49 protein-coding genes (2 of these 49 only partly in view) are annotated in these 57,671 nt (G+C 51.4%); 41 read left to right on the top strand and 8 right to left on the bottom strand.

Going from position 1 to position 57,671, the window contains the following annotated elements:
- The 12 genes from secY to EFB08_RS14750 all read left to right on the top strand — a co-directional run.
- On the top strand, positions 1-437 hold the final stretch of the coding sequence (secY, locus tag EFB08_RS14805; RefSeq protein ID WP_123127713.1) for a preprotein translocase subunit SecY. 889 nt of this gene lie to the left of the window's left edge; the window shows 437 of its 1,326 coding nt (coding positions 890-1,326); its start codon lies off the left edge, out of view; it ends in the stop codon at positions 435-437.
- Positions 438-440: 3 nt separating this feature from the next.
- The gene (map, locus tag EFB08_RS14800; RefSeq protein ID WP_123127712.1) at positions 441-1,211 is read left to right on the top strand and encodes a type I methionyl aminopeptidase; all 771 of its coding nucleotides are present in this window, start codon (positions 441-443) and stop codon (positions 1,209-1,211) included.
- Between the two features lie 3 nt (positions 1,212-1,214).
- Positions 1,215-1,433: a translation initiation factor IF-1 gene (gene infA, locus EFB08_RS14795; protein ID WP_048919321.1), complete on the top strand. Its 219-nt coding sequence runs from the start codon at positions 1,215-1,217 to the stop codon at positions 1,431-1,433.
- A gap of 4 nt (positions 1,434-1,437) precedes the next feature.
- The gene (ykgO, locus tag EFB08_RS14790) at positions 1,438-1,554 is read left to right on the top strand and encodes a type B 50S ribosomal protein L36 (RefSeq protein WP_071885446.1); all 117 of its coding nucleotides are present in this window, start codon (positions 1,438-1,440) and stop codon (positions 1,552-1,554) included.
- Positions 1,555-1,563: 9 nt separating this feature from the next.
- Positions 1,564-1,941, top strand: a complete 378-nt coding sequence (rpsM, locus tag EFB08_RS14785) for a 30S ribosomal protein S13 (protein ID WP_123127711.1) — start codon at positions 1,564-1,566, stop codon at positions 1,939-1,941.
- A 10-nt stretch (positions 1,942-1,951) separates the two neighbouring features.
- Positions 1,952-2,344: a 30S ribosomal protein S11 gene (rpsK, locus tag EFB08_RS14780; RefSeq protein WP_123127710.1), complete on the top strand. Its 393-nt coding sequence runs from the start codon at positions 1,952-1,954 to the stop codon at positions 2,342-2,344.
- A 21-nt stretch (positions 2,345-2,365) separates the two neighbouring features.
- Positions 2,366-2,971 (top strand): 30S ribosomal protein S4, encoded by a 606-nt coding sequence (rpsD, locus tag EFB08_RS14775; protein WP_123127709.1) that lies wholly within the window; start codon positions 2,366-2,368, stop codon positions 2,969-2,971.
- A 37-nt stretch (positions 2,972-3,008) separates the two neighbouring features.
- On the top strand, positions 3,009-3,998 hold the full coding sequence (locus tag EFB08_RS14770; RefSeq protein WP_123127708.1) for a DNA-directed RNA polymerase subunit alpha: 990 nt from the start codon (positions 3,009-3,011) through the stop codon (positions 3,996-3,998).
- A gap of 68 nt (positions 3,999-4,066) precedes the next feature.
- The gene (gene rplQ, locus EFB08_RS14765) at positions 4,067-4,591 is read left to right on the top strand and encodes a 50S ribosomal protein L17 (protein WP_123127707.1); all 525 of its coding nucleotides are present in this window, start codon (positions 4,067-4,069) and stop codon (positions 4,589-4,591) included.
- Between the two features lie 78 nt (positions 4,592-4,669).
- Entirely contained in the window at positions 4,670-5,782 is a 1,113-nt protein-coding gene (carA, locus tag EFB08_RS14760) for a glutamine-hydrolyzing carbamoyl-phosphate synthase small subunit (RefSeq protein ID WP_123127706.1), read from the top strand.
- Between the two features lie 16 nt (positions 5,783-5,798).
- Positions 5,799-7,076: a phosphopyruvate hydratase gene (eno, locus tag EFB08_RS14755; RefSeq protein WP_123127705.1), complete on the top strand. Its 1,278-nt coding sequence runs from the start codon at positions 5,799-5,801 to the stop codon at positions 7,074-7,076.
- Positions 7,077-7,243: 167 nt separating this feature from the next.
- Positions 7,244-7,549, top strand: a complete 306-nt coding sequence (locus EFB08_RS14750) for an FtsB family cell division protein (protein ID WP_123127704.1) — start codon at positions 7,244-7,246, stop codon at positions 7,547-7,549.
- 284 nt (positions 7,550-7,833) lie between these two features.
- Here the strand turns inward: EFB08_RS14750 and dnaK are convergent, their stop codons facing one another.
- From dnaK to EFB08_RS14725, 4 genes are all read right to left on the bottom strand, one after another.
- Positions 7,834-9,693 (bottom strand): molecular chaperone DnaK, encoded by a 1,860-nt coding sequence (gene dnaK / locus EFB08_RS14745; RefSeq protein ID WP_123127703.1) that lies wholly within the window; start codon positions 9,691-9,693, stop codon positions 7,834-7,836.
- A gap of 194 nt (positions 9,694-9,887) precedes the next feature.
- A complete protein-coding gene (locus EFB08_RS14735; RefSeq protein ID WP_123127701.1) occupies positions 9,888-11,222 on the bottom strand; it encodes a TldD/PmbA family protein in 1,335 nt (444 codons plus the stop codon).
- 133 nt (positions 11,223-11,355) lie between these two features.
- Positions 11,356-12,987: a TldD/PmbA family protein gene (locus EFB08_RS14730; RefSeq protein WP_123127700.1), complete on the bottom strand. Its 1,632-nt coding sequence runs from the start codon at positions 12,985-12,987 to the stop codon at positions 11,356-11,358.
- Positions 12,988-13,394: 407 nt separating this feature from the next.
- Entirely contained in the window at positions 13,395-15,827 is a 2,433-nt protein-coding gene (locus EFB08_RS14725) for a zinc-dependent metalloprotease (RefSeq protein ID WP_165864913.1), read from the bottom strand.
- A 250-nt stretch (positions 15,828-16,077) separates the two neighbouring features.
- On the opposite strand from EFB08_RS14725, the gene EFB08_RS14720 reads away from it, so the two are divergent.
- Positions 16,078-16,809, top strand: coding sequence for a CPBP family intramembrane glutamic endopeptidase (locus tag EFB08_RS14720; protein WP_165864912.1), 732 nt, complete (start codon positions 16,078-16,080; stop codon positions 16,807-16,809).
- Positions 16,810-16,936: 127 nt separating this feature from the next.
- Here the strand turns inward: EFB08_RS14720 and EFB08_RS14715 are convergent, their stop codons facing one another.
- Complete coding sequence (locus EFB08_RS14715; protein ID WP_123127698.1) at positions 16,937-17,995, bottom strand: Ldh family oxidoreductase; 1,059 nt, start codon at positions 17,993-17,995, stop codon at positions 16,937-16,939.
- Positions 17,996-18,195: 200 nt separating this feature from the next.
- Between EFB08_RS14715 and EFB08_RS14710 the strand changes: the two genes are divergently transcribed.
- Entirely contained in the window at positions 18,196-19,758 is a 1,563-nt protein-coding gene (locus tag EFB08_RS14710; protein WP_165864911.1) for a DUF4139 domain-containing protein, read from the top strand.
- A 286-nt stretch (positions 19,759-20,044) separates the two neighbouring features.
- Positions 20,045-22,402 (top strand): tetratricopeptide repeat protein, encoded by a 2,358-nt coding sequence (locus tag EFB08_RS14705; protein WP_123127696.1) that lies wholly within the window; start codon positions 20,045-20,047, stop codon positions 22,400-22,402.
- A gap of 535 nt (positions 22,403-22,937) precedes the next feature.
- Here EFB08_RS14705 and EFB08_RS14700 read toward each other — a convergent pair.
- Together EFB08_RS14700 and EFB08_RS14695 are read right to left on the bottom strand one after the other, a co-directional pair.
- Positions 22,938-23,876: a Ppx/GppA phosphatase family protein gene (locus tag EFB08_RS14700; RefSeq protein WP_123127695.1), complete on the bottom strand. Its 939-nt coding sequence runs from the start codon at positions 23,874-23,876 to the stop codon at positions 22,938-22,940.
- Positions 23,877-24,204: 328 nt separating this feature from the next.
- A complete protein-coding gene (locus tag EFB08_RS14695) occupies positions 24,205-25,092 on the bottom strand; it encodes a class I SAM-dependent methyltransferase (protein ID WP_123127694.1) in 888 nt (295 codons plus the stop codon).
- A gap of 270 nt (positions 25,093-25,362) precedes the next feature.
- Here EFB08_RS14695 and dapF point away from each other — a divergent pair, with 270 nt between their 5' ends.
- The 16 genes from dapF (at position 25,363) to EFB08_RS14610 (ending at position 46,327) form a co-directional block, all read left to right on the top strand.
- On the top strand, positions 25,363-26,133 hold the full coding sequence (gene dapF / locus EFB08_RS14690; RefSeq protein ID WP_123127973.1) for a diaminopimelate epimerase: 771 nt from the start codon (positions 25,363-25,365) through the stop codon (positions 26,131-26,133).
- 46 nt (positions 26,134-26,179) lie between these two features.
- On the top strand, positions 26,180-26,995 hold the full coding sequence (locus tag EFB08_RS14685) for a glycosyltransferase family 2 protein (RefSeq protein ID WP_123127693.1): 816 nt from the start codon (positions 26,180-26,182) through the stop codon (positions 26,993-26,995).
- A gap of 233 nt (positions 26,996-27,228) precedes the next feature.
- Positions 27,229-27,753: a GNAT family N-acetyltransferase gene (locus EFB08_RS14680; RefSeq protein ID WP_123127692.1), complete on the top strand. Its 525-nt coding sequence runs from the start codon at positions 27,229-27,231 to the stop codon at positions 27,751-27,753.
- 228 nt (positions 27,754-27,981) lie between these two features.
- Positions 27,982-29,280, top strand: coding sequence for a glycosyltransferase family 1 protein (locus EFB08_RS14675; protein WP_123127691.1), 1,299 nt, complete (start codon positions 27,982-27,984; stop codon positions 29,278-29,280).
- Between the two features lie 167 nt (positions 29,281-29,447).
- Entirely contained in the window at positions 29,448-30,647 is a 1,200-nt protein-coding gene (gene glf, locus EFB08_RS14670; protein ID WP_123127690.1) for a UDP-galactopyranose mutase, read from the top strand.
- Positions 30,634-32,874: a dTDP-4-dehydrorhamnose reductase gene (gene rfbD, locus EFB08_RS14665; protein ID WP_123127689.1), complete on the top strand. Its 2,241-nt coding sequence runs from the start codon at positions 30,634-30,636 to the stop codon at positions 32,872-32,874. Before glf ends, rfbD begins: the two co-directional genes overlap by 14 nt.
- Positions 32,875-33,321: 447 nt before the next feature.
- Entirely contained in the window at positions 33,322-36,702 is a 3,381-nt protein-coding gene (gene secA / locus EFB08_RS14660) for a preprotein translocase subunit SecA (protein ID WP_123127688.1), read from the top strand.
- Positions 36,692-37,363, top strand: coding sequence for a deoxyribose-phosphate aldolase (deoC, locus tag EFB08_RS14655; RefSeq protein WP_227006346.1), 672 nt, complete (start codon positions 36,692-36,694; stop codon positions 37,361-37,363). The genes secA and deoC overlap by 11 nt, the downstream gene beginning before the upstream one ends.
- An 11-nt stretch (positions 37,364-37,374) precedes the next feature.
- The gene (locus EFB08_RS14650) at positions 37,375-37,917 is read left to right on the top strand and encodes a sporulation protein (protein ID WP_125077746.1); all 543 of its coding nucleotides are present in this window, start codon (positions 37,375-37,377) and stop codon (positions 37,915-37,917) included.
- 122 nt (positions 37,918-38,039) lie between these two features.
- Entirely contained in the window at positions 38,040-39,245 is a 1,206-nt protein-coding gene (locus tag EFB08_RS14645) for a M20 metallopeptidase family protein (protein WP_123127971.1), read from the top strand.
- Positions 39,246-40,207: 962 nt separating this feature from the next.
- Positions 40,208-40,642, top strand: a complete 435-nt coding sequence (locus tag EFB08_RS14635) for an Hsp20/alpha crystallin family protein (protein ID WP_123127685.1) — start codon at positions 40,208-40,210, stop codon at positions 40,640-40,642.
- Positions 40,643-40,823: 181 nt separating this feature from the next.
- On the top strand, positions 40,824-42,317 hold the full coding sequence (locus tag EFB08_RS14630; RefSeq protein WP_123127684.1) for a Do family serine endopeptidase: 1,494 nt from the start codon (positions 40,824-40,826) through the stop codon (positions 42,315-42,317).
- A gap of 141 nt (positions 42,318-42,458) precedes the next feature.
- The gene (amaB, locus tag EFB08_RS14625; RefSeq protein ID WP_123127970.1) at positions 42,459-44,015 is read left to right on the top strand and encodes an L-piperidine-6-carboxylate dehydrogenase; all 1,557 of its coding nucleotides are present in this window, start codon (positions 42,459-42,461) and stop codon (positions 44,013-44,015) included.
- Between the two features lie 138 nt (positions 44,016-44,153).
- Complete coding sequence (locus EFB08_RS14620) at positions 44,154-44,639, top strand: hypothetical protein (protein WP_123127683.1); 486 nt, start codon at positions 44,154-44,156, stop codon at positions 44,637-44,639.
- A complete protein-coding gene (locus EFB08_RS14615) occupies positions 44,636-45,553 on the top strand; it encodes an SMP-30/gluconolactonase/LRE family protein (RefSeq protein ID WP_123127682.1) in 918 nt (305 codons plus the stop codon). Before EFB08_RS14620 ends, EFB08_RS14615 begins: the two co-directional genes overlap by 4 nt.
- A 276-nt stretch (positions 45,554-45,829) precedes the next feature.
- Positions 45,830-46,327 (top strand): DUF4442 domain-containing protein, encoded by a 498-nt coding sequence (locus tag EFB08_RS14610; RefSeq protein WP_227006345.1) that lies wholly within the window; start codon positions 45,830-45,832, stop codon positions 46,325-46,327.
- Here the strand turns inward: EFB08_RS14610 and EFB08_RS14605 are convergent.
- On the bottom strand, positions 46,324-47,280 hold the full coding sequence (locus EFB08_RS14605; protein WP_123127681.1) for an alpha/beta fold hydrolase: 957 nt from the start codon (positions 47,278-47,280) through the stop codon (positions 46,324-46,326). The two genes, EFB08_RS14610 and EFB08_RS14605, sit on opposite strands and share 4 nt — an antisense overlap.
- Before the next feature lie 225 nt (positions 47,281-47,505).
- On the opposite strand from EFB08_RS14605, the gene EFB08_RS14600 reads away from it, so the two are divergent.
- From EFB08_RS14600 to EFB08_RS14555, 10 genes are all read left to right on the top strand, one after another.
- Entirely contained in the window at positions 47,506-48,066 is a 561-nt protein-coding gene (locus tag EFB08_RS14600) for an RNA polymerase sigma factor (protein WP_123127680.1), read from the top strand.
- 46 nt (positions 48,067-48,112) lie between these two features.
- A complete protein-coding gene (locus EFB08_RS14595; protein WP_123127679.1) occupies positions 48,113-48,700 on the top strand; it encodes an anti-sigma factor in 588 nt (195 codons plus the stop codon).
- Entirely contained in the window at positions 48,681-50,015 is a 1,335-nt protein-coding gene (locus tag EFB08_RS14590; RefSeq protein ID WP_123127678.1) for a hypothetical protein, read from the top strand. Before EFB08_RS14595 ends, EFB08_RS14590 begins: the two co-directional genes overlap by 20 nt.
- A gap of 106 nt (positions 50,016-50,121) precedes the next feature.
- Positions 50,122-50,547 (top strand): RidA family protein, encoded by a 426-nt coding sequence (locus tag EFB08_RS14585; RefSeq protein WP_123127677.1) that lies wholly within the window; start codon positions 50,122-50,124, stop codon positions 50,545-50,547.
- Between the two features lie 351 nt (positions 50,548-50,898).
- Positions 50,899-52,701 (top strand): MutS-related protein, encoded by a 1,803-nt coding sequence (locus tag EFB08_RS14580; RefSeq protein ID WP_123127676.1) that lies wholly within the window; start codon positions 50,899-50,901, stop codon positions 52,699-52,701.
- A 206-nt stretch (positions 52,702-52,907) separates the two neighbouring features.
- Complete coding sequence (locus EFB08_RS14575) at positions 52,908-53,153, top strand: hypothetical protein (RefSeq protein ID WP_123127675.1); 246 nt, start codon at positions 52,908-52,910, stop codon at positions 53,151-53,153.
- Between the two features lie 173 nt (positions 53,154-53,326).
- Complete coding sequence (locus tag EFB08_RS14570) at positions 53,327-53,767, top strand: hypothetical protein (protein WP_125077745.1); 441 nt, start codon at positions 53,327-53,329, stop codon at positions 53,765-53,767.
- A gap of 646 nt (positions 53,768-54,413) precedes the next feature.
- A complete protein-coding gene (nagB, locus tag EFB08_RS14565; RefSeq protein ID WP_123127673.1) occupies positions 54,414-56,327 on the top strand; it encodes a glucosamine-6-phosphate deaminase in 1,914 nt (637 codons plus the stop codon).
- Between the two features lie 83 nt (positions 56,328-56,410).
- Positions 56,411-57,331 (top strand): nucleotidyltransferase family protein, encoded by a 921-nt coding sequence (locus EFB08_RS14560; RefSeq protein ID WP_123127672.1) that lies wholly within the window; start codon positions 56,411-56,413, stop codon positions 57,329-57,331.
- A gap of 1 nt (position 57,332) precedes the next feature.
- A protein-coding gene (locus EFB08_RS14555) for a phosphotransferase enzyme family protein (protein ID WP_123127671.1) crosses the window boundary here: on the top strand, positions 57,333-57,671 show its 5' portion. It continues 810 nt past the right edge of the window; the window shows 339 of its 1,149 coding nt (coding positions 1-339); the start codon lies at positions 57,333-57,335; its stop codon lies beyond the right edge, outside the window.

The following is a 57,671-nucleotide window of genomic DNA, read 5'->3' as shown; positions in this document are numbered from 1 at the left end:
TATTCTCGGATTATACTTCCTGGCAGTATAACTTATCTTTCGCTGTTTTAATCATTATCTTTACTTTCTTCTATACCGCTATCAGTGTGAATCCTAACCAGATCTCTGATGACTTGAAGAGAAGTGGAGGTTTTGTTCCTGGCGTAAAACCTGGTCTAGCTACTTCTGAATACATTGATGAAGTTCTTACCAGAATTACCTTACCTGGCGCTCTCTTTCTTGCTATCATTGCTATTCTTCCATCCATTGCAATGCTTTTTGGTATCACCAGGGAGTTTGCTGCATTCTTTGGAGGAACATCACTGATCATCTTAGTGGGCGTTGTTTTAGACACATTGAACCAAATTGAGAGCTATTTGTTAATGCGTCATTATGATGGCATGATGAAATCTGGTAAACTCAGAGGACGTTCAAAAAACATAGCGGTTGCTTCCTAAGGAATGATTGTATATAAGACCGAAGAAGAAATCGAGCTTATTAAACAAAGTGCTAACATCCTCAGTCAAGTGCATGGCATTGTTGCCAAGCATGTAACTGAGGGTGTTACTACCTTAAAATTAGATTCTGTCGCTGAAGAATTTATCAGAGACAATGGAGGTTCTCCTTCTTTTAAAGGGTATAATGGATTTAAGCACAGCTTATGCATTAGCTTAAATTCAGCAGTAGTACATGGTATACCTAGTCAGTATGCTCTGCAATCAGGAGATATTGTATCTATTGATTGTGGAGTTTTTTTTCAGGGTTTCCACAGTGACAGCGCCTATACCCATGCCGTAGGAGAAGTTGCCCCAGAAGTTACTGCTTTACTGCAGCGGACCAAAGAGTCTTTATACAAAGGAATTGAGTTTGCTGTAGTTGGTTCCCGAATTGGGGATGTTGGCCATGCTATCCAAACCCATGTAGAGCAATATGGCTACGGGGTGGTTCGGGAGTTGGTTGGACATGGATTAGGCCGTGATTTACATGAAAGTCCAGAGGTTCCTAATTATGGGAAAAGAGGGCAGGGAATGAAATTACAAGAAGGCCTTGTTCTAGCTATTGAGCCTATGGTCAATCTTGGCTCAAGACATGTGGTTCAGGAAAACGATGGTTGGACTATCCGGACTCGTGATAAAAAACCATCTGCCCATTTTGAACACACAGTGGTGGTGAGAAAAGGCAAAGCAGAGATTTTAACTACTTTTGATTACATAGATAAAGCACTGAACTAATACATGGCTAAACAGTCTTCCATCGAACAAGACGGTACCATCATTGAGGCACTATCCAATGCAATGTTTCGGGTAGAATTAGAAAATGGCCATCAAGTTATTGCTCACATTTCTGGAAAGATGCGGATGCACTACATCAAGATTCTTCCCGGTGATAGAGTAAAATTGGAAATGTCTCCTTACGACCTTAGTAAAGGCAGAATAGTTTACAGATACAAATAAACAGATGAAAGTTAAAGCGTCAGTTAAGAAGCGCAGTGAAGACTGCAAAGTGATCAGACGTAAAGGGAAGCTTTACGTGATCAACAAGAAGAATCCACGTTATAAACAAAGACAAGGTTAATTTAAAAACATGGCTAGAATAGCAGGAGTTGATATTCCAGATAACAAAAGAGGCGAAATCGCTTTGACGTACATTTTCGGCATCGGTCGTAAACTGTCACAGTCTATTTTGGTGAAGGCTGGGGTGGATCTTGACAAGAAAGTGAAGGATTGGACGGAGGAAGAAGCGGGAGAAATCCGTAACGTTATTTCTACTGAGCACAAAGTTGAAGGTGTTCTTCGTTCTGAGGTACAGTTGCACATCAAACGTTTGATGGACATCGGTTCTTATCGCGGTCTGCGTCACAGAAAAGGTTTGCCAGTTAGAGGTCAGAGAACCAAAAACAACTCAAGAACCAGAAAAGGTAAGCGTAAGACAGTTGCAAACAAGAAGAAGGCATCTAAATAATTAAACGACAATGGCTCAGAAAAGAAAAGATAAAGCCAAGAAGCGCGTGGTTGTGGTGGAGCCTGTTGGTCAGGTACACATCAAAGCTTCTTTCAACAATATTATTATCTCTGTTACCAACAACAATGGCCAGGTGATCTCCTGGGCCTCCGCTGGTAAAATGGGATTCAAAGGGTCTAAGAAAAATACTCCTTATGCTGCCCAAATGGCTGCTGCCGATTGCGGTAAAGTAGCTTATGAAGCTGGAATGAGAAAGGCTGAAGTTTTTGTAAAAGGCCCTGGTGCAGGACGTGAGTCTGCTATCCGGACAATGCAAAACGTTGGTATTGAAGTGACCTCTATTAAAGATGTTACTCCACTTCCTCACAACGGATGTCGCCCTCCAAAGCGCAGAAGAGTTTAAGGATATTATTTAGTATTAGAAATGGCAAGATACACAGGCCCTAAGAGTAAAATCTCTAGAAGATACAACGAACCAATTTTTGGACCAAGCAAAGCTTTAGCTAAAAAAGCGTACGGTCCAGGCCAGCACGGCCGTGGTCGTAGAAAGAAACAATCTGAGTACGCTATCCAGTTAATGGAGAAGCAGAAAGCCAAATACATCTATGGTGTATTGGAGAAACAGTTTGAGAACTTGTTTGACAAAGCTGCCCGTAAAACAGGTATTACCGGTGAAAACTTACTTGCTCTTTTAGAGGCAAGATTAGACAACACTGTTTACCGTTTGGGTATTGCTCCAACAAGACGTGGTGCCAGACAATTGGTAAACCATAACCACATCCAGGTAAATGGACATGTGGTGAACATCGCTTCTTACACCCTGCGTCCAGGTGATGTGGTAAGTGTACGCGAGAAATCAAAATCATTAGAAGCTATTACGCACAGCCTTGCTGGCCGTAATGCTCGCGCTTTCACCTGGTTGGAGTGGGATGGTGGTCAAATGGCCGGTAAGTTCATCTCTAATCCACAGCGTGATCAGATCCCTGAGAAAATTCAGGAGCAGCTGATTGTCGAGCTTTACTCTAAGTAATACCTTCTAAGTAAGTATCAACCTTAAACCAGCAATCATGTCAATATTAGCCTTTCAAATGCCAGAGAAAGTCGTGATGGAGAAATCCGATGACTTTAATGGGCAATTTGAATTTAAGCCGCTAGAAAAGGGCTATGGTGTTACCATTGGGAATGCGCTGAGAAGAATTCTTCTCTCCTCATTGGAGGGATATGCCATCTCTAGCATCCGTGTTCCTAGTGTGCTCCATGAGTTCTCTACCATTGAAGGTGTGGTTGAAGATGTCTCTGAGATTATCCTGAACCTGAAAATGGTTCGGTTCAAGAAAATTGGTGACTTGGTTGATGATAAAATCACCGTTAGCATCAGCAAGCAAGATACCTTCACTGCCGGTGACATCAATAAATTCTCTGGTTCTTTCCAGGTGTTGAATCCTGATTTAGTGATTTGCCACCTTGATCCTGAGTCTTCTTTCGAAATTGAATTAACTATTCAAAAAGGAAGAGGCTACGTTCCAGCAGAAGAAAACAGACCTGCCGATCAGGTTTTCGGTCAGATCGCAATTGATGCCATCTTCACGCCTGTAAAAAATGTGAAGTACAGCGTGGAGAACACTCGCGTTGAGCAGAAGACTGACTACGAGCGTCTCTTGCTTGAGATCACTACCGATGGTTCTATCCACCCGGAAGATGCTTTGAAAGGTGCTGCCAATATTTTGATTCAGCACTTCATGCTTTTCTCTGACAATACCATGACTTTTGAGACTGTGAAACCTGAAGAGGAAGAAGCAGTAGACGAAGAAATGCTGCACATGAGAAAAGTTCTGAAGACTCCTTTGCATGACATGGACCTTTCTGTTCGGGCGTACAACTGCTTGAAAGCAGCTGACATCAGAACTTTAGGAGACTTAGTGCAATTGGATCTCTCTGACATGATGAAGTTCCGGAACTTCGGTAAGAAGTCTTTGACTGAACTAGAGAACCTTGTATCCGATAAAGGTCTTACCTTTGGAATGGATATCGCCAAGTACAAATTAGAAGAAGATTAGTAATCCTACGGCATAATTCCCGATCCCACGAAGGTTGATCGACGGTATGCACGTGCACAATTAATAAAATGAGACACGGTAAAAAAAACAATCACTTAGGTAGGACTGCTGCCCATCGCTCAGCTATGCTTTCAAACATGGCGGCTTCTCTTATTCTTCACAAGCGTATGGTAACTACCGTTGCCAAAGCGAAAGCTCTTCGTAAGTATGCTGAGCCTTTGTTGACCAAAGGGAAAAACGACACGACTCACTCTCGTCGTACCGTTTTCTCTTATCTGCAGAGCAAAGAGGCTGTAAAAGAGTTGTTCGACAACGTAGCTGGCAAAATTGCGAATCGTCCAGGTGGATACACACGTATCTTGAAAACTGGGAATCGTTTAGGTGACAACGCCGATATGTGTATCATTGAACTTGTTGATTACAACGAGGACATGCTGACCACTACCGGTACTGCCGCTGCTGCTAAACCAAAAACAAGACGTCGTTCTTCAGGCAAGAAAAGCACCGATGCTCAGGGTTCTACTGATGCTTCTGCTTCTACTACTGAAGAGGCTACAGGAGCTGCTCCAGCTGAAACTCCAGCCGCAGAATAACAAGTATGCAATAATTAATGAAAAGGGATACGAGATTACTCGTATCCCTTTTTTATTTTTGCCACATATCTATAATAAATGAAGCTTCATACAACAACTGACGCAGTATTAGTGCTGGAAGACGGCACTGTTTTCCGGGGTAAGAGCCTTGGGAGAATTGGAACTACCGGCGGAGAGGTCTGTTTTAACACAGGCATGACGGGGTATCAGGAGATCTTTACTGATCCTTCCTACTATGGACAGATTGTCATCACCACCGTTTCTCACGTAGGCAACTACGGGGTTCAGCCAGAAGAAGTAGAGTCTGGCAACGTTCAGATTAAAGGGTTGGTGTGTAAGGAGTTTTCGCATCATTTTTCCAGAAAGACCGCTGAAGGATCTTTGCAGGAGTACTTTGAGAAAGCCGGTATTGTGGGAATCTGTGAAATTGATACCCGTGAGTTGGTGCGTTACGTGCGTGATAAAGGAGTGATGAACGCTATCATTTCTTCAGAAATTACGGATATTGATTTGCTGAAAAGCCAGCTTCTGGAAGTGCCTTCTATGGCAGGTTTGGAGCTCTCTTCCAAAGTAACCACTCCAACTCAGTATGATTTGCCAGTAGAAGGTTTCCGCTTCAAAGTAGCTGTACTGGACCTGGGGGTGAAACGCAACATCCTGAATAATCTTACTATAAGAGGATGTGAGTGCCGGGTGTTCCCTTATGGTACTACCTTTGAGGAAATGGAAGAATGGGGACCAGACGGATACTTCATCTCCAATGGCCCTGGTGACCCAGCGGTGACCAACGAAGCCGTGAAAAGCGTGGAGCAGATCCTGGCCATTGAAAAACCGATGTTTGGCATCTGTATGGGGCACCAGATTCTGGCTCAGGCCAATGGCATTCCTACCTACAAGATGCACAATGGCCACCGTGGCTTAAACCATCCTGTTAAAAACCTTATTACCGGTAAAAGCGAGATTACCTCGCAGAACCACGGGTTTGCGGTAGATGCAGAAGCGGTGAAGAATCACCCTAATGTGGAGGTCACCCACATCAACCTGAACGATAATACCGTTGAAGGCATCAGGATAAAGAACAAACCGGCTTTCTCTGTGCAGTATCACCCAGAGTCTTCTCCGGGACCGCATGACTCAGAGTATCTATTCGACCTGTTCGTGGAGATGCTGGAAAAAGAAAAGAATTCTTAAATCAAACTAGAACTATATGAGCTTAATTGAAGACATCAAAGCCCGCCAGATCTTTGACTCCCGCGGTAACCCTACCGTTGAGGTAGATGTGATCACCTCTAATGGTATTGTTGGCCGTGCGGCCGTTCCGTCCGGAGCCTCTACCGGTAAACACGAAGCCGTTGAGTTGCGTGACGATGACAAGAGCATGTTCATGGGCAAAGGTGTACTGCAAGCGGTACAGAACGTGAACACCATCATCGCTGATGAATTGGTTGGGTTCAATGTATTCGAGCAGAGCTTGCTTGATAAGATCATGATTGAGATTGATGGCACACCTAACAAAGCTAAGTTAGGCGCAAACGCTATCTTGGGAGTTTCTTTGGCTGCTGCTAAAGCTGCTGCCAAAGAAGCTGGTCAATCTCTGTACCGCTACGTAGGTGGGGTAAACGCCAACACGTTGCCCGTACCTATGATGAACATCTTGAACGGCGGTAGCCACGCTGACAACTCCATTGACTTCCAGGAGTTCATGGTGATGCCAGTGGGTGCTTCTTCTTTCTCTGAGGCGCTGCGTTGGGGTACTGAGGTGTTCCATCACCTGAAAAACGTACTGAAGAAAAAAGGCATGTCTACCAACGTAGGCGACGAAGGTGGATTCGCTCCTAACATCGGGTCAAACCAGGAAGCCATTGAAGTAGTATTACAGGCTATTGAAGCCGCTGGGTACCGCCCAGGCGAGGACTTCATGATTGCCATGGATGCTGCTGCTTCTGAGTTCTACGATGCCTCTACCGGCCACTACCACTTCAAGAAATCTACCGGCGACAAACTGACCTCTTCTGAGATGGTGAGCTACTGGACAGATTGGTCAAAGAGATATCCGATCATCTCCATTGAAGATGGTATGGACGAAGACGACTGGACTGGCTGGAAAGCATTGACCGACTCTATCGGTGGAACGACCCAGTTAGTAGGGGATGACTTGTTCGTAACCAACGTAACCCGTCTGCAGCAAGGCATTGACCAGAAGACAGCGAACGCTATCCTGATCAAGGTAAACCAGATTGGAACGTTGACTGAGACCATTGATGCAATCAACTTAGGCCGCAGAAACGGCTATAAGAGCATCATGAGCCACCGTTCAGGCGAGACCGAAGACAACACCATCGCTGACTTAGCGGTAGCCTTGAACACCGGCCAAATCAAAACCGGTTCGGCTTCCCGCTCAGACCGGATGGCTAAGTACAACCAGTTACTTCGTATTGAGGAAGAACTAGGCGAGGTAGCTTACTTCCCAGGCCGGAACATGTAATCTACACCGCGATTCTTTCGGCAGCTTTTAGTTTTGAACCTCTTTTGTAGAAAACAGGACAAAAACAGAATTTGCAGAATTGATTCGCGTTTGGTGCAGATACCTTCTGGATTCTTTGTAAATTCATGGCGGCAAGTGGAAACTTGCCGCCATTTTTTGTTTAGACTATGTTAGCACGCGTACCAAAGTTTTTCCGGAACTTCTATTTTCTGACCGGCATTGCCTTTCTGGCCTGGATGTTCTTCTTTGACTCCAATGATTTTGTAACCCAGTTCCAGACCAGCCGCAAGTTGGCCATCCTGGAAGAGGAGCGCGATTATTACCTGGAGAAGATTGCCGAAGTGCAGAAAGACCGCAAGGAGTTGATGAGTAACCCCGCACTTCTGGAGAAGTTCGCCCGTGAGAAATACCTCATGAAGAAACCTACCGAAGACCTTTACCTCATCGTTGAAAAGGACGAAGAAGAGAAATAGGGTTTAGATACTCAAAAAAGCAGAACGCGCAGCTCTCTCAAAGGCTGCGCGTTCTGCTTTCTAGTTCGCCCACAAGATCTTTCCAAGATGACAAAAAGATGTTTTGAGGCCGTTTTCCGGAAAGTATGCCTAAAAACGTGAGAAGCCTTTCTTCCATATACCTGTGACAAATCAATCAACCATTCACGCTTCACTTGCAGATAAAGAAAGAGAGCGCCTTTCTAAGTAAGACGCTCTCTTATCAAATGGTTTGAAGCTGTTTTCTTTAAAACAGCCCTAAAAAGTTATTCTATCTTTTTGCCGGTCATGGCTTTCTTGATGGAGATCTGCATGACCCGCTCGGCAAAAGGGCTGGTTTGTTCTTCCAGAACATCTACTGCTTTCAGGATGGTGTCCTTATCACCAGTAGACAACACGTCTTTCAGGTTCTGCACATTCTGCTGAGTGAGGCCAATTTCATCTTGCGTCAGGTGCTCGCCGTTTTTCTGCACGAAGCGCTCAACCTGGTAAATCATCTGCTCGGCGGTGGTGCGGGCTTCAATTACCATGCGGGTGGATACGTCTTCTCGGGCGTGGGTAATGGAATCCATCAGCATTTGCTCTACCTGTTCATCGGTGAGGCCATACTGGGGTTTCACTTCTACTTCCTGCCGAACGCCGGAGCGCAGTTCAATGGCTTCCACCTTCAGGATGCCGTCAGCGTTCAGGATGAAGTTTACATCTACCTTCGGGAAACCAGCCGGCATAGCGGGAATTCCTTTCAAGTCAAACTCGGCTAGTTTCCTGTTCTCTTTCACCACATCGCGCTCGCCTTGATATACCGATATCTTCATGTTCACCTGTCCGTCTACCGAAGTAGTGTACTGCCGACCGGCCTTAGTTGGGATTTTAGAGTTGCGTGGGATGATGGAGTCCATCAGACCACCCATGGTTTCAATACCCAGCGTGAGCGGCGTCACGTCCAGCAACAGGATGTCTTTACGGTTACCGGCCAGGACATCGGCCTGAATAGCGGCACCCAGAGCTACTACTTCATCGGGGTTCAGGGAGTTGTTGGCGGGCTTCCCGAAGAAATCAGAAACGGTCTGGTATACCAACGGAACGCGGGTAGAACCGCCCACCATGATCACGGTGTCAATCTGCTCTGGCTGCAGGCCAGCGTCTTTCAGAGCCATTTGGCAGGATGCCATGGTGCGGTCTACGATGGGCGTGATAAGCTGCTCAAACGTAGGACGGTCTAAGGTGAGTTCTATGCCACTTAACTGAGTAGAGAAGGAATCCTGGCTGCTGAGCATTTTTTTGGCTTCCTCGGCCTGTAAACGCACGGCTTGGGCCATGTTTGTGTCTTTGGCTATTGCCTCGGCAAATTGAGGTTTCTGTTTAAACCAATACTGGACAATGGCGCGGTCCAGGTCGTCGCCGCCCAAGTAAGTGTCACCGTTCGTGGAAAGCACCTCAAAGATGCCTTGGTGGATGCGCAGGATGGAGATATCAAAGGTTCCGCCGCCCAGATCATACACGGCAATGGTGCGTTCCTCGGTTTGGTCCAACCCGATGCCATAGGCCAAAGAAGCCGCTGTAGGCTCGTTCACGATCCGCAGCACTTCTAGTCCGGCTAGTTTACCGGCATCGCGGGTTGCCTGACGCTGTGAGTCGTTAAAGTAGGCGGGAACGGTGATGACAGCGCGGTTTACCGGAGTTTTCAAGGCATGCTCAGCACGGGCGCGGAGTTCTTTCAGTATTTCGGCACTCAGTTCAATAGGGGAGTAGAACTTATCCTGCACCCTAATCTTCACCAGCCCCTCAGAGTTATCGTCAATGATCTTGTAGCCGAAGAAGTCTTTGTGCTCGCCCAGGTCCTGGTACGATTTACCCAAAAGCCGCTTTACCGAGTAAATGGTGTTGGCAGGATCGGTGATCAGGAAGTCTTTCGCGGCATCGCCTACTACAACCTCGCCGGTCTGAGGGAAATGCACCACAGAAGGGACAATGGTACCAAAGCCTTGGTCATTGATGGCGATGGGAACATGGTCCTCGGGGTGCATGTAGGCTACCAAGCTGTTGGTAGTTCCCAGGTCAATGCCCACAATCACCTCTTCCTTCTGGATGGAAGCGGTGGTAAGATTTATTGCTATTTTAGCCATGAGTCAATGTTAATGCAGCGCTTTGGGCGCACTTCCGCAAAAGTACGAAGAAATAGCCTCTTACAAGGGTACGGTTTCCTGCGGGATAGGTGGCGAAAGAAGAAGGTGATTCACTTTTTAAGCCTGTTTTCTTGAAAATAGGCCTAAAACCAAAAAAGCCCTCTCCATGGGAGAGGGCTTTTTTGGTATGGTCTTTACACCGCATCAGACAAACTGCTGAAGGTAAAGTCCCTAATTTTGAGCGGCGGAAGCAGGTAGTTGTTGCTGGACTCGCCGCTCACCACCCGTTCGGTTTTGCCAAGGGCCTCCAAGTTATTGAGCATGATGATGGGGCTCTCGTTGAATCGGAAGTTCTTGACGGCGTGCTTGATTTTGCCGTTCTCAATGTAGAAGGTCCCGTCGCGGGTGAGGCCGGTGAGCAAAAGCGTCTGTGGGTCCACTGACCGGATGTACCATAAGCGAGTCACCAGAATGCCTTTGGTGGTGCCCTTGATCAGGTCTTCCAGGCTTTGGGTGCCGCCCTGCATAATGGCCGAGTTTGGAAACGGAACCGGCGTGGTTTTTTTCTGCTGAGCCCAGTACCGTGACACCGGCATCTGTTTCACCACGCCTTTGTCTATCCAGGTGACTTTGTTCAGGGCCTGTCCGTCCTGCGCCCAGGGCGAGGTAGGCAGCTCGGGGTGCGCCGGGTCTGAGTAGATGGTCACGCGCTCGTCCACCAGTTTCTGGCCCAGTTTATTACCGCCTCCGGGCTTGCTCAGGAAACTGCGGCCTTCGTCGGCGGAGCGGGCATCCATGTTGAAGAAAAGGTTTTCCAGCATTACGGCTACGGCCGCCGGTTCCAGAATCACGGTGTACTTGCCGGGTTCCAGCGCTTTGGCGTTCATGGAGCCGGTGGCCTTGCTCACCGCAATAGCCGACGCCGTGGCCGTGTTCAGTTTGTTTACGTCATTGTAGCCCCTGGAAACGTAGCCAGAGCCGGTGCCGTCTGGGGTGCGCACGGTAAGCGAAAAGTCCACGCCAGTATCGGTGTTGTAGGCAAACAGACCCTTGCTGTTCATCATGGACTGGAAACCTACGCTGTCTTGCAGATACCCGGCCGCGGTCAGGTTTTTGCTTTTGGCCGCCGATATGCTCTGCGATACCATGGTAGCCCGTTGGTCTGGGGTAATAGCTGCCGTGGCGGCCACGTAGGGGGTGGTGGTGATGTATTTCTGCGGCTCCAGCACGCCCATATACTCGGGGTTCTCCGGGGCCAGTTTGGCCAATTCTTCTGAGCGGCGAACCACCTTCTCCAACGAGGCATCGTCAAACTCATTGATGGTGGCGGTGCCCACTTTCTTCCCGAAGGAGGATTGCACGACTAGGGAGGTGGTGTGGGACTCGCCGGCGGTTGAGACAGAGTTTCGGGCATACCGCACATTCCCGGTTTTGTTGCCATTTAGGTTCGCCTCGCATTCGTCTGCCTTGCTCAGGGCCATTACTTTCCTTAATACAGCTTGCGCCTGTTCTTTGCTATATATTGCCATTGGTAGATACGTCTGAAGTTGATTGAAACTACTTTTTAGTTCTGAGTCCTGAGTTCTGAGTCCTAAGTGGGGAAATTTGACTCAAGACTATGGACTTAGAACTCAGGACTGATCAATACTGGTAGAAAAATCGCTAGATTTTTCTACCAGTATTGATCACGTTCACGCCGTTGAAGCGGGTAGTGGCGGAACCGTGCGAAACGGCGCTCACTTGCGTAGGCTGGCCTTTCCCGTCGAAGAAGGAGCCGCCCAAGCGGTAATCGCTTTCGTCGCAGATAGCCGTGCAGGAGTTCCAGAATTCCTGGGTGTTGCTCTGGTAGGCCACATCTTTGAGCGGACCCACGATTTTACCGTCCTTGATCTCGTAGAAAAGCTGCCCCCCAAACTGGAAGTTGTAGCGCTGCTGATCAATGGAAAAAGAACCGTCACCTATGATGTAGATGCCTTTCTCCACATCCTTAATCATGTCATCTACGCTCTGTTTCTGCTTGCCCGCCGCCAGTGACACGTTAGGCATGCGCTGGAACTGCACCGAACTCCAGTTGTCGGCGTAGCAGCAGCCATGTGATTCTTTTTCCCCGAGGATGTGCGCCTGGTCGCGGGTGGCCTGGTAGTTCACCAGAATACCGTCTTTCACCAGGTCCCAGCGTTTGGTTTTCACGCCTTCATCGTCGTAGCCCACGGCACCCAGGGAGCCCGGCTGCACCTTGTCGGCAAACAGATTCACCAGCGGACTGCCGTATTTGAAGTTTTTGGATTTCCATTTGTCCAGCGTGGCGAAACTGGTACCCGCAAAGTTGGCCTCGTAACCCAGCACCCGGTCCAGTTCCAGCGGGTGGCCCACGCTTTCATGGATGGTAAGCCACAGGTGCGAAGGATCCAGCACCAGATCATATTTACCCGCCAGCACCGACTTGGCCGTTAGTTTTTCCTTGGCCTGTTTGGCGGCAGCCGTGGCGTCTTCCACCATGTCATAGTACTTGCCGTAGCGGGTGGTTACGCCCTTGTACTTGCCTTCCGGACGGGCGCTCAAGTACTCAAAGCCCATGCCCGCCGGCGAACTCAAGGACTGACGTGTCTCAAACTTGCCCGTTTTCTGGTCAATGGCCGTGACGTTGAGCACCGGCCAGATGCGGTGCACGTCCTGGTCAATGTAAGATCCGTCTGATGAGGCGAAGTATTTCTGCTCGTTTACCAGAAACAAGGCCGAATTCACGTAATTGGCTCCGTTCTGCATGGCCGCAGCGTTGGCTCCCAGCAGAATATCCACCTTCTCTTTTAAGGGTACCTCAAAGGCATTGCGCTCAATAGGGGCTTTCCAACTTACCTCACCAAAGCCCTGCTGCGGAGCCAGCACTACGGGTTCGCTCTGCAGTTTGGAATTCGCCTTGGCGATGGCAACCGCCAGCTCGGCGGCTTTGGCGGCCCCGGCAGGCGTAACTTCATCGGCAGCCGAGAAGCCCCAAGTGCCGTTCACCAGCACCCGCACCCCAATCCCGAAGGACTCTGTGTTGACGGTGTTCTGCACCTTGTCTTCCCGCGTGATGAGGTACTGGTTGAGGTAGCGGCCAATCCGGACATCGGTATAGGTAGCGCCTTTAGATTTGGCGGCATTGAGGGCGGCATCGGCAATCTGTTTCTGGAGCGTGACCTCCATGGGCGTAAGCATCGCTTCGGGGGCAATATCATTGCCCCATAGCGGAACCGGCATCATCAGGGCCCCAAGCCCCAAACCGGATAGTTGAAGGAAATCGCGTCGTTTCAAAGTGCAAAAGGTTAAGGGTTAGTCTATTAAATGTAATGATTTTGGCGGCATCTGCAAGCAGATAGTATCGGTTATTTTCTATATACCAGTTGTTCGGTTTGCCGCTTAAGAAGAAGGGTTTGAAGCGATGTTCAGAATGGAATTTCACCTTGGAAAAATCACGCATTCCGTCCCCCTTTGAAGGGAGTAGGGGGATGATTTCTCGTGCAGATCAAGGGGGTATCATTTTGTAGGGGGCAATCTCTTGTGGTTGCATTTGTTCTTAACCGAAGCTTATGGTTCTTCAAACGGGCTTGTCATCCCCCTTCCCCTTCAAAGGGGGACGGAATGCGTGATGATAAATAAAAAATCCCACCTCGGTTGGAGGTGGGATTTGGGCCTGTTTTCAGGAAAACGGGGGTAAAACGCTATTCGCAGCCAATCATGTCCAATGAACCGATAGGGGCGCCGGGCGGAAGGTCTTTGTGCATTTGAGGTTTGGCTTCGGTGGGTTTTTTCAGGCGGTCTAAAGCAAGCAGCGCATTGGCTTTCACGGCACCGTCAGAAGATTTGGCGAGCTTTTGGGCTTGTTTCTCTAACTGGGTCAGGTGCAGCAGGGCTGTGGCTCGGGCAGGGTAAGCGGCATTTTCATCCTGTGAGAGAGCCATCAAATGGGTGAGGACCAGTTGTTGGGTGAGCAACTGCACCTGGCCGTTAAGCCCCGAGGCTGGTTTGCTGCCCCAGGTTTGTTCCAAGACCTGGTCCAGTACTTCGGCCAGACCCAGTTTGCTCCCGCGGGCTTTCAACTCCACCAAACGGGCAGCCCGCTCAGGGTGGAACAGGAACGATAGCGTGAAATCAGCCGATGCTTCGGCGGCGGAAAGCGGGTCAAAGGTGAGGCCGGTGCGTTTGTCAAACAACTCCCGCGTGGGCGACCAACCTGCCGGCCGGGGCGGAATAGCTGCGATGATCTTTTCTGGCAGGGCCAGTATGTTGGGTTGCAGGGTGGCGAGTAAGGCATCCAGGGCTTTCTGTTGCTCTGCTTCCGGCACGAACTCGGTCACGGTTTGTCCGTCGCCGCGGGAGGCGTAGGTGTAGTTCAGGCCGCCCACAACTTTGGCGGCAGCCTCAACCTGGTAACGGTGGTAATTGTAAATGGGCACCAGCACGTCTTCCAGCATGGCCATGGGCACGCCCGGTTTAATGTTATTCACCCCGAACCGCTCCAGTGCTTTCTTTCTGATGGCCAAAACCTGGGTAAGTTCATCGGCGGCGCTTGGTCCGTTGTCCCAGAGGTGCGCCTGCGGGTGGGCTCCGCCGGGTGCCCGGGCATCACGGTCCGAGATGAATTGTAGTCCTTTCTGGTGCCCGGCCCGCAGCAATTGGTCCAGGGCTTGGGGTTCATTGGTGCCATTAGGAAAATCCTGGTAGCCGTAGGTTACAGCCAATTTGTCCCAATCGCCAATACCTACGGAGTAGGCATCAGACAAATCTATTTCTCCGTTGGAGGTCAGTTTCACGGTAGGGTGGGGGTAGTCCATCACCGAGGCGCGGTTGCTCACGCTGGCGGCGTAGTTGTGCATGATGCCCAAGGTGTGCCCCAGTTCGTGTGCCGATAACTGCCGTAAGCGGGACAGGGCCATCTTCATCATCTCAGGGTTGGCAGGTTTTCCTTCTTCATAGGGCGCCAGCAACCCCTCGGCAATCAGGAAATCCTGACGCACGCGCAGAGATCCCAAGCTTACGTGCCCTTTGATGATCTCGCCGGTTCTGGGATCTGTGACGGTGGCTCCATATGACCAACCCCGGGTGCTGCGGTGTACCCATTGGATTACGTTGTAGCGCACGTCCATGGGATCAGCCTCTACAGGCAGAATCTCCACTTTGAAGGCGTCTTTGTAGCCAGCCGCCTCAAACGCCTGCGCCCACCAGCGGGCCCCTTCCAGCAAAGCAGTTCTGATGGGCTCCGGCGCCGCATGGTCAACGTAGTAAACAATCGGCTCTACGGCTTCCGATGTGGCTGCTGCCGGGTTCTTTTTCTGTAGTCGGTGCCGGGCAATAAAGCGCTTGACGATGGGCTGATCTACGGGGGTGCTGAAATCCATGTACTCAATTCCGAAGTACCCGCTTCTGGGGTCCATAGCCCGCGGGGTGAAGCCTTTGTCTGGCAGTTGCACAAAAGAATGGTGTTGCCGCAACGTAATGGCCTGAGCCGATGGAGTCACGCTACGAACGAACCCACCGGCATCTTCGCCGCCCACAAAGGTAAGGGTGGCCTCAAACTCAGAGTTCTGCGGAAAGTTCTTGGTGCGGGGTAGGTACATCACCGAACGGTTGGCATCCAGACGGTACGAGCCCTGGCGGCTTCGGCGGATGCTTCCCACCACGTCATGGGCATCACGGAGCAGGAACTCGGTGGCGTCTACCAGCACCCTGTCTCCCTCAGAGGCTTCCACCTTAAACCCCCACAACGCCGACTGCGCGAAAGACTGAGCCACGGCCTGCTCCTCGGCGGGATTGCCGTTCAAGGCGCGGTAGGCTTGGTTGGGCTCAATCAAAAGCACTTTAGGACCTACTTTATGGAAATACACCACATGCTCGCCGCCCAACTGCCCCCGATCCAGCCCGATGTCATTGGAGCCAAGCCCAGCGGCCAGGGAATTCACATACAGAAACTGCTGGTCCAGGTTGTTTATCTCCAGCAAGATTCGGCCGGTGGCTTCGTCCCAGTAAAACGGAAAATAACCGCTGAACTTCTGCATGCCCGCGGTTTTACCGGCTATGCCTGCTGGTTTGTTTTGGGCCCAGATTTGGGTAATTGCCAGAAAAGTGAAGAGAAAGGAGAGTAGCGTTTTGCGCATGGTTTTGATAAAGTAAGCCTGAAACGGAATGAGTTGGATAAGGTAGGGAATTCAGAACATAGCGGCAAACCTATGTTCGCCTAAATTGGCCGCTGCTCTGAAAGAGGACAGAAAATCGAAATGGAATATATATCTTAAGAATTATATATTTGTGGTGGCTTCCAAGCTTGCCTAAAATCTATCCAAGATGATCAAAACCAAGCCCCTTCGAACTTCATCCCTCTCTGGGAAACAATCCTGGCTTGCAGTTTTGGCCGGATTTCTTGCGATCGCTTTCACCTACCATGCCGCCGAATATGCTATGAGGTTCCATCAGCATATTCCCTTGTTTTTAGGACTGATGCTGGCGGTAATACCCGTAGCTTATGCAGTGGCAAGGGTTCAGGGTTTCAGAGGGCTGAGTGCTTGGGGAATGAAGGTCAATGGAAAGTACGCGCTACTGTTCTTTGTAGGACTGGGTCTTAGCTTACTGGTGAATGGACTAGCTTTTGCCGTGCGGATCTGGTTGAGGATAGAAGTGGTGACGAATGTGCCAGATATGTCCACCTTAGTAACCCAAACCCTGATCTTTGCTCTAGGCACCTTTCTTCCTTCTTTGGCCGAGGACATTCTCACCAGAGGCTACCTGTTTGGCCATCTTCAAAGCAAGCTCAGCACGTGGGGGTTCATCCTGGTCTCATCTTCGGTATATGTCCTGAACCACATCTACTCCCTGGATGATGGTTTCACCGCATTGGCGTATCTGTTCGCATTAGGCGTTATGCTGGCTATTCCGCTGCTTTACACCAAAAACATCTGGTACACCGTTGGTGCCCACTGGGCCGGCAATATTGTCTATCGCTTAGGGCAGGATGTCCTTACCGTGGAAGAAGGGCCTTCTGCCTTCTCAGCACTTTGGGAACTGACCTTCTTTATTCTGCTTTTAGCGGTGCTGAATTATTGGGTGAGCAGGAGAATGAGTAAGACTTTGCGGCTGAGATAGGTTTTAAGCCCGTTTTGATGAAAACATGCTCAAAATAAGACGGTCACTTCTACCTAAGAAGTGACCGTCTTATTTGTTCTTTAAAATTAACTAAGTGAAAATTCCCTAACCAAGCCCGAAAAATTTCTTATAAAGTCACGCCAAACTTCTCGCCTAATCCTTCCAGATCCTTCACTACGGGTAGCAGAAGCGGGATACCATCTTTCAGGCGCTGTTCGGTAAAAATGCGTTCTGGGTCGCCGGGGATGAGGACCTGGTGGCCTTCTTTGGCTTTGGAGTTCCGGAAGCGGGTGATCCAGTTGTCCATGTGGTGTTTGAAGTCCTCTGCCGGACGGAACGCGTCTACGCGCATGGCCCCGAAGAAGTGCCCAATGCCTTCGCCCACCGGATCAGCGGGGGGAGCCAGGAAACTCACGAAGGGCGGTACCCAAGGTCCGTAATTAGCCCCAGACAATACCGCTGAGAAAATGTCTACTACGGCTCCCAAAGCATAGCCTTTGTGGCTGCCAGTATCACCACCAAGCGGGAGCAAGGCGCCGCCGTCTTTAAGTTCGTTTGGGTTGATAGAGGGTGAGCCGTCTACCGCTTGAATCCAGCCGAGGGGCGCTTCTAGGTTCTTGCGCTGCAGCATCTCCAGTTTGCCGTTGGCGGCGGTAGTGGTAGCTAAATCAGCGACGAAGGGCGGCTGCTCGTTGGCCGGAATCGCCACGGCAATGGGGTTGGTACCCAGCAATCGTTCCAGGGAATACGTAGGAGCCACCAGCGGACTGGCGTTGGTCATGGCCAGGCCAATCATGTCGTGCTCCAAGGCTTTCATGGCGTGGTAACCGGCAATGCCATAATGGTTGGAGTTCTTCACCGCCACCCAGCCGCTGCCGGCTATTTTGGCTTTCTCCAGGGCAATCTGCATCGCTTTTGGCGCTACTACCAACCCAAGTCCTCCGTCACCGTCTACCGTGGCGGTGCTGGGCGTCTCGTGCACAATCCGCACATTGGGGGTGGCGTTGATGCGGCCTGCTTCCCAGAGGCGCACATAGCCAATCAAGCGAGCCACACCGTGCGAATCTACGCCACGGAGATCGGCGGAAAGGAGGGTTTCAGTGGCAGTTTGGGCGTCTTCGGGCGGGCAGCCAATGGCTAGGAATATCTGACGGGAGAAATCAAATAGGCGTTGGTAAGAGTACATGCGCAAATTCAGATGGAAAGGGCCAAAGGTAAGAGAAAGCGGGGGAAAGTTTCCAGTAGAAATGTTTCCTTTGTAAGATGTTCCACCTTTGTACCTTGCGCTAATCCTTCGTCTTTATGAAAGTTCTGTCCTTTAGTTTCGGTCTATTGATCAGCTGTTTTTGTCTCGTTTTGCCGGTTTTGGCCCAAAAGCAGGAAGCGATGAACACGCAGGTAAAAGCGGTGACGGTCTTCCTGAACCGGGCGCAGGTCACCAACACGGGTAGAGCCACGGTAGAATCAGGAGTGACCGAGTTGGTGCTGGAAGGCCTGCCCGCCCAGTTGGATGAACGGAGCGTGCAGGTAAACCCCACGGGCAACGTGACCTTGCTTTCGGTGCGCTACGAACAAAATTTTCTGCAGAATGCCGCGGTGCCCCGCGATGTGCAACGCTTGGATGATTCGCTCCAAAGCTACAACGGCCGCATCAGAACGCTGACCGATCAGCGCGAAGTGCTCCAGAAAGAAGAAGCGCTCCTGCAGGCCAACCAGAACATTGGGGGCTCCCAAACCGGCCTCACCGCCGCCCGCCTCAAGGAAGTAGCCGATTATTACCGCACCCGTTTACTGGGCATCCGGAAGGAAGTGCACGCCACGGATCTGCAACTGGCTATTCTGCGGGAGCGGCAGCAACAATTCCACAACCAGGTGAACCAATACAGGCAGAACCTACAGGCTAATAACCGCGTGATTGTAGCGGTGCAGGCCACGGGACGGGCACAAGTCAGTCTGGAAGTCACGTATCTGGTGATGAATGCGGGGTGGGAGCCTATCTATGACCTGAGAGCCTCCGGAAGCCAGGGACCCGTGCAACTGCAATACAAAGCCAACGTGCGGCAGAATACCGGCGTGAACTGGAACAACGTGCAACTGACCTTAGCTACCACCAACCCCGCCGAAGGAGCCCAAAAACCAACGTTGAACCCGCAGCGGATTGGGATTGTGCAGGAAGGGCTGACTGGCAAAGCAGCTGGTGTTAGGATTAGAGGTGCTTCCAGCGTTGCCAGAAGAAAAGAATCTGACAGCCAAAGCCTGAACGAAGTGGTGGTGACCGGTTACGGAGTAGCGAAAGCGCCGTCTCCCAGCACCGCTGATTTCACCGAAGCCATTGCCACTACGCTGGCCGCCGAGTTCAAGATCGGCATTCCGTTCAGCGTACCTTCAGACGGAGAACCGCATACGGTAGACATCCAGCAGCACAGCCTTACCACTTCCTACGCGCATACCACGGTTCCCAAACTGGACCCAACGGCTTTTCTGGTGGCGTATCTAACCAACTGGGAGAACCTGAAACTGCTTCCCGGCGAGGCCAACGTCTTTCTGGCCGGAACCTTTACCGGAAAATCGTTCCTCAACCCAGAACAAACCCGAGACACCCTCACGCTTTCTTTAGGCCGGGACCAGAACGTGGTAGTGCAACGCGAGCGCCTGAAAGATTACCAGAAGCGGTCAACGCTGGGCAACAACACCAAAGAGCAGTTCGGGTTTGAAATTAGTCTCCGGAACACTAAAGCCCAGCCAGTGACCATTACTGTGGAAGACCAGATTCCGTTGAGCACTACGTCTGAAATTGAGGTAGAAGGCCTGGACACCAACGGCGGCAAATTGGACAAGGAAACCGGTAAAGTGACCTGGCTTGTTTCTCTAAAGCCCAATGAGACCGTAAAGCGCACACTTCGGTATGTGGTGAAATACCCCAAGAACAGCCAGGTCAGCGGCATTTAGGAAGAAAACCTCTTTAACGCTACAAACTACAGCTCTCCCGCACTTCCTTTTATTATTTCTGAGGCACTAATCTTTTCACAACATAGGGGTGAGATGGGGGCTGATGGTCATTCATGTGCGCTTTAGGCCTGTTTTCCAGAAAACGGGTCTAAAGCGCCTTCGCTGCTTATTTCTTTTCCGTGAAGCAACCTGGCCGCAGGGTTGTGCATCTTCCAGATAAATAAGCTCCTGTAATTTTTCTGGAACGGATTTTGCCAACAGTTGAATATAAGAAATTGCTAATATTATGAAAGCATCCCTACTCTCGCTCATCTTCGTTTCGCTGCTCTTCTGGAGCGGGCAGGCCGAGGCGCAGTCTAAAGTTTTGTACGAGCAAAACAAGCAGGAAACTTTCTCTATCTCCAGCTTCACCAATTCAGACCTGAACGCATTGGCGCAGCAACTGGGCCGTGACAACCACCATCGGTCAGGCAAATTGGTAGTGGCGGGGGATTTTGAGCAACGGGAGAAAATCACCCGCTCCGGCGATCAGGTGGAGATCAACGCCTCGGTGAAAAACCTACGGGTGCGCGAAAGGGTGCTTTTCCGGGAGTTCGACTTTGCCGATGCCCTCACCCCAACCGTCATCAACGCCAAGGTGCAACTGATCGGTCGCGAAGACAAGGTCCTCCAGACTTTCGATATTTCCAACAAGAGCCTGGGCCAAGACGGAACTGCCGTTCTGGTGCAGACTTCTTTGAAAGACACTTCTGATTTTTCGGGCTATAAACTGCGGGTAGTGGAGAAGAAACTGGGCTTCTCGGCGGGTAACCACGGCGCGGTGCAGGAGCGGTTGACCTGGGTGAAACGGTATTATGAAGCCGATGACCGCCTGGCCCAACTCTCCCGTGATCTGCAACTCATCAATCCCAACGACATCGACCACCTCACCGCGCACATAGATCGGCTGAAAGTCTTGGAACGGGAACTAGACCATCTGTATGATTCCCGCATGGAACGCGAACTGGCGCTAAACCAGCATGACCCGGTGCAGCTCCGTCGCCGCGTGAGAGACCTGGATGGTCGGTTCAAAGAGCGAGGAATCGCTTTGGAACAGATGTGGGCCCGTTTGCCCGAGATCTTTTACAACCGAGGTTTGGAACTGGCCATGAACGGCAACAGCCGCGCCGGACGTGAGTTCTTTGAGCGCTCCCTGCAGGCCAATCCCGTTTTTGCGCCCGCGCACCTGCAACTGGCCCGCCTTGATTTCAAAGAAGGATACCTGAAAGAAGCCGGGCTGCGCACCCGCGAACTGTTGAACCGCATGCAGGTAGACCCCGAAACTTACCGGTTTGGGCAGGAACTTGCCTTGGATATCCAGAACGCCTATGTGCGCCAGGGCGAGCAGCTCAACAACCAGGGCAAATACCGCCAGGCCATTGAGCAGTTCGAGCAGGCTCAGGAGTTTTGCCGATCCATTTCCCGGCTGACCTGTCGGTCTGAGGTTTGGGAGGAAGGCATTGCGTTTGCCAAAAACGGTCTTTATGACAACCTGCTGCAGGATGGGCGTCAGGCCCTGAACCAAAAGAACCTGGCCCAAGCCGAGAAACTGGCCAAGGAAGCGCAGCAATTCGCCCGCAACAACAAATCTGCCATTGACTCAGACGCCGCTGCCTCTACCCTGATGCGCGATGTGCAACAGCAGTTTTATGTTGGTTACCTGGCCGATGGCCGGAAAGCGCTCCAAACCAAGCAATACAGCGCCGCCTTGATGGCCTTCGAGAAAGGGAAAAGCTTGGCCAGTGACTACAGCTTAACTCCAGCCGCCGATGCTGAGAAACTGCTCCGCCAGGCTGCGCGTCCGGTTATCTTGGAGAAAATTGCCGAGGGTCAACTACAGGCCAATGCAAACAAATTGTCGCAAGCCCGCACGTTAGCATCGGAAGTGAACAACCTGCAGATCCGCTACGGATTGGTGAACGACAAAGAACTGGACGGCAAATTCCGGACCTTGAACCAGGGCATTTTCTCCCAAGAGTGCGCCAATGCCCAGGCGGCTTACAACCAACACTACCAACGTTCACTGCAACTGAGCAGCGAGCACAAGTTTGCTCAGGCCGCTGCTGCCTTAGACCAAGCCTTGGCTTCCGCAAAAGAGAACGGCGGATGTGCGATTCCCTCAGCTACCGCCGAGGTGGAGCTTGCCCGCATAGATGTCCCGGCCCATTACCAGGAACTTTTGCAGAAAGCCAATGACCTTATCCAGCAAAACAAAATGGCCGAAGCCGTGAAAGTGTACCAAGAAGCCAGCCAGCACTTCGCCTCCGCTGATGTCGCCCGGTTTGGCCTTGAAAACGCGCCTTTGCTGGCCTACGCCTTGGCCCATGAAAACAAAGCCTTTGTGGCCGAGGCCGCCCGGTATGCCGCTGCACAGGGAGATGCTGCCGGTGCCCTTGACTTGGTGAAGCGTTTGGTTTCCCTCAAGTACACCAAATACAACCTGAACCAACTGCAGGAGCAAATAGGCCAACTTCTGGCCACCCGCGATGCTCAGGCCAACCCTAAAGGAGATTACAAGCAACTGGCCAATACCTACACCGGCGGCAACAAAGACCTGAAAACCCTGAACAAAGCCTACCAAAAGCACTTCAAGAAGCTGACCTAGAATTAAAAAGCTTATAACCTAAATCGGCTCTCCTACATGTAGGAGAGCCGATTTAGGTTATAAGCGTTGGGAAACGACGACTAAGTCCACTATCCTGTATTGCCTTTGGGAGGATCAGCAGAAGTTTTCTTAGGCTTACGCCTCACTGCAGTTACAAACTGCAGCTCAAATTAGCTCCAAGTCACAGACTTGAACCAGGATATTTAGAAGGGGATATCCAGAATGAGAAAAAAGCTTTTAACCTCAACCTCTCTGCTTTACAACGCTCTAGTTGAAAGAACCCATTTCCAGTCTTTCGGGTGAGCGCCTAGGCAGGTTCCGGTGCCGCCAGGCATTGCGACCAAAGGGAGCAAAGGAAGCTGGCACAGCGCGAGGCCGGAAGGCGGGGCCTCGCGGCCGTGAGCGCTCGGAGGGAAACCATGCAACAAGAAAGCTCATGCACCCACGCAAACTGCGGCCTTTCGCCAGAACAAGCCAACTGCATGCACCGCAACCAGCAGATTACGTGCACAGCAAAACATCAGCAACAAACAGACTACTGCTGCAACAACTCCGCCAGCATTCCTTCTTTCAGCGCATACGCAGACACCCTGATCTTCTCCAGATTATACTTCTCCAGTACCCAGTCAATCGCCACGCAGGCCACTACAATCATGTCAACGCGCATCGCCAGCATACCAGGAATGGCCAGACGCTCGGGGCGGGTCTTTTGTAGAAGTTCTTTGTATTGCCGGTGAAAAGTAGAAAGCGCCAAAGGCATATCTGGGGAGGCGTCAAGGTCTCGGAGGATGCCTTGTGGCACCAGGTCCATGTCTACCAGGGTGTCAAACGTTCCCGAGGAACCGATCAATACTTCGGGTTGGTGCTGTAATACGGCGGCAGTTAGTTTTTGCAGATGGTCTTGCAGGTAATGGCGCAGTGCTTTGACCTGATCTGGTTTAATGGCTTGCTCCTGCTCTGGGTAGAACTTGTCCAACAGGCGCTGCGCCCCAATCTCGAAACTTTTCTTCCACAGGATGCCTTTGTCCGTCCCGATGATGAATTCAATGCTGCCGCCGCCAATGTCCATCACCAGCACCGGTTTCGGGCCTACTTCCATGGCCAGTTGCACCCCTTTGAAAATCAGCTCGGCCTCGCGGGCGCCTGAGATCACCTCTACGTCAATGCCGGTTTGTTCTTTAATGGCTTGCACCACCTCGGGACCGTTACTGGCGTTACGCAGGGCGCTGGTAGCAGTGGCTTTGACTACTTCCACCCCGTGCTGGTCCATGATCTCTTTGAATTCAGACAAGGTTTTGAGTCCGCGCTCCCGGGCCGCAGGAGTGATCTCGCCTTTGCTGATGCCTCCTTCGCCCAGCTTTACCGGTACTTTGGTTTTGTACAGCGTCTGCTGCACGCCATCGGCATCTAGTTCAACAATAAGCAGGTGAAACGTATTGGTTCCAAGGTCTATGAGCGCGAGACGACGAGACATATTCGATTGATTAGGAATTTAGAAGTAGGAATTACGAGTGTGAACAACAGTTAAAAGGGATAGGCTTTCTATTATTCTTATTCTAAAGGGCAGTACGATAAAACCTTCGGCCGCGCCGAGGCAATGTTTATGGAAAAAGAGAATTCGTTTAGAGCCAGTTTTATAAAAAGAAGGCCAAAAACATCTCGCTCTTTCTTGTCATCTTGGGAAGATCTGGTGGGGGAACGGTAACAGCGTTTATGACAAAGCCTTTCTAGTTCGCCCACAAGATCCTTTCAGGATGACAAGGGTGATGAGTGGTACATTCTTGACATCCTGGCAGATAGAACTACTTCACCGAGCTGAACCGGAAAAACGTACCCAGCGGTAATTTTCGTTTGGCTTGGTCCTCCAGGTAGAGCTCGCCCAGTTCCTCGTTGCGCACGGTGTTGCCGAACGACGCTTTGATGAGGTTATCCAGAATCAGGGCTGAAAACCCGAGGGAATACAGGTTGATCACAAAGAAGTTATTCTCCGGGTCAAGCAACTCAGCGCAGAGTTTGATGAGCTCGTTGATCTGTTCCTCCAGTTGCCATTTCTCACCGTCGGGGCCGCGGCCGTAGGCTGGAGGGTCCAGGATGATGCCTTGGTATTTGTTTCCGCGCTTCACCTCGCGGCGGGCGTATTTCATGGCGTCTTCCACGAGCCACCGGATGTTGTCCAGGTTGCTGGCTTCCATGTTCTGGCGGGCCCAGAAATTTACTTGCTTCACGGAGTCTAAGTGGGTGACATCAGCGCCGGCGGCATTGGCGGCCAGGGAGGCTCCACCGGTATAGGCAAACATGTTCAGCACCTTCGGCTTGCCGGGCAGCGCCCGTGTGTGGTCAAAGATGAACTGCCAGTTGGGGTCTTGCTCGGGGAACAGCCCCACGTGTTTGAAGGAGGACAAGCCTAACCGGAACCGCAGTTTCAGGTCGTTGTAGCGGTAGTTGATGAACCATTGCTCGGCCATGCCTTTTTTGAGTTGCCACTGTCCTTTCTCCTGATTGCCTTTCTCGCGCTTGAAGGTCGCTTGCGCCAGTCTTTCCCACTCGCGTTCCGAGAGGTGCTTGTCCCAGGCGGCCTGTGGCTCGGGGCGGGCCAGCACGTAGTCTCCAAAGCGCTCCAGTTTCTCAAAGTTGCCGCAGTCAATCAGTTCATAATCGGTCCAGGCGCTGGTGGTCAGGAAAGAGTACATAGGTTCTAAGGGTGGTGAAAAGGCAAAGGTACGGTTTTGTGGCGTGTGGTGCTGTTCTTCTTACTCGGTGCTTAAGGCAAGGTTCTGAGGACAATCCGTTTAGAAGTCGTTTTCTGGAAAACAGCCTTGAAACAGATTTCTGCCTCAGGGCTTTAGAAAACGTGATTCGGTGTAAGTCTTTGGCACGGCATCAGTTTTTTGCTTACTTTTCAAGGTTTTTACCAAGAAAAGATGCTCCGCTTCGGCGGAAAACATTCGTATACGATCAAAATGAAGTTAACTTTCTATAAATATCAGGGCACCGGTAACGACTTCGTGGTGCTGGACAACCGCGACCAAACCATCCAGCTTAGTCAGGAGCAGGTGGCTTTTCTATGCGATCGCCGGAAAGGCATAGGAGCCGATGGTCTCATGCTGCTGCAACCCAAGGAAGGCTTTGATTTTGAGATGGTCTACTACAACGCCGACGGGCGGCCCAGCTCTATGTGCGGCAACGGCGGGCGCTGTTTAGTGGCCTTCGCCCAGTTCCTGGACGTGGTGGAGGACCAAGCCTATTTTATCGCCGCCGATGGACCGCACCAGGCCTTCTTGAAAGATGGGTTAGTGCACCTGCAGATGAAAGACGTGGACGCTGTGGAAGATTTGGCCGAGGCTACCTTCCTGGACACCGGGTCGCCGCATTACGTGAAACAGGTAGAAGCCCTGGAGCACCTGAATGTGTTTGCAGAAGGCCGCGCCGTGCGCTATTTAGACCGTTTCCAGGCCCAGGGAACCAACGTGAACTTTGTAGAGCATCTGCCCGAAAACAAGCTGTTTGTGCGCACCTATGAGCGCGGCGTGGAAGACGAGACCTTCTCCTGCGGCACCGGCGTAACGGCGGCAGCCTTGTCCGCGAGCCGGGCGGGGTATGAGAGCCCGGTGCACATCAGGGTGCTAGGCGGCGAGCTGCAGGTGAGCTTTGAGAAAGAAGGCCACGGGTTCAAAAACGTGTTCCTCATTGGGCCAGCCGAGCAGGTATTCAAAGGCGAGATCCGGCTTTAGGCCCGATTTCGTAAAAACATATCCAAAACAGAAAACGACCTACTGAATGGCCTCGCTCACGTGCTCGCTCCTGGTGGCTACCTACAACTGGCCTGCTGCTTTAAACCTTTGCCTGCAAAGCGTGGCCCAACAGGCCGTAATGCCCAGCGAAGTAATAATCGCCGATGACGGATCTGGGCCCGAGACCCGGGAGTTGATTGAGCGGTTCCAGAAAGACTTTCCGGTGCCACTCATCCACCTTTGGCAACCTGATAATGGCTTCGAAAAAACCAAAATCCTGAACAAGGCCATCGCGCAGGCCAAAGAACCCTACCTGGTGCAGGTAGACGGCGATGTTATTCTGCACCCCAAGTTTATCCAGGACCATTTGGCACAGGCTACCCCGGGCCGTTTCCTGGCGGGCGGAAGAATCAACCTTTCAGAGGAAGCCACCCAACACGTATTGGCCCATGAAATCACCCGATTCGGCCTGGCCGATATCATCAAAACCAACAACCTGTTTAATGGCCTACGGGTGGGATTTTTGCGAAGAGCCTTAGCCAACCGCTACAAACTGACCGGCAAAAACAAGTACTACGCCAAGGGCTGCAACATGTCTTTCTGGCGAAAGGATCTGCTGGCAGTGAACGGGTACAATGAATCATATACTGGTTGGGGACCTGAGGACAGTGAATTGGCGGCCCGCCTCATGAATGCCGGTATCCGAAAAATGTCGCTGAAGATGGGAGGGGTGCAGTACCATCTTTCCCATCCGTATGTAGACACCAGCCGCAAAGCCATCAACGAGGAACTGCTGCGCACCACCATCCAGACTAACATTACTTTTTGCGAGAAAGGGCTGGATCAGTATCTTTCCAGGTAACAAATTATTACCATGGAAGCACTCTGTATTACAGGGTTTCTTGTCTAGAAATTCTATAAATAGAAAGCCAACCTATTTTAAGGGTGTTTTCTTAGTAAAAGCCAAAAACGAGTATAAAAATATTGTTCGGTAGAAGAAGATTCTATGCTGCTAGTTCTTGGCCAGCGTTAAGGCCGAAATTATTTTCCGGGCGCTGGATCTGAAGTACCTATTCCTTATTTTACAAATCAGGCATGCTCCACACAAACCGCATCTTTCTACGCGCGCCAGAACCCACGGACCTGGACTTCCTTTATGGGTTAGAAAATGATACCGCGCTTTGGCCGGTGAGTCTTTCGGTGGCTCCTTTCTCGCGTGATGCCCTGCGGCAGTACCTTGAAAATGCCTCCCTTGATATCTACGCGGCCCGCCAGCTCAGGCTTATGATTTGCCTGCAAGAGCAAACCAGCGTGATTGGAACGGTAGATTTGTTTGACTTTGAGCCGCTCCACCAACGGGCGGGAGTGGGAATAGCACTGGCCTCAGACCAACGGGGAAAAGGATACGGTACCGAGACCCTGCAAATCCTGGAAAACTACGCCACACAGGTACTGCAATTGCACCAGCTGTACTGTTCCGTAGCTCAGGAGAATACCACTAGTTTGAAGCTTTTTAAACAAGCCGGATTTCAGGAAATTGGCGTTCGGAAGGATTGGCTCAAGACCCGTCAAGGCTGGCAAAATGTGGTTGAACTTCAAAAGATTCTGTGTATTTCTTGAAAAAAAGCTATCAGGTTTCTCTTGTTTGAGGGGCAGTGCAGAGAGAATAAATCTCATTCCAAACACTGGCATTTATACTGAATTTCATAGGTTTTCTGGGCAGAATCAAGGGTAAATCCTATTAGAATGTAGCCTTTTTTGCAAATATGCGTAAGCTAGGGTAAAATTAGGGAAAGCTACCTGTCTCTGGGGCTTTTTCAGGACCCTCACTTCTTAACTAGCTTTTGTATGTTTGACCTAGACTTAGATTTCATCCCCGGCGGGGGGAATAGCTCCCTTTCGTCTGAACCAGAAGTAACCTCCACCAGTGCGTATTCCTCTACTGTAAATACAACCCCAAAAGCCGCTCCAAAACTTACCAATGATAGTAGTTTGGAGGCTTACCTTACTTCTGTTTCCGCCATCATCTGCTTGTCGCACTTACGGTGGGACTTTGTGTACCAACGTCCGCAGCACCTTTTGTCCCGTTTTGCCAAGCACACGCGTCTCTTTTACTTTGAGGAGCCGTATTTCTATGACAATGCTGAGCCCCGTCTGGAGATGCAGGAGCGGGAAAACGGCAGAGTAACCATTGTTGTAGCCCATTTGCCCAATGGCCTTACCCCGGCAGAATCAGACGCGAAACAAACCGAACTGCTGAACGCCTTCATGGCAGACCATGATCTGGAGAATACCGTATTCTGGTACTATACTCCTATGGCGTTGGAGATCTCCCGTCAGTTCACCCCGGCCCTGACCGTTTTCGATGTCATGGACGAGCTTTCTGCCTTTAAATTCGCGCCTCCGCGCTTGCTGGAATTAGAGACCGAGTTGCTGGCCAAAGCCGATGTGGTGTTCACCGGAGGGCAGAGCCTGTACGAAGCCAAAAAAGACCGTCATAAGGAGGTGTATGCCTTCCCAAGCAGCATTGACAAGGTGCATTTCGGGCAGGCGCGCCAACCTCAGGCAGATCCCGCAGACCAAGCCAACATCCCGCATCCGCGCATGGGCTTCTTTGGTGTAGTAGATGAGCGTTTCGATATTGAGTTGCTGCGTGAAGTAGCCACCGCCCGTCCAGAATGGCAGTTTGTAATCATCGGGCCGGTAGTGAAGATTGATCCGGCTATACTGCCTTCCAGCTCCAACATTCATTACCTGGGCGGAAAGTCTTACCAGGAATTACCTTCTTACCTTGCCGGGTGGGATGTGGCCATGCTGTTGTTTGCCCACAACGAGTCCACTAAATACATCAGCCCTACCAAAACGCCAGAGTACCTGGCTGCCGGTAAACCGGTGGTGTCTACCTCTATCAGAGACGTGGTGCGCCCTTACGGCGAATTAAACCTGGTGCACATAGCCGATGGGGCCCAGGAGTTTGAAACTGCCCTGGCCAAAGCCTTGGTGCAGAAAGACGATAAGAAATGGATGCACCGCGCCGATGAATACCTCTCGGGTATCTCTTGGGACAAAACCTGGCAAAACATGGTGCGCCTGATGCAGTGCGTGAGCACAGAGAGAAAATCGAAAAAAGGGTCTGCCTCAAAGTAAAGCTTTGCTTCAGGTGATGGGGTTAGACTAGCCCTTTAAGGCCACTTTTCAGAAAACCGCCCTAAATCACACAGCAGAAATTTCTCTCCTGAAAAGGAGTACAGGTAAGATATGGAATTCACTATTTGAAAAAGTATAATAAAAAATAACTTTAGCCCAATAAATATATGTTCGACTATCTGATTGTAGGGGCAGGGTTCGCCGGGAGCGTACTGGCCGAGCGTTTGGCTACGTATTCCAACAAAAAAGTACTAATCATAGACAAGCGTTCGCACATTGCAGGGAATGCCTATGACCATTATAATGAAGACGGTATCTTGGTGCACAAGTATGGTCCGCACATCTTCCATACCAACTCCAAAGAGGTATTTGAGTACCTGGGCCAATTCACTGAGTGGCGCCCGTATGAGCACCGCGTGCTGGCCAGTGTAGACGGGCAGCAAGTACCCATGCCTATCAACCTGGATACCATCAACAAACTGTATGGCCTGAGCCTGACTTCGTTTGAGCTGGACAAGTTCTTTGAATCAGTAGCTGAGCAAGTACCAGTTGTCAAAACCTCAGAAGACGTAGTGGTAAGCAAAGTAGGCCGCGAACTGTATGAGAAGTTCTTTAAGAACTACACCCGCAAGCAGTGGGGAATGGACCCATCTGAACTAGACAAGTCCGTAACGTCTCGCGTACCTACCCGCACCAACCGCGATGACCGGTATTTCACAGATACTTATCAGGCCATGCCGTTGCACGGCTTTACCAAGATGTTTGAGAACATGCTGAACCATCCAAACATCAAGGTGATGCTCAACACAGACTACCACGAGATCATTGACATGATTCCTTTCAAGGAGATGATCTACACCGGCCCGGTAGATGAGTACTTCGATTTTAAATACGGTAAACTGCCGTATCGCTCGCTGGAGTTCAAGCATGAAACGGTGAACAAAGAAGTGTTCCAGCCAGTAGCGGTGGTGAACTACCCCAACGAGCAGTTATACACCCGCGTGACCGAGTTCAAGTACCTGACCGGGCAGCAACATCCTAAAACCAGTCTGGTATATGAATTCCCCCGCGCCGAGGGAGATCCTTACTATCCGGTTCCAAAACCAGAGAACGCCGAGCTGTACAACAAGTACAAAAAGCTGGCCGACGCTACTCCGGGTGTTCATTTTGTAGGCCGTCTGGCTACCTACAAGTACTACAACATGGACCAGGTGGTGGCCCAGGCACTCACGCTGCACAAAAAGCTAACCGAGAAAGACAAAGTGGTGAAGCAACCTGTGGTAGATGGAATAGACGTTCTGCCAAAAGTGGTGCGCGAAGCCTTAAACGGAAGTTCCACCAAACTGAGTACGAATGGCCAACATTGAGCTTTGGGGAGGCGTTGAGTGTACCGTCAACCGTGTAGGTGACCAGTACTTTGACCAGCTTGCACAGAGCGGGCATGCGCACCGGCTTTCAGACCTGGATCTGTTTTCCGAGTTGGGCATCAAAAAATTGCGGTACCCGGTCTTGTGGGAAAGTGTAGCCCCAGAGCACCCGGAACAACAAGACTGGAGCTGGGCGACAGAACGTCTGGACCGGCTTCGGGAACTGAACATTGATCCTATCGTGGGGCTGCTGCATCATGGCAGCGGCCCCCGATATACCAACCTTCTAGACGACGATTTCCCCCAGAAATTTGCGCAGTACGCGCGGTCGGTGGCCCAGCAATTTCCGTGGGTCATGTATTACACCCCCGTCAATGAACCCCTTACCACGGCTCGGTTCAGTGCACTGTATGGCTTCTGGTATCCTCACACCAAAGACGACGCTTCCTTTGCAAAAGCTTTACTAAATCAACTCAACGGTACCCGCCTGGCCATGCAGGCCATCAGGGAAATAAACCCTCAGGCCAAACTGGTGCAGACCGATGACCTGGGCTATTCCCACAGCACCCCGGCCTTGCAGTACCAGGCAGATTTCGAGAACCAACGCCGCTGGCTTTCCTGGGACCTGCTCTGCGGCAAGGTAGACTCGCAGCACCCCATGTGGAACTACCTGCGCGAAGCCAAGGTGCCCGAAGAAACTCTCTTGGAGATGGTGCAGCGGCCTTGTCCGCCCGATGTCATAGGTGTAAATTACTACGTCACCAGTGAGCGGTACCTGGACGAGCGCATCATTGATTACCCCTGGCACACGCACGGCAGCAATGCCTACCAAAAGTACGCCGATGTGGAGGCTGTACGGGTGCAGACAGCCACACCGCTGGGGGTGCAAAACATCCTGGAACAGGCCTGTGCCCGCTATGATATTCCTGTGGCCATCACCGAGGCCCATTTGTGTTGCACCCGTGAGGAGCAGATGCGCTGGCTCGCCGATGTCTGGGATTCTGCCTCGTTTTTAAGAAAACAGGGCAAAAACGTAGCGGCAGTCACTGCCTGGTCCTTGCTGGGCGCTTATGACTGGAACTCTTTGCTCACGCAGCAGAACGGACACTATGAGATGGGTGCCTTCGATCTTCGGAACGGGAGCGTACCTGCCAGAACCGCGGTTTCCAGATTCATTCAAGGTTTACCAATTGGGGCAGAACGCCATCCTCTCCTGAAAATAGACGGCTGGTGGAAGCGCGTTTGCCGCAGTCTGTATCCGTCTTTGCCAGACACCCCAGAAGGCTGGAATGTTTCTTCTGAGGCATTGCGGCAAATAGAGGAAGTGACGGTGCAACCACTGTTGGTCACTGGAGCTACCGGAACCCTAGGAAAAGCCTTCGGCCGAATCTGCGAGGTAAGAGGAATTCCGTACGTGCTGCTTTCCCGCCAGGACATGGACATCGCTGATGCCGCTTCGGTGGAAAAGGCGGTAAAGAAATACAGACCTTGGGCAGTGGTGAATACCGCCGGTTACGTGCGCGTAGACGACGCTGAACAGGAACCCGAAGCCTGCTACCGTGAGAACACTTTGGGCCCCGTAAATCTGGCGAAGGTATGCCAGGCCCAGAACATCGGGCTGGTTTCTTTCTCCTCAGACCTGGTGTTTGACGGAGGAAAGGCATCACCGTATTCAGAGGCAGACCAACCTAACCCGGTGAATGTGTACGGCGCCAGTAAGGCCCTAGCCGAGGAGCAGATACTGGAGACCATGCCCGCTGCCCTGATCATCAGGACCAGTGCGTTTTTCGGACCATGGGATGGCCACAACTTTGTGTACCAGGCCCTGAAATCCATCGCCCACCAAGAGTCGTTCCTGGCCGCCGAGGACAGTTTCGTGACGCCAACGTACGTGCCTGATCTGGTGAACTCTGCGCTGGATCTGCTGATCGATGAAGAAAGCGGCATCTGGCACCTGGCCAACCAGGGAACCTACAGTTGGGCGAAATTCGCTGAGTTGGCGGCCAACCTGGCAGGGCTGGAACCAAGCCCCTGGCTACAGGCAGTGCCCCAGGCCAGCTTGAATTTACCCGCCCCCAGACCCGCCTCTTCGGCGTTGGAAACTGAAAAACGAGCCGTGTTGCCTTCCGTAGAAGATGCGTTGCGCCGGTTCCTGCATGCCACTGAGTTTTCGTTCCGGCCAAAGAATACCACAGAAGACGAAATGCCCTTTGCCGCGCAGGCATAGGCCCACACGTGTTTTATGTATCGTCCGTTTAGAGGCTGTTTTTAAAAAACCAGCCTCTAAACGGACGATACTTTTTGTATAAAATCCTTTCCCAAACAGGAAAGAGGAAAGTAAGGGAAAGCCTTAGACCAGCCCCTAACGCCCTCTATGGGGTAGAAAGAGACTTTAGCTTCTGAACTAACCACGTCCTGGGCTAGTTCTATCAAAGAATTTCTCTTATTTGTTTACGCCAGAGGAAAATGCGTTTCTGGGCGGTTTCTGCAAAAGCGGGTCTAAAGCGCCCGGTATCTATTAATCCAGCCAATTTTGCCATTTTTTAAGTTTCTCTGCCATCCCGTCAGGCGCAGGGCACTATTGTGTAAATGGTATTGTTTTAGCTAGGTAGAAAATTGTCGGAAAAACCACGTATTTTTGAAATTGATTCAAGTACATTTTAACTAGTTATATATGTTTGATTTTGTTGGGAAGACGGTCGCTAAGATATTCGGAACCAAGTCTGAGCGGGATATCAAAGGGGTATTGCCGTACGTAGCGCTCATCAATCAGGAGTTTGCCAAGCTCAATTCCCTTTCTGATGACCAGCTCCGGACACGCACCCAGGAAGTGCAAGCCGTGATCGCAGATCGTCTTAAGCCCATTGATGATAAAGTAACGGTTCTCTATCAGCGCATCGAGAACGAGCCGGAACTGGACATCGCCCAGAAAGAAGAGATCTTTACTGAGATTGACAGCCTGGAGAAAGACCGCAACAAAGACTTGGAAGTAGTGCTCATGGAAGTGTTGCCGCAGGCCTTTGCCATTGTAAAAGAGACGGCTCGCCGGTTCAAAGAGAACGGGCAGTTAACAGTTACCGCCACAGACCTTGACCGCAACTTCGCCTCTCGTAAGCCAAACGTGCAGATCAACGGCGACCAAGCCGTGTGGTTAAATAAATGGATTGCCGCCGGTACTGAAGTGGTCTGGGACATGCTCCACTATGACGTGCAGTTGATAGGTGGTATTGTGCTTCACCAGGGTAAAATTGCCGAGATGGCGACTGGTGAAGGTAAAACCTTAGTGGCTACCTTGCCCGCTTTCCTGAACGCCCTGGCCAAACGTGGGGTACACGTGGTAACCGTGAATGACTACCTGGCCAAGCGTGACTCTGAGTGGATGGCGCCTTTGTTTGAGTTCCACGGCATCACCATTGACTGTATTGACAAGCACCAACCCAACACAGATGCGCGCCGCAATGCCTATTTAGCGGATATCACCTACGGTACCAACAACGAATTTGGCTTTGACTACCTGCGCGACAACATGTCCCGCGAGCCCGGTGAACTGGTGCAGCGCAAGCACCACTACGCCATGGTGGATGAGGTGGACTCCGTGCTGATTGACGATGCCCGTACCCCATTGATTATCTCTGGTCCGGTGCCACGAGGCGATGAACACGAATTCTACGTGTTGAAGCCTCGCGTTGCCGCCCTGGTAGAAGCTCAGCGGAAATTAGTGGGTAACTACCTGGTAGAAGCCAAGCGCCTGATCAAAGAAGGAAACGACAAAGAAGGCGGCCTAGCCTTATTCAGAGCCTTTAGAGGTTTGCCTAAAAACAAGCCGTTAATTAAATTCCTGAGCGAGACGGGTGTTCGTCAGCAATTGCTGAAAACCGAAGCCTTCTACCTGCAAGACCACGCCCGTCAGATGCCAGAGGCCGATAAGCCTTTGTACTTCACCATTGACGAGAAACACAACCAGATTGAACTCACTGAGAAAGGTATTGACCTGATCACCGGTCAGGGAGAAGACCCGCACCTGTTCATCTTGCCAGACATCGGGACGGAGTTGGCCAACATTGAGAGCCACAAAGAACTGTCTGCCGATGAAAAACTGCACGAGAAAGAGCGCCTGATCCAGGAGTACCAGGAGAAATCACAGCGTGTGCACACCATCAACCAGTTGCTCAAAGCCTACACCCTGTTCGAGAAAGACACCGAGTACATCGTGACCGATGACCACAAAGTGAAGATCGTGGACGAGCAGACCGGCCGCGTGATGGAAGGCCGTCGGTACTCAGACGGATTGCACCAGGCTATTGAAGCAAAAGAAAACGTGCGCGTGGAAGATGCTACTCAGACCTACGCTACCGTGACTTTACAGAACTACTTCCGGATGTACCACAAACTGGCTGGTATGACCGGTACTGCCGAGACCGAAGCCGGTGAGTTCTGGGAAATCTACAAGCTGGACGTGGTGGTGATTCCTACGAACCGTGTTGCCCAACGCAAAGACGAGCACGACAAGGTCTACAAGACCATGCGTGAGAAATACAATGCCGTTTCAGAGGAAATCCAGGAGCTGACCAAACAAGGCCGTCCGGTTCTGGTAGGTACCACTTCCGTAGAGATCTCGGAGTTGGTAAGCCGTATGCTCAAACTGCGCGGAATTCCTCACCAGGTATTGAACGCGAAGCAACACCAACGCGAGGCCGAAATCGTGGCTGAAGCTGGTAAGCCAAGTACGGTGACCATCGCTACTAACATGGCAGGTCGTGGTACGGATATTAAACTTACCCCAGAGTCAAAAGCTGCGGGCGGATTGGCCATTATCGGGACGGAGCGTCACGAGTCCCGTCGGGTAGACCGTCAGTTGCGTGGTCGTTCAGGCCGTCAGGGTGACCCGGGATCATCCCAGTTCTTCGTATCATTGGAAGACAGCTTGATGCGTCTGTTCGGTTCTGACCGTATTGCCCGTTTGATGGATAGAATGGGTCTGGAGGAAGGCGAAGTGATTCAGCACTCCATGATCACCAACTCCATTGAAAGAGCGCAGAAGAAAGTAGAGGAAAACAACTTCGGTACCCGTAAGCGCCTGTTGGAGTACGATGACGTGATGAACGCCCAACGTGAAGTTGTGTACAAGCGCCGCCGCAACGCTCTTTACGGCGAGCGTCTGGAGCTGGATATCTGGAACATGATCTATGATACCGCCGAGGATATCGTACAGACCTACAAAGCCACCGGAAACCACGAAGACTTCCTGTTGCACATCATCAGAGTGTATGGCTTCAACTCAACTATCACCGCGCCGGAGTTAGCCGGACAAGCGGTAGATGTGGTGATTGATCGTCTGTACAACGAGGCCCTGGATTTCTACCTGGCCAAAAACCACCAGATCATGGACCAATCGGCACCTATCATGGCTGATATCTATGAGAACCGTGGCCCGATGATTGAGAACATCGCCGTGCCGTTTACCGATGGTCGTAAGCAGATCACTGCCGTTGCCAACTTAGAGAAAGTGGTGAAAAGCCATGGCCGCGAGCTGATCAAGACGGTGGAGAAAGTAATCACGCTGGCTACCATTGACCAAGCCTGGACCCAGCACCTGCGCGAGATGGACGACTTGAAACAGAGCGTGCAGAATGCCGTGTATGAGCAGAAAGATCCGTTGTTGATCTACAAGTTCGAGTCTTTTGAGTTGTTCAAGCGCATGATCAGCAAGGTGAACGAAGAAACCGTTTCCTTCCTGTTCAAGGCAGATCTTCCGGTACAGCAGGAGGCACCTGCTCCGGTACAGGAAGCACGTCAGACCCAGGCACCGAGACCTCCAAAACTGCACGAGCAGAAAGAAGAGGTGCATTCCACCCTGGAAGAACCAACGCAAGGTATGCCCTCTATGCCACAGGCCGCTGCTCCTAAGCAGGCGCCTATCAGGGTAGAGAAGCACGCCGGCCGCAATGACCGCGTCAATGTGATGTATTCAGATGGACGGGTCATGAAGGACGTGAAGTTCAAAAACGTGGAAAACGATTTGCTCAACAACCGTTGTGTTCTCCTTGAAGACTAAATCTTTGATTTCTCCGGAACAGAGCCTGGCACCGTATATAGACCATACGGTGCTCAGGCCTGATACCACCAAAGCCATGGTGGCACAACTCTGCCAGGAAGCGATCCAGCATAGGTTTGCGGCGGTGTGTGTGCCACCTTGTTTTGTGCGTCAGGCGGTAGCCGCCCTGCAGGATACCGGGGTACAAGTGGCTACTGTGGTTGGCTTTCCGTTCGGGTATCAATTGGCCAAAGTGAAGTTTTTTGAGGCGCACCAAGCCTTGTCTGAAGGTGCCACTGAGATCGATGTGGTGATGAACATTGCTGCGTTTAAATCCGGGAAGCATGACGAGGTGATGTCTGAGCTGCATGAGCTGAGCACCCTTTGCCACTTCAAGAACTCTATCCTGAAGGTGATCATCGAGACTGCTTTGTTGACATCTGAGGAAATTGTGCAGATTTGCCAGATCTGCGTGGAAGCCGAGGTTGATTTTGTGAAAACTTCTACCGGATATGCCGCCAGCGGAGCGCAGATTGAAGACGTGTTGCTCATGCGCGCCAACCTACCCAAACATATTAAAATTAAAGCTTCTGGAGGTATCAAAACTAAGGAAGCCGCCCTTGCGTTGGTGAAGGCAGGAGCAGACCGGATTGGAACATCCTCCGGCGTTTCATTGCTATGATTTGGAGAAAAATGACCTTTAGAATTTTTGCTTTCCTCTGTTTGGGCGCCATGATGAGTTGCGCTGCCACCGGCACTACAAGCTCTTCCACCAACAACGGGAACGGAAGTGCTTCCAGCAGCCGCTCCGGTGACAAAAAAGGCGCGGGCACCGCTACCCTGGTAGACACCAAGAAATACCGGCCTACGTTTCCCGCTGCCCCTAAAGGCGGCGCTGAGCCCATGGCTCCGGCGGCACCCACCAATCACGTAGGTCCACAGGTGACCTTGCTTATGGATAGTGTGGCGCAGGTGCAACGGAACATCAAGTACGCGGCTGGGTACCGCATTCTGGCTTATACCGGCATTGAGCGCCAAACAGCCATGAACCTGCGCAACAACATCATCCGCCGTCTGCCTGAGGAGAAAGATTACCTCACTTACAAGCAGCCCACCTACCAACTTAAAATAGGCGATTTCTTCACCCGCGTGGAGGCACAGAATGCCTTGAACAAGATTCAGGACCTGTTGCCTAATGCCTTGTTGGTGCAGGAAACTATCAATATTCCCAAATAAGGCCGTAAAACGCTAGCTTTTTCATCTGCCGTTTCAAGGCTGTTTTTCAGGAAGCAGCCTTGAAACGGCGGAATAGTTTTATACCCTTACCTTTGCAGCACTTATCTATTACTTCTTTTGCCATGCAAGATTTAGTTACCCGTGTTCAGGAACTCGCCCGGAAATACGCGGCTGATACCGTCTCTACCCGGCAGCACCTGCACCAACACCCAGAACTGTCTTTCCAAGAGTTTGAAACATCAGGGTATGTGTTCCGGAAACTGCAGGAATACGGACTGGAGCCGGAGCGCGTGACTGAAACCGGTGTGGTAGCCCTGGTGAAAGGCCGTAATCCCGAGAAAGCCACCACCGCCCTACGTGCCGACCTGGATGCTCTGCCTATTCTGGAGACGAACGAGGTGACTTATAAATCAAAGAACGAAGGGGTGATGCATGCCTGTGGGCATGATGTGCATACTTCTTCTTTATTGACTACTGCCCGTATTCTGCAGGAGCTGCGGGAAGAGTTTGAAGGCACGGTGAAGCTTATTTTCCAACCCGGCGAGGAGAAGTTTCCAGGAGGTGCTTCGCTGATGATTAAAGAAGGCGTTTTAGAGAATCCGGCCCCAAAAAGCATCATGGGGCAGCACGTGTTTCCGTTTCTGCCCGCCGGCAAAGTGGGGTTCCGCTCCGGTATGTACATGGCCTCCGCTGATGAAATCTACATCACGGTGCACGGCAAAGGCGGTCACGGCGGTTTGCCCGAGCAGCTGGTAGACCCCGTCCTGATTTCGGCTCATTTGCTGGTGGCGCTGCAACAGATTGTGAGCCGCCGCGCCAACCCGAAAACCCCTTCCGTCTTGTCCTTCGGGAAAGTGATCGCGAACGGCGCCACCAACGTGATTCCCGGAGAAGTTAAAATAGAAGGAACTTTCCGAACCATGGACGAAGCTTGGCGATCCGAAGCCAAACAGAAAATAAAGAAGCTAGCGGAAGGCCTGTGCGAAAGCATGGGCGGTTCCTGCGAGATCAACATCATGGATGGTTATCCCTTCCTGAAGAACGACCCTGCGTTAGTGGCCCGCGCGAGTGCCGCTGCTCAAGCCTATTTGGGTTCTGAGAACGTAGTAGAACTGGACATGTGGATGGCCGCCGAGGACTTCGCCTATTACTCCCAGCAAACCGATGCCTGCTTCTATCGCCTGGGAACCCGCAACGAGGAACGCGGCATCACCTCAGGTGTACACACCCCTACCTTTAACATTGATGAAGCGGCTCTGGAAGTGGGGAGTGGATTGATGGCTTGGTTAGCCATAAGCGAGCTTCAGGCATTATCAAATCAGTTGTAAGTTGTCGGCCTTTGTTAAAAGCCTTCTGTTTGGAGCCCGTTTTTGGGAAAAGGGCTCTAAACAGAAGGCTTTTGTCTTTTGCGGTTGTGGCTTAACCAGTTCAAAGTACCTAAACTGCGCTTCCTGAGGTTGGTCCCCTTTGAAGGGGGTAGGGGGATGACTTCTTTTGTTGTTCGGCCCCGTTGTTGGGGTTCTCACCAACGACCATGACTGCCTTTCAGGTTAGCTTTAAGCCTTTACCTTTCAATCTCTCCCTACCAAGCCTCAGAGCTGAAGTCGCGGTCTGCCCGCGTTTGTTACTTTTCTCCTTGATGCTCAACCTAACCAAAAGAATCAAGAAGAAAAGAAACTCGCTGACGCTCAGACAGTCTTTTCTTCTCTTGAGAGTACCACCTGGAAACCGTGCTCTGTTCCATAGCTCACTTAGGCCGTTGGTGCTTGTTGGGTTCTTCCGTGCGTCAGGCCGTGCCTCAGCCTCATGGTAGGCCTTCGGCACGACCTGCTGCAGGTGAACTGCTCCATTTCTTACATGGTTCAAGTCTGCGTCTTGGAGCCATAATGATCTAAAGTTTGCAAATTCAGTGAGGCGATAGCCTCAGCTAAAGATTGTAGATAAAACAAGCCAGGTACAGCATACAACGTTTTGGTAGGGTTTTTTAGAAACCATCCTTAAAACAAGAACTAGAAAAATCAGAGAGCAAAATCCAGTGTGAGGATCATCAGCCATCAGAACTGCAGCTAGCCTATGTTGCTAATGCGTTTCCAATTCCTCGTGATTGAAGCAAGCTTAGGATCAAATGGCCACATGTAAACCTGTTTTGTAGACAAAATGTCTGTTTGATATTTTTAAAATCTGTTTATGTATGACGTAGTGTCTTCTTTTTGCTTTTATTTTCAATTGGTACAAAATTTAATAATAGGTATGTATCCAAGTGAAAGTCGAAACCTAAAAGATAAAGACAATGACAACTGTAAGACAACATCCGGTATTGCAAGGCAGAGCTCCGCAAACGTTTAGCAGCCTGTTAGACAACTTCTTTCAAGACACCGTGAACAACCGCCGTGTGCAAGGCTTTACTCCAGCCGTTGACCTTTGGGAGACTGAGAAAAGCTACGAAGTAGAACTGGCTTTGCCTGGTCTTACCAAAGAGAACATCAATGTGGAGTTTGAAGAAGGGGTATTGCGCGTAAGCGGCGAGCGTCCTTTCAACAAAGAAAGCGAAGGTCAGAAGTACCACCGGGTAGAGAACCTGTACGGGAAGTTCAGACGGGCTTTCCAATTGCCAGAGCACGTAGATGCTTCAGGAATTGATGCCCAGTTTGAGAACGGTGTTCTGCACATCTCTGTCCCTAAAGTGGAGCAGAAAGTAGTGAAACACCAGATCTCCGTGAAATAAAGAAACGTTAAGAATATGTTAAAAAGGCACTTCAGGGTGCCTTTTTGGCGTAGTCTTTGTTTAAAAACAATACTAGTTTTGCTATTTTAGCGTTAGCCACGTACAAAAGAAACAAGACTTGTTTTACTCTACGAGAAGAGATACTTTTCAATTTATTAACCTATATAGCTGACCGATTAATATGAAAACTAAACAGCTTATGTTGGGGCTGATGCTCTCTGCTATGGTAGGTGGGGGAGTGGCCGTTGGGGGTTATAAACTGTTGGAAGATGAAGCGCCCGTAAACGGGCAACAATTGCCAAACACCAACGTGCGCTACACCAGCGCCATGCGCTCCTCTGACGTAGTAGTGCCCGAAGGCTTGAACTTCGTGACCTCGGCAGAGCTCGTGACTCCGGCCGTAGTCCACGTGACCACCGAGTATAAAGTACAGGCCAGCCGTTCGCCCAGCAATGTGCATCCGTTCTTCCGTGATTTCTTCGGAGATGACTTTGAAGGATATCAGCGGCCGCAGCAAGGACCGGCCATGGGCTCGGGTTCTGGGGTGATCATTGCCTCTAACGGGTATGTGGTGACCAATAACCACGTGATTGACCGTGCCGATAAAATCCAGGTGATTCTGGATGACAAACGCACCTTTGATGCCACTTTGGTAGGAACAGATCCTAACACAGACATCGCCCTGCTTAAAATCAACGCTGACAATCTTCCGGCCCTGCGCTACGGAAACTCAGACAAAGTGAAAGTAGGAGAGTGGGTATTGGCCGTGGGTAACCCGTTCAACCTGAACTCTACCGTAACCGCGGGTATTGTGAGCGCCAAAGGCCGTAACGTAGGTATTCTTCAAGGTGCCGGAAACATGAGCGTAGAGTCTTTCATCCAGACCGATGCCGCCGTGAACCCTGGTAACAGTGGGGGTGCCCTGGTGAACCTGAACGGTGATCTGGTGGGTATCAACACCGCCATCGCTTCCCAGACCGGTACATTTGCGGGCTATTCATTTGCGGTTCCTTCGTCCATCGTGAGCAAAGTGGTGGATGACCTTCTGAAATATGGCGAAGTGCAACGTGCCTTATTGGGCGTGCAGATGCAGGAAGTGAATGCCGAGCTTGCCAAAGAAAAGAACCTGAAAACCTTGAACGGGGTGTATGTAGCCGGCTTCTCTGAAAGCAGTGCCGCCAAAACCGCTGGTTTGAAGGAAGGTGATGTGATCACGCAAATCAACGGCGTTAAGGTGAACACCAGTGCCCAGTTGCAGGAGCAAGTGACCAGATACCGTCCGGGCGATAAAATCAAGGTGGGATTTATGCGTGGCGGAAGCGAGAAAGACATCAACGTGACGTTACGCAATGCCAGCGGTAGCACCGAGCTTGTAAAACGTGATCCTAACTCCACCAAGTCCATGACCATTGATGGCGCTAAGTTTGAGGCAGCCACCAAACAGGAACTGAACAAACTGGACATCACCGGTGGGGTGAAAATCAGCGGGGTAGAGGAAAGCGCTTTTGCCGAAACCGGCATGAAAGATGGTTTCATCATCACCAGCATTGATAAGAACCCTACCAACGCCCCGCAAGACGTAGACAAGGTGCTGAAAAGTACCCGCCGCGGCGGTCTCCTGATTGAAGGAGTCTACCCAGACGGCCGTCGGGCGTACTATGCGTTGGGTCGCTAATTTGGGCCTCTTTTTTGAAAATCAAGCCTGAAACGGCTTTTAAAAAGCTCCTGTCATCTGGCAGGAGCTTTTTGTTTTTTATGTTGTCAGAAAGGCCTATACTAGGGCTTCTATTCCCCAATGCTTAACCAGAATACTTTTATGCAGACCGAAACCAAAACCGATATCACTGATATACTTTCTCAACTGGGAATTCAGGACTCCAACCCCGCATACAGCACCGGTTTAAGCTGGGGCGGAGAAAACAACGCAGAGACCCGCGCCATCCATTCGCCTACTAATGGCAAGCGCATTGCTACCGTGAACATGGCCTCAGAGGAAGATTACGAGCAGGTGATCACCACGGCGCAGCAGGCGTTTCTGGAGTGGCGCACGTGGCCCTCGCCCAAGCGCGGCGAAGTGGTGCGCCAGATCGGGCAGAAGCTGCGCGAGTACAAAGAGCCGCTGGGCAAACTGGTGAGTTACGAAATGGGCAAGATCCTGCAGGAAGGTCTGGGCGAAGTGCAGGAGATGATTGACATCTGCGATTTCGCGGTGGGCTTGTCCCGGCAGTTGCACGGCTACACTATGCACTCAGAGCGGCCCACGCACCGCATGTACGAGCAATACCACCCACTGGGCATCGTAGGGGTGATCTCAGCCTTCAACTTCCCGGTGGCGGTCTGGAGCTGGAATGCCATGCTGGCGGCGATCTGTGGCGATGTAGTGGTATGGAAACCATCGGAGAAAACCCCGTTGACGGCCGTGGCCTGTCAGCAGATTACTCAGGAGGTGCTGCGCGAGAACCAAGTGCCAGAAGGTGTGTTCAGCATCATCATCGGCGATGCCGTGATCGGGAGTAAGATGGCGCATGACGAACGCGTTCCGCTGGTATCAGCGACGGGTTCTACGCGCATGGGCAAGAAAGTGGGCGAGGCCGTGGGCCGGCGTTTAGGGCGTTCTTTGCTGGAACTGGGCGGAAACAACGCCATCATCCTGACGCCCAACGCTGATCTGGAAATGGCCATGCGAGCAGTGGTGTTTGGGGCCGTGGGTACCTGCGGGCAGCGCTGTACGTCTACCCGCCGTCTGATCATCCATGACAGCATCTATGACGAGGTGAAGGAACGCCTGCTGAAAGTTTATCCGAACCTTCCCATCGGTGATCCATTGAAACACGGGATTCTGGTAGGTCCGCTCATTGACAAAGACGCCACCGCTGCTTTTCTGGATGCTCTGGAACGGGTGCAGCGGGAGGGCGGAAATCTATTGATCGGCGGAGAAGTGCTGGAAGGCGAGGAATATGCCACCGGTACCTACGTGACACCTGCCATTGTGGAGGCGGAGCACTCGTACCACACCGTGCAGGAAGAAACCTTCGCGCCCATTCTGTACCTCATCAAATATAGCGGTGACGTGAACAATGCCATCGACATCCAGAACGGGGTGCGCCAAGGCTTGTCGTCGTCCATTTTCTCTTCCAACCTGCTGGAGACCGAGGCCTTCCTGAGCCACTGGGGTTCTGACTGCGGCATTGCCAACGTGAACATCGGGACCTCGGGGGCCGAGATTGGAGGGGCATTCGGGGGTGAGAAAGACACCGGCGGCGGACGCGAGTCTGGTTCAGATGCGTGGCGGTTCTACATGCGCCGGCAAACCAACACCATCAATTTCGGGCGGGAATTGCCGTTAGCCCAAGGCATCAAGTTCGACTTCTAAAAGCAAACTAAGCCGGGATTTCAGGCGTTGTACAAGAGTAGGACAAAGGTATCTGGAAGGAATTTCTTTCGGGTAGGAACGTGCCACTGTTATTAAGTTAGCAGGTGATGATGTCAGCATCGAGTAACAACAATCCTAATGGATACCTCAATTGAACAAGCGCAAAGGAAAGGGATTTCCTACGCGCTCAGGGCAACGCTGGTCACCGAGGTGGTCATTGCCGTGCTCTTGTTTACCTTCCTGCTTTCGGCCACCAGTTCTGTCCAGGCCTTCTGGGACCTCGTTACTTACCTGGGAGCTTTCAATGTGGTCCTTTTTGTCTTGTCCAGCCTGCTGTTCGCTTTCCTGATTGGCAGAAGTACCGGCGTGAAGATCATGCAGCGGAAAAGGGAATTTGCCTGGCGAGGGGTGCTCTCGGGCCTGGAGGTGGTGCTGCTCTCCACCATCATCTGCATTGTGGCCACAGTGCTTTTGCAGGCCACAAACGGATCATTGGAAAAAGGCTGGCTGGTGAACTTCATCATGAAGCCGTTCGCCTGGATGGCCATTCTCTGCCTCATTCCCGTATCCATTGCCGGGCTTTGGTACGGCTATAAACTGAAAAGTAAATTAAACCAAGAATGACGAAACGAACTGTACTTGTAGTATTTGCGGGCGCTGCCCTTTTCTTTCTTTTGCCTGCTTTGCTAAAAGCACAGATCACAGACAAGAATTCCATCATAGCCAAAGGCGCCAAGCTGGAAAAACTTGGCGATGGCTACGCCTTTACCGAAGGCCCTGCCGTAGACCGGGAAGGGAACGTGTACTTCACCGATCAGCCGAACAACAAGGTTTACAAATGGACGGCCAGTACCGGTAAGATCAGCTTGTTCACAGATCAGGCCGGTAGGTCCAACGGGCTGTATTTCGATCAGAAGGGCAACCTTATCGCCGCAGCAGATATGGATAACCAACTGTGGTCTTTTGACAAAACAGGGAAGCCCGCCGTGCTGGTAAAGGAGTACAAAGGCAAACCGCTCAACGGCCCCAATGATCTCTGGATTTCCCCCACAGGCGCCATGTACATCACCGATCCTTTGTACAAAAGGGATTACTGGACCAGAAACCCTGAACGGCAGCAGGCCGGAGAATATGTGTATTACCTGAGCCCTGATAGAAAGAAGTTTTACTCGGTAGACACAACTTTGGTAAAACCCAACGGCATTGTAGGCACCCCTGACGGGAAGAAGCTTTACGTGGCAGACATTGAAGCCGGTAAAACCTATGAGTACACCATAGACAAAGACGGTTCGCTGTCAGGTAAAAAGCTGTTCGCCAACATGGGCTCAGACGGCATGACCATAGACAGACAGGGAAACGTGTACCTCACCGGCAAAGGCGTTACCGTGTTTGACAAAGAAGGCCAGCAGATTGCGCACATCCCCATCCAGGAGAACTGGACCGCCAATGTGGTGTTCGGCGGAAAGGATAGGTCTACGCTGTTTATTACCGCCATGGGCTCTGTCTATGGACTGAAAATGAAGGTGAAAGGTTTGTAAGTACGCCCTGTGTATCATTTAGAAGTAAAGGCTGTTTCAAGCCTGTTTTGCCGAAATGACGTAAAAACATGGAAGCTGCTGCCTACGACAATAGCTAATTGAGAACAAGGATCTGAGATAGTTTCAACCAAAATCCCCAACCGTTTAATGAGCGGTTGGGGATTTGATTTAAGGCCGTTTTTCGGAAAAAAGGCTTAAAGCAAAGAGACGCTATTTACATTGTTTCAATAGCTGCTCCAGATTGACTATCTTTTCAAAACACCAGTCTTCTGTTCCATGACAACTGTCACTACCGCTGCTTTTCGCCAAATGATCACCAATCCGGTGAAGCTGAAGCTGTTTATGCTCAGGAGCCTTCCTATGGCATATTTGGCGGGCATCCGGATTAGGAGTTTAACGGAGCAGGAGGCGCAGGTGACCATCCGGTACAAGTACCTGACCAAAAATCCGTTCCGGTCTATCTACTTTGCCTGCCTGAGCATGGCCGCAGAAATGGCATCAGGGGTGTTGAGCATGATGTACCTGCACCAAGCCCAGCCATCGGTTTCCATGTTGGTCGTAGGCCTGGAGGCCGATTTCAGCAAGAAAGCCGTGGGAACCATCACCTTCACCTGCTCAGACGCCGAGGCCATTGCTGCCGCCGTACGCGAAACCCAAACTACCGGGCAGGGCCGAAGCGTGCAGGCCCTGAGCATCGGGCGGAACCAGCAAGGCGAGGAAGTCGCCCGTTTCCGGATTACCTGGTCGTACAAAGCGCGAACAAACCAAGCTTAACTCTTGCGGCTGGTTTTCTTCAGGAATTCTTTGATCGTCTTCTGGAATTGGGCGTTCTGCTCCAGGTAAATCACGTGCCCGCCCGGCATGGAGGCCGAGGTCTGGTTCGGGAATTTAAAGCTTTTGTAATGCTCCGGCCCTATGGAGAAATCCTGCTCCCCCGAGATCACCAGCACGGGCATCTTCAAATGCCGGGTTACCTCGGTGAAATCCTGGAAGTATTCTGGGTAGTTCATCCAGGCCTGCCCAAAACTGTAGTTAGGTGGCCGCTTGGCATCCTCAGCGTTCATTTTGTTTAGACCGTCCGTGGTGGTGTACATGAGCTGGTGGTAGGCGTTCTTTTCGTTCAGGGCCTGAATCATCATCATGAAACGGTCAATCACGGGCTTGTTCTTGTCCAGAAAAGGAGCGGGGTTCTCGGGTTTCAGGATCTCCAGTCCTTTGTCTATCTGCACCTGCGCCGAGTAATTCAGGTTTAAGGTGGCATTTAACAAAACCATGCGCGAAATAGTCTTGGGGTAGTAATAGGCGTACTCGGTAGCCAGGATGCCGCCAAAAGAGTGGGCCAAGACCGTCCAGGTAGGATAGCCCAACTGCTGACGCACTTCCTCAAAATCCTGCACGGTGCGCTGCAGGCTATAGTTGCCGTCTGGAGCCTTGCCAGACCTTCCGCTACCGCGCTGGTCTACATACACCATCTGCAAGGAATCTTCTAGGGTATTCACGCCCAGCACCTCAAACGAATGACTCCAGGCACCAGGACCTCCGTGGATGAACAGGCAGGGCTTGCCTTTGCCCGAGACCTTTACATACAGCTCAGTGCCATCGCTCATGGTCAGGCGCAGTTCACGCGGGGCCGAGGCGTTGGTTACCAAAGGCGTTTTCTGGGCAAAAGTTGAAAAAGCAGGGCCAAACAGCAGCAAGAGCAGCAAAATGGGACGCAATTGTTTCATTGTTTTCTGTTTTTTGGGCAAAATTGAGAAATAAAATGAAAAAATAAAGGTTATTTAATACATAGGATTTTTTTGAAGCACGGTGCAACCATAAGGCTTTTGCATAGTCTTTAGAGTAGAAGTTTGGAACAGGAGTGAGCCACAAGGCTCAGCGAAAAGTGTTGGTGTTGTTCCGGGTTGCTGTTACTGAAATTACCGTCATGATGAGCATTAAAAGGTAACAATTTGGAGACGCTGGAATACACCGACGTAAACGCGCACGTGGTGGCCCGCTGTAAAGAGGGTGACCGTAAGGCGCAATATGAACTGTACAAACTTTACAGTAAGTCCATGTTCAACGTGAGCATGCGCATTACCAATGACTATACCGAGGCCGAGGATGTCTTGCAGGAATCGTTTCTGAGCGCGTTCAGAGAGCTGCATACCTTCAAGGGAGATTCTACCTTCGGGAGTTGGTTAAAGCGCATCGTCATCAACAAGTCCATCACCAAAGTGCGCAGCCGGCGCCTGCAAGTGGTGCCCATGGAAGAACATCATGATTTCGCCGAGGAGGCGCCCGAGTACGACCAGGAAGAGCTGGAATACAAGGTGGAGAGCATCAAGAAAGCCATCCAGTCTTTGCCAGACGGTTACCGGGTAGTACTCACGCTGTACCTGCTGGAAGGGTACGACCACGGTGAGATCGCAGACATATTAAGTATCAGCGAGGCCACGTCAAAGTCACAGTACAGCCGGGCCCGCAAAAAATTGCTGAGCCTCATGCAGGAGCAGTCGTTCTTAAGCTGAAAAAGTAAAAAGGACCAAAAACGAGAGAGTACAAGGAGCATAAGCCATGAAAGATAGATTAAAAGATTTTGTACAGGCCCACCGCGAAGAGTTCGATTCCTTTGCCCCCCGACCGGATCTCTGGCAGGACATAGCGGCCGAGCTGCAGACCGAGGAGAAAAACCTCATCCTACCGGTTGAACCTGAGAAAGAGGCCAAAGTGATTTCCATGAACTGGCACCACGCCTGGAAATTCGCCGCTGCCATTGCCTTGCTGGTGATGGTGGCCTTCTCGGCAAGGTATTATATGGCCAACCAGAATCCATCCGCTGCTATGGCCGCCGCGCCGCCCGTTCCGCTGGAGAAAATAGCCCCTGAGGTGCGCCAGATAGAAACCAAGTACGTGCAGGTGATTGAGCAAAAGAAATCTGAACTGAAGGCCATGGGCGTAGGGCAGGTGCGTTTCACCGAGCTTGACTCAGCCTACAACGAGCTTAAAAAAGAACTATACACCACGCCCAACAAAGAAGTGCTTCTGCAAGCCATGAGCGATAATCTTAAAATGAGAATCGCGCTCTTGAACCAGCAACTGGAAGTACTGGAGAATAGAAGTGAAGACAAAAAAACCGCTCGCCATGAGACTACCAATATCTAAACTACTTTCCTTTTTCTGTTTTTTCATTGCGGTAGGCTCGGCCCAGGGACAAACCCTGCATCTGCGGACATCTTCCTGCAAAGAAGCAGTAAGAGAAGATATCAAGGTTGAGATTTCCGAGCATCTTCAGCAGTCGTTGGCTTCGCGTGGGGTGCAGGTGTCTTCAGAAGCCTTGTCGCAGTTGCCAACCTGTGAAGACCTAGCCGCCTTGGGAAACCTGTCGCTGACACTTTCTATTCCAGATCAGCCAGACCCCATAGGGCGGGAACAAACAGGAGCCGATAAGGCTACCATCCCAGACTTGCAGGGTGCTTACGCCCACACCAAAGTAAAGAAAGTGGAGCGTTCCTTCAAGGTGGACCGCTCAGACAAGCTGGACATTGAAAACCAATTTGGACGCGTAGACGTGCAAACCTGGACCAAAAACGAATTCGCCGTAGAGGTGACCATCGTGGCCCGGGCCATCACCGAAGAGAAAGCCCAGGAGATCCTGAACAAGATCAACGTGAGAATCAATGAAGACAGAGCCGGCAACCTCATTTCTTTTGTGACCGAGCGGGAGCCCATGCAAATCAAAAGCAGCAGCGAAAAAGCCTTCGAGATCAACTACATGGTGAAGATGCCCAAAAGCAACCCGCTTAGAATCAGTAACAAATACGGATCGGTGCAGATGCCTGACTTTGACGGACCCACCGATATAGAAGTGAAGTACGGGAAACTGATGGCCGGCAGCCTCAACAATCCTAAAAACAGGATCACCGTGGCCTACAGCGGCGGCGACTGCCAGATATCGTATATGAAGGGCGGCGACTTAACGGCCAAGTACTCCAGCATGCGCCTGTTAGGGGCCGATGACATCAATACCGTGACCGGTTACAGTAGCATCACCATTGACAAAGTGGACCTGCTCACCATGGCCAGCCGCTATGACTCTAAGTTCATGATTGGCAGCGCCGGGCAAATCACCGGAACCGGCAGTTACTCGGGCATCAAAATTGGCAGCCTCAGAGAGTCGGCGAGCCTCAACGTGAAGTACTGCTCGGGCTTTGAGATCAGCAATGTGTCCTCTAATTTCAAAAAGTTGGAGTTGATTGGCGGCTACACCGGCATGGCCCTGAGCTTCGCGGATAACTCAGCCTTCAACTTTGAGGTAGACACCGAGTACGGCAATTTCAAGGTAGACCAGGATCTGGCTAACTTCAGCCTGAAAGAAGTAAGAAACACCTCGGGCAGCTTCAAAGGAAAATACGGGAAAGCCTCTCCTAAAGGCACAGTGAATGTTACCAGCAGGTACGGCAGCATTGCCTTCCGCTAAACCTAGACTGGTTTTGAATGTAAGAGCGGGCCTTCACGGGCCCGCTTCTTTTTTGCTCGGGTTTTTAGCTTATTTTTGGTAAAACACCTTAAAAGCCCTCTTTAATATGGCCGAGACCCCGCCCGAAGCAATACATTCCTCCAAAGCCCCGGAACCGGTTGGCTTGTACCCGCACGCCCGCAAAGTAGGCAACCTGCTGTTCCTGTCAGGGGTAGGACCCCGCGAGAAAGGCGTGACCCAAATACCGGGCGTGACGCTGGACGAGGCCGGGAACATCATCTCCTACGATATAGAAGCCCAGTGCCGCTCGGTCTTCCAAAACGTGCGTACCATTCTGGAGGAAGCCGGCTCCAGGTGGGAAAATCTGGTAGACGTTACCGTGTTCCTCACCAACATGGCCGCTGATTTTAAGACCTACAACCGCCTTTACGCCGAGTACTTCAAAGACTGCCAGCCCTGCCGCACCACGGTAGAAGTGAACGCCTTGCCCACACCCATCGCCATAGAGCTCAAGTGCATCGCTACTATCTGACAGGGGCCGTTTTCAACCCGGGTTTCTGCCAAATTTCCCTGAACAGGATGGTAAAACGCTGGCGCGAACCAGAGGCTCACACCAGCGTTCAGATGCGGTAGGAAGTAGGGAGTGCCTTTCCTTGGTGAAGATGTAGGGTTGAGTAGGGAAACATTTCTGGCGGTTTGCCTTCCTTTCAGTAGGCTTTATGCTTTAGCGGCGATTTCCAAAAAAGACCCCTAAAACAATAATAACTGCTGGCAGTTTCCTAATTTGCCTGGGTGGTTAGACGCGAGTCTGGCGGCAGTACAGAACCTGATAGTGTAAGTGAATCTTTTGCTACGGTTCTTTTATGAATTGAAGTAGTTTTTAATGATACAAACCTCTCCAGAAGCGTTGTTCACCGAACGGGAGCAGCGCTTTTTCGCCGCCGAGGAGCGGCAAGCCAACCGGTACCGGTGGGTAGGCTGGCTTCGGCTGTCTTTCTTTGTGGGCTCTGTGCTGGGTTGCGCGGTGTTGTTTTACTACGGGCACAACGGCATTGGCTTGAGTTTGCTTTTTGGCGGGTACTTTGTTTTCGCCACGCTCATCCACTGGCACAACAAAATTGAGTACGCCCGCAAACACCAGCTGTACCTGGGCCTGATCAACCGACGGGAAAACGAACGCCTGCGCGGAGAACTGGCTGGTTTCCCCAGTGGAGAGGAGTTCCAGGAACTCAACCATTACTACACCGCTGACCTGGATGTATTTGGCGATACTTCCCTTTTTCAGCTCCTAAACCGGGCCGTTACGCGGTTAGGGCAGCAGCGGTTGGCTGAGTGGCTGAAGGCCCCAGCTTCGGCGGCGGAGATCGTCGCCCGGCAGGAAACGGTGGCTGAGTTGGTGCCTGACCTGGAGTGGCGCCAGAACCTGGAGGCCCGGGCCATGCACCACCACCGCAAAACGCAGCAGTTGCCCCAGCCTTTTCTGCTCTGGCTTAAAACCCCTGACTTTTTTGCGGGCAAAAGCTGGCTCGTAGCTTTAACGTTTCTGTTGCCTCTGCTTACCATTGGCGCCGCCATCTATTGGGGCCAAGGCCATTCGCATTATCCTTTTCTGGGCCTGGTGCTGATCCAGTTCCTGATCGCCTACAAATTTCAGCAGGAGCGCGATGCGTACTATGAAGAAAGCACGGGCATGTATGAGACCCTGCGCAGCTACACAGATCTTTTGGTGCATATTGAAGGCCGGACTTTCCAAAGCCAGAAAGCACTGGAGTTGCAGAAACAACTTAAGATTGATGACCAACAGGCCTCTGAACACGTGCGCAAGCTGGCCTCCATCATTCAGTTCCTTTCCGCGAGGCTCAACACGTACCTTAATTTCCTCCTGAACCACATGCTCATGTGGGATTTTATCTGGATGTGGCGCCTGGAGCGCTGGAAAAAGACCATGTCAGAGAACATTGGGCAGGTGCTCAGCGCCGCCGCCGAGTTTGAGGCCCTGGCAAGTCTGGCCGCTTTCCAATACGCCAATCCGGACTATGCCGTGCCCAAGATCAGTGCCGTTCCGTTTCAGTTCGATACCCAGGAACTCAGCCATCCGTTGATCTTCAGCGAAGGACGTAAGGCCAACAGTATTGCGTTCAAGGGCGCCGGGCATACGGTGCTCATTACGGGTTCCAACATGTCGGGCAAGAGTACGTTTCTGCGGGCGGTGGGCGTGAACATGGTGCTGGCCTTTACCGGGGCGGTGGTATGCGCCAGCCGGGCCACCGTTTTTCCGGGCCAGGTGTACACCAGCATGCGCACCGAAGACAACCTGGCCGAGAACACTTCTTCGTTCTACGCCGAGCTCAAACGCCTTAAAATCCTGCTGGATTTGACGGTGACCGGCCAACCCGTGTACTTCTTCCTGGACGAGATCCTGAAAGGGACTAACTCGCATGACCGCCACCAGGGAGCCATGGCCCTCATCCGGCAGCTGCACCAGCGGCAGGCCTCGGGCTTTGTCTCCACCCATGACCTGGAACTGGGCAACATGGAGCAGGAACTGCCCGGATCGGTGCAGAACTACAGTTTCAACAGCTATTTTGAGGACGGACAGCTTCATTTTGATTATACCCTGCGCCCGGGAATCTGCCAGAGTTTCAACGCCAGCCAACTTATGCGTCAGATGGGAATTGAACTCTGATTTTGACCGATTTTAAGAAAACTGCCCCTTAAACCAACTGTGCTCTGATGTCTTGAATAATGCTACCGCCAGTTAGTAATGGCTGGCAAGTAGCGCGAAGACGATAAGAATTCTTAAACTTAAGGTAATGTTCCTGTGGCCTTGGCGGCTACCTTTGCGTACAGTAGTTCTGAATTGGAATTTATAAACCTTTATCCTTTTAACCCATGCGCGTTGTAGCCGACATTCCGCACCCCGAAATCAAGATCACCTTACTGGCCTGGAACGGGAAGTACCTGCTCAAACTGGAACTGGGGCCATTTGAACAGACCTACAAAGTGAGCGAGATGGAGGTGACCGGCGGCGACGAAGAAGTGAAAAGCTGGCTGGATGAGCCTTTCCTGCAGGGCAGCATAGAACTATTTCTTTCTATGCGTAAAAACCTGTACGAGGCGCGTAGCAGGCACGAGTAGTAGGAATATTCTTCGTATTTGTACCTGTTTTTCGTCTGTTAGTACTGAAAAATAGTTAGTTACTTGCAATTCAGGAATGCTTCGCCTAAATTCATTACAGACAGACAACAATACAGTTACGTATGAGTTTAAACCCAAAGCGCCACTAAGTAGCGTATAGTCCCCCTAGCGCCATGAAGATAGGATTTAGCAAACACATCAAGATCTCCTATCGGGCGGATATGCAAACGGTTATCATCCGTTGGCAACAGCCTGTAACCTTCACTGAGTTCAAGATGAACTGTCTGGCCATCCTTTCCACGGCCAAAGAGCATACGGCTTCCTCCTGGTTGTTTGATTGCCGTTCCAAAGGCGAAATGACCCAATTGGAAAGCGACTGGCTCATCAATGAATTCTATCCCAAAGCCCTGCAGTTGGTTTCGTCGCACGTATTGGTGGCCTGGTTGCTGGCGCCCCGGCAAATGCAACGCCTGCAGGAGGGAGCCTCACTTTCCGCGATCACCCAAGACTGCGACGACGTGCGCAGAAAAGCCTTCCTGACCGAAAATGAGGCAGTGAGATGGTTGGAAGAATCGGTGGCTCAGATGGAGCATCGTTCCAACGGTCAGCAGTAATCCGCCTTTCCATCTTCCTGATTTTTTCTTCTTAGGCCCAGGACCCTGACGCGGCCTTGCGCCCTTCTGTGCCTGTTCCTCAGAAACCAATTCTCACTTTCTTGTTTCTTTTAAGGGATGTTTTCGCAAAACAGGGCCAAAACCAATCCTTTCACAAAAGAGCCAGCCTTCCTTATAAAATAGACCCTTCTACCGTTTCCCTGAGTTTTCCTTTGCACCTTTTAGTTTGGCGATGACATTCCCGCGTGCTTGTTACTGAGGAGTTGTTTTTAGTGCCTTTTCTAAAAACTTCCCCTAAAACTAGAAGGGAATCCTAGGTCTCAGTTCTGAGAGCGGCAAGTAAAAAGCGAATTCTGTAAAGATCACACCATCTGAAAAGAACTCGGGAAGGAGGCATTTCCCACTATTTAAGTGTTTTTTTGTTGTTATGCCCCTAGAAAATCATTCTTGAACCTTCGGCATTCTAATAGGAGGTGTGTTTATGATTGTTTATAGCTGTGTACGTGCACAAATGAAATTTTTTTTAGCGTGTTCGAACACATTTGTACAGCTTTTCTTTGTGATTCTTGTTTAATGTTTTTATGTTTAGAAAAGAAATCATCTTTCCTGGTTTTTTCCTGGTCACGCTTTTCTAAACTCAACGCCAATGGAAATACTAACCTTTTCTACCACCGCACTTGAGAAGTTACCGGTCACCATTTTTGACAACCCTGAGCAAGGAAGTAAAAGTATTGCCCATACCATTGCGGGCATCATCAGGGAAAAGCAAAAGAAAGGAGAGAGGGTGGTCTTGGGTTTGGCTACCGGATCTTCCCCTATTGGGGTGTACAAAGAACTGGTACGCCTCCACAAAGATGAAAACCTGAGTTTCAGGAACGTGGTCACCTTCAACCTGGACGAGTATTACCCCATGCCGCCCGATGCTTTGCAGAGCTACGTACATTTCATGCAGGAGCATCTTTTCAGGCACATAGACATTCTGCCTGAAAACGTGCACATTCCGGACGGTTCTTTGCCTATAGAAAAGGTGACGGAGTTTTGCGCGACCTATGAGCAGTTGATAGAGGAGGCCGGCGGAATTGACGTGCAGCTTCTGGGCATTGGGCGTACCGGTCACATTGGGTTCAATGAGCCGGGCTCGGGGTTAACGTCCCACACCCGGTTGGTGAAATTAGACCCACTCACCATCGCCGATGCCACCAAGGATTTCATCAAAGAAGAGTTTGTACCCCTGCGGGCCATCACCATGGGCGTGGGCACCATCATGAAAGCCCGAAAAATCATCATGATGGCTTGGGGCGAAGGCAAAGCATCAATTGTGCGGCAGATGGTGGAGGGGAAAATCACCGAAGAGGTGCCCGCTTCTTTTTTGCAGCACCACGAGCGGGTGAGCGTCATCCTGGACCAATGGGCTGCCTCTGAGCTGGCCCGCATCAAAACGCCCTGGCTCGTGGGCCTCTGCGACTGGGATAAAAACCTCATGCGGCGGGCCGTGATCTGGCTCAGCCTGCAAGCCAACAAACCCCTCCTGAAACTTACCGATGAAGACTACCGCACCTGGGGCCTCACCGATTTGCTGGTACAGGTAGGTTCTGCCTACAGCCTGAACATACAGGTGCACAACGCCATCCAGGACACCATTACTGGTTGGCCCGGCGGCAAACCCAACTCCGATGACAGCCACCGGCCCGAGCGCGCCAACCCGTTTCCCAAAACTTCCCTGATTTTCAGTCCGCACCCAGATGATGACGTCATCTCCATGGGCGGCACCTTGATCCGGCTCGCCGACCAGGGCCATCAGGTACACGTTGCTTACCAGACCTCGGGGAACATTGCCGTGTTTGATGACGATGCCCACCGGTTCGCTGATTTTGCGCTAGGCCTTTCCAGAAAGCTGGGAATTGCCACGCAGGAGTTTCAGAATATGCACACCCAGGTAGAGGAGTTTCTGGAACAAAAGAAATTGGGTGCCGAGGATACGGAGATGGTGCAGAGCATCAAAGGCCTCATCAGGCAGAGCGAGGCCCTGGCCGCCTGCCGGTTTTGCGGGGTAAAGAAAGAGAATATTCACTTCATGAACATGCCTTTCTATGAAACAGGGCAGGTGAAGAAAAAACCGTTGAGCCAGGCAGATGTGCAGGCGGTGGTAGACCTGTTAAACAAGGTTCAGCCTCAGCAGATCTTCGCCGCCGGCGACCTGAGAGATCCGCACGGCACGCACCGCGTGTGCCTCAATGCCATCCTGGAAGCCATTGATCGCCTGAAGCACGAACCCTGGATGCAGGACTGCTATGTATGGCTGTACCGTGGCGCCTGGCAGGAGTGGGACATCGAAGACATTGAGATGGCAGTGCCCATCAGCCCCGAGGAGCTGCTCCGGAAACGCAAGGCCATTTTCAAGCACCAATCGCAGAAAGACAGCCCAGTTTTCCCGGGAAATGACAAGCGGGAGTTCTGGCAGCGCGCCGAGGAAAGGAACCGCGCCACCGCCCGGATCTATGACCGCCTGGGGCTCACCGAGTACGAGGCCATGGAAGCTTTCAAACGCTATCTCTTTTAAGGACCGTCAGGGGTGAAGCAAAGCATTTAATCTCTTTCAGGGGCATTTTCTGTAAAACGATTCAAAAACACAACGGTCTTCAAATGGAGGTAAAACCAACATTACTGGTCTTGGCGGCCGGCATGGCCACCCGCTACGGGAGCTTAAAACAATTGGAATCCTTTGGCCCCAACGGGGAAACCATCATTGAGTATTCTATCTATGATGCCCTCAGGGCCGGTTTCGGGAAAGTGGTGTTCATCATCCGGCAATCCATTGAAAAAGAATTCAAAGCCGCCATGCAGGGCAAGTTTCCTCCGGAGGTGAAGGTAGAATATGTGCTTCAGGAACTGGATGTGCTGCCCCCGGGCTTTACCGTGCCGGCCGAAAGGGTGAAACCCTGGGGAACGGCCCATGCCGTGTGGGTAGCCCGGGCCAGTCTCACCGAGCCTTTTGCGGTGATCAACGGAGACGATTTCTACGGTTACCAGTCTTTCCAGATTATGGCCGATTTCCTGAAAAGGGACGAAAAATGCGGTTTGGTGGGTTATCTGCTGACCAATACCCTGTCTGAGCACGGGGCGGTTTCCAGGGGCATCTGCGAGGTAGATGAAGACGGCAACCTGATAGGCATTACCGAGCAAACACACATTGAGAAAACCGACGGGGGCATCGTGGCCATTGGTGCAGACCAGGGACAGATTCCGCTGGCCCCAGACCAATTGGTATCAATGAACCTGATGGGATTTTCACCAGACCTGCTGCCGTATTTTGAAGAGTATCTTACCGCATTTCTCCAGAAAAGTGCCCAGGTGCCTAAGGCAGAATTTTTCCTGCCGCTGGTACTGGACAAACTAGTAAAAGCCGGAGTTACCCAGGTGAAGCTGCTGCCTACCTCCGAGAAATGGTTTGGCGTGACCTATCCAGAAGATAAACCCGTGGCCGTGGAGTCGCTGAGGAGGCTGGTAGCAGCAGGCGTTTACCCTGAGCAGCTATGGAAAAAGAATTCAGAAACCGTACGATAACATGAGACAGATAGGAACGCTTGACGGCAAAGTACCTTCCATCCTGGCGCAATTCACCCTTAAGGGGGGAGTCGCCAAGGTAGTGCCGTATGGCTCGGGGCACATCCATGATACTTTTCAGGTGGTGAATTCCCAAGCCGATGCTCCAGATTACCTGCTGCAGCGCGTGAACCATCATGTCTTCAAGAACGTGCCGGCCCTTATGGACAACATTCAGGTGGTGACCACCCACCTGCGTCAAAAACTGGAGGGCCTGCCAGACGCGAAGCCCCAAAAAGAAGTACTCACCCTTATTCCAACCGTGCACCAGAAATGGTTTTACCACGACGAAGAGGGTAAC

The organism is Rufibacter latericius (assembly GCF_003721515.1).
In the GTDB taxonomy this organism is placed as follows: Bacteria; Bacteroidota; Bacteroidia; order Cytophagales; family Hymenobacteraceae; genus Nibribacter; species Nibribacter latericius.
The sequence above is the reverse complement of the archived record's forward strand: the minus strand, read 5'-3'. Positions and strand labels throughout refer to the sequence as shown.

Bases quoted from the DNA above. Each gene is read 5' to 3' on its own strand.
- map (WP_123127712.1), top strand. From the start codon at position 441: ATGATTGTATATAAGACCGAAGAAGAAATCGAGCTTATTAAACAAAGT.
- infA (WP_048919321.1), top strand. From the start codon at position 1,215: ATGGCTAAACAGTCTTCCATCGAACAAGACGGTACCATCATTGAGGCA.
- ykgO (WP_071885446.1), top strand. From the start codon at position 1,438: ATGAAAGTTAAAGCGTCAGTTAAGAAGCGCAGTGAAGACTGCAAAGTG.
- rpsM (WP_123127711.1), top strand. From the start codon at position 1,564: ATGGCTAGAATAGCAGGAGTTGATATTCCAGATAACAAAAGAGGCGAA.
- rpsK (WP_123127710.1), top strand. From the start codon at position 1,952: ATGGCTCAGAAAAGAAAAGATAAAGCCAAGAAGCGCGTGGTTGTGGTG.
- rpsD (WP_123127709.1), top strand. From the start codon at position 2,366: ATGGCAAGATACACAGGCCCTAAGAGTAAAATCTCTAGAAGATACAAC.
- EFB08_RS14770 (WP_123127708.1), top strand. From the start codon at position 3,009: ATGTCAATATTAGCCTTTCAAATGCCAGAGAAAGTCGTGATGGAGAAA.
- rplQ (WP_123127707.1), top strand. From the start codon at position 4,067: ATGAGACACGGTAAAAAAAACAATCACTTAGGTAGGACTGCTGCCCAT.
- carA (WP_123127706.1), top strand. From the start codon at position 4,670: ATGAAGCTTCATACAACAACTGACGCAGTATTAGTGCTGGAAGACGGC.
- eno (WP_123127705.1), top strand. From the start codon at position 5,799: ATGAGCTTAATTGAAGACATCAAAGCCCGCCAGATCTTTGACTCCCGC.
- EFB08_RS14750 (WP_123127704.1), top strand. From the start codon at position 7,244: ATGTTAGCACGCGTACCAAAGTTTTTCCGGAACTTCTATTTTCTGACC.
- dnaK (WP_123127703.1), bottom strand. From the start codon at position 9,693: ATGGCTAAAATAGCAATAAATCTTACCACCGCTTCCATCCAGAAGGAA.
- EFB08_RS14735 (WP_123127701.1), bottom strand. From the start codon at position 11,222: ATGGCAATATATAGCAAAGAACAGGCGCAAGCTGTATTAAGGAAAGTA.
- EFB08_RS14725 (WP_165864913.1), bottom strand. From the start codon at position 15,827: ATGCGCAAAACGCTACTCTCCTTTCTCTTCACTTTTCTGGCAATTACC.
- EFB08_RS14715 (WP_123127698.1), bottom strand. From the start codon at position 17,995: ATGTACTCTTACCAACGCCTATTTGATTTCTCCCGTCAGATATTCCTA.
- EFB08_RS14710 (WP_165864911.1), top strand. From the start codon at position 18,196: ATGAACACGCAGGTAAAAGCGGTGACGGTCTTCCTGAACCGGGCGCAG.
- EFB08_RS14705 (WP_123127696.1), top strand. From the start codon at position 20,045: ATGAAAGCATCCCTACTCTCGCTCATCTTCGTTTCGCTGCTCTTCTGG.
- EFB08_RS14700 (WP_123127695.1), bottom strand. From the start codon at position 23,876: ATGTCTCGTCGTCTCGCGCTCATAGACCTTGGAACCAATACGTTTCAC.
- EFB08_RS14695 (WP_123127694.1), bottom strand. From the start codon at position 25,092: ATGTACTCTTTCCTGACCACCAGCGCCTGGACCGATTATGAACTGATT.
- dapF (WP_123127973.1), top strand. From the start codon at position 25,363: ATGAAGTTAACTTTCTATAAATATCAGGGCACCGGTAACGACTTCGTG.
- EFB08_RS14685 (WP_123127693.1), top strand. From the start codon at position 26,180: ATGGCCTCGCTCACGTGCTCGCTCCTGGTGGCTACCTACAACTGGCCT.
- EFB08_RS14680 (WP_123127692.1), top strand. From the start codon at position 27,229: ATGCTCCACACAAACCGCATCTTTCTACGCGCGCCAGAACCCACGGAC.
- EFB08_RS14675 (WP_123127691.1), top strand. From the start codon at position 27,982: ATGTTTGACCTAGACTTAGATTTCATCCCCGGCGGGGGGAATAGCTCC.
- glf (WP_123127690.1), top strand. From the start codon at position 29,448: ATGTTCGACTATCTGATTGTAGGGGCAGGGTTCGCCGGGAGCGTACTG.
- rfbD (WP_123127689.1), top strand. From the start codon at position 30,634: ATGGCCAACATTGAGCTTTGGGGAGGCGTTGAGTGTACCGTCAACCGT.
- secA (WP_123127688.1), top strand. From the start codon at position 33,322: ATGTTTGATTTTGTTGGGAAGACGGTCGCTAAGATATTCGGAACCAAG.
- EFB08_RS14650 (WP_125077746.1), top strand. From the start codon at position 37,375: ATGACCTTTAGAATTTTTGCTTTCCTCTGTTTGGGCGCCATGATGAGT.
- EFB08_RS14645 (WP_123127971.1), top strand. From the start codon at position 38,040: ATGCAAGATTTAGTTACCCGTGTTCAGGAACTCGCCCGGAAATACGCG.
- EFB08_RS14635 (WP_123127685.1), top strand. From the start codon at position 40,208: ATGACAACTGTAAGACAACATCCGGTATTGCAAGGCAGAGCTCCGCAA.
- EFB08_RS14630 (WP_123127684.1), top strand. From the start codon at position 40,824: ATGAAAACTAAACAGCTTATGTTGGGGCTGATGCTCTCTGCTATGGTA.
- amaB (WP_123127970.1), top strand. From the start codon at position 42,459: ATGCAGACCGAAACCAAAACCGATATCACTGATATACTTTCTCAACTG.
- EFB08_RS14620 (WP_123127683.1), top strand. From the start codon at position 44,154: ATGGATACCTCAATTGAACAAGCGCAAAGGAAAGGGATTTCCTACGCG.
- EFB08_RS14615 (WP_123127682.1), top strand. From the start codon at position 44,636: ATGACGAAACGAACTGTACTTGTAGTATTTGCGGGCGCTGCCCTTTTC.
- EFB08_RS14610 (WP_227006345.1), top strand. From the start codon at position 45,830: ATGACAACTGTCACTACCGCTGCTTTTCGCCAAATGATCACCAATCCG.
- EFB08_RS14605 (WP_123127681.1), bottom strand. From the start codon at position 47,280: ATGAAACAATTGCGTCCCATTTTGCTGCTCTTGCTGCTGTTTGGCCCT.
- EFB08_RS14595 (WP_123127679.1), top strand. From the start codon at position 48,113: ATGAAAGATAGATTAAAAGATTTTGTACAGGCCCACCGCGAAGAGTTC.
- EFB08_RS14590 (WP_123127678.1), top strand. From the start codon at position 48,681: ATGAGACTACCAATATCTAAACTACTTTCCTTTTTCTGTTTTTTCATT.
- EFB08_RS14585 (WP_123127677.1), top strand. From the start codon at position 50,122: ATGGCCGAGACCCCGCCCGAAGCAATACATTCCTCCAAAGCCCCGGAA.
- EFB08_RS14580 (WP_123127676.1), top strand. From the start codon at position 50,899: ATGATACAAACCTCTCCAGAAGCGTTGTTCACCGAACGGGAGCAGCGC.
- EFB08_RS14575 (WP_123127675.1), top strand. From the start codon at position 52,908: ATGCGCGTTGTAGCCGACATTCCGCACCCCGAAATCAAGATCACCTTA.
- EFB08_RS14570 (WP_125077745.1), top strand. From the start codon at position 53,327: ATGAAGATAGGATTTAGCAAACACATCAAGATCTCCTATCGGGCGGAT.
- nagB (WP_123127673.1), top strand. From the start codon at position 54,414: ATGGAAATACTAACCTTTTCTACCACCGCACTTGAGAAGTTACCGGTC.
- EFB08_RS14560 (WP_123127672.1), top strand. From the start codon at position 56,411: ATGGAGGTAAAACCAACATTACTGGTCTTGGCGGCCGGCATGGCCACC.